Source organism: Cupriavidus sp. (assembly GCF_057315035.1).
This window is the reverse complement of record NZ_DBHKYV010000027.1, coordinates 9,393-65,116: the sequence shown is the minus strand read 5'-3', so window position 1 is coordinate 65,116 and position 55,724 is coordinate 9,393. Positions and strand designations below refer to the sequence as shown.

57 protein-coding genes and 5 pseudogenes (1 of these 62 only partly in view) are annotated in these 55,724 nt (G+C 58.8%); 34 read left to right on the top strand and 28 right to left on the bottom strand.

The window, feature by feature from the left end; translation table 11 throughout:
- From ACO550_RS26495 to ACO550_RS26450, 10 genes are all read left to right on the top strand, one after another.
- Positions 1-34: the final stretch of a TraI domain-containing protein gene (locus ACO550_RS26495; RefSeq protein WP_315595545.1), read on the top strand. The gene continues 1,193 nt to the left of window position 1, outside the view; only the last 34 of its 1,227 coding nucleotides appear in the window; the start codon falls outside the window, past its left edge; its stop codon occupies positions 32-34.
- Positions 34-1,890: a conjugative transfer system coupling protein TraD gene (traD, locus tag ACO550_RS26490; protein ID WP_315595544.1), complete on the top strand. Its 1,857-nt coding sequence runs from the start codon at positions 34-36 to the stop codon at positions 1,888-1,890. Before ACO550_RS26495 ends, traD begins: the two co-directional genes overlap by 1 nt.
- Before the next feature lie 6 nt (positions 1,891-1,896).
- Positions 1,897-2,406 (top strand): hypothetical protein, encoded by a 510-nt coding sequence (locus ACO550_RS26485; RefSeq protein WP_315595543.1) that lies wholly within the window; start codon positions 1,897-1,899, stop codon positions 2,404-2,406.
- Complete coding sequence (locus tag ACO550_RS26480; RefSeq protein WP_315595542.1) at positions 2,381-2,701, top strand: hypothetical protein; 321 nt, start codon at positions 2,381-2,383, stop codon at positions 2,699-2,701. The genes ACO550_RS26485 and ACO550_RS26480 overlap by 26 nt, the downstream gene beginning before the upstream one ends.
- A 2-nt stretch (positions 2,702-2,703) precedes the next feature.
- On the top strand, positions 2,704-3,318 hold the full coding sequence (locus ACO550_RS26475) for an IncC plasmid conjugative DNA transfer DtrJ family protein (protein WP_315595541.1): 615 nt from the start codon (positions 2,704-2,706) through the stop codon (positions 3,316-3,318).
- Positions 3,319-3,382: 64 nt separating this feature from the next.
- A complete protein-coding gene (locus tag ACO550_RS26470; protein WP_315595540.1) occupies positions 3,383-4,231 on the top strand; it encodes an ATPase in 849 nt (282 codons plus the stop codon).
- A 207-nt stretch (positions 4,232-4,438) separates the two neighbouring features.
- The gene (locus tag ACO550_RS26465; RefSeq protein WP_315595539.1) at positions 4,439-6,166 is read left to right on the top strand and encodes a UvrD-helicase domain-containing protein; all 1,728 of its coding nucleotides are present in this window, start codon (positions 4,439-4,441) and stop codon (positions 6,164-6,166) included.
- A 219-nt stretch (positions 6,167-6,385) separates the two neighbouring features.
- Positions 6,386-7,525 carry a ParA family protein gene (locus tag ACO550_RS26460; protein WP_315595538.1) on the top strand — a complete coding sequence of 380 codons (1,140 nt, stop codon included), beginning with the start codon at positions 6,386-6,388 and terminating at the stop codon, positions 7,523-7,525.
- Positions 7,525-8,679, top strand: a complete 1,155-nt coding sequence (locus ACO550_RS26455; protein ID WP_315595537.1) for a ParB/RepB/Spo0J family partition protein — start codon at positions 7,525-7,527, stop codon at positions 8,677-8,679. The genes ACO550_RS26460 and ACO550_RS26455 overlap by 1 nt, the downstream gene beginning before the upstream one ends.
- A gap of 591 nt (positions 8,680-9,270) precedes the next feature.
- Complete coding sequence (locus tag ACO550_RS26450) at positions 9,271-10,470, top strand: helix-turn-helix transcriptional regulator (RefSeq protein WP_315595536.1); 1,200 nt, start codon at positions 9,271-9,273, stop codon at positions 10,468-10,470.
- 615 nt (positions 10,471-11,085) lie between these two features.
- Here the strand turns inward: ACO550_RS26450 and ACO550_RS26445 are convergent.
- Together ACO550_RS26445 and ACO550_RS26440 are read right to left on the bottom strand one after the other, a co-directional pair.
- Positions 11,086-13,089, bottom strand: a complete 2,004-nt coding sequence (locus ACO550_RS26445) for a phage integrase family protein (RefSeq protein ID WP_315595535.1) — start codon at positions 13,087-13,089, stop codon at positions 11,086-11,088.
- A 154-nt stretch (positions 13,090-13,243) separates the two neighbouring features.
- A complete protein-coding gene (locus ACO550_RS26440) occupies positions 13,244-14,572 on the bottom strand; it encodes an HNH endonuclease (protein ID WP_315595534.1) in 1,329 nt (442 codons plus the stop codon).
- Between the two features lie 303 nt (positions 14,573-14,875).
- On the opposite strand from ACO550_RS26440, the gene ACO550_RS26435 reads away from it, so the two are divergent.
- The 7 genes from ACO550_RS26435 (at position 14,876) to ACO550_RS26405 (ending at position 19,858) form a co-directional block, all read left to right on the top strand.
- Complete coding sequence (locus ACO550_RS26435) at positions 14,876-15,490, top strand: hypothetical protein (protein WP_315595533.1); 615 nt, start codon at positions 14,876-14,878, stop codon at positions 15,488-15,490.
- A complete protein-coding gene (locus tag ACO550_RS26430; RefSeq protein ID WP_315595532.1) occupies positions 15,487-15,672 on the top strand; it encodes a hypothetical protein in 186 nt (61 codons plus the stop codon). Before ACO550_RS26435 ends, ACO550_RS26430 begins: the two co-directional genes overlap by 4 nt.
- A gap of 66 nt (positions 15,673-15,738) precedes the next feature.
- Positions 15,739-16,770: a hypothetical protein gene (locus ACO550_RS26425; protein ID WP_315595531.1), complete on the top strand. Its 1,032-nt coding sequence runs from the start codon at positions 15,739-15,741 to the stop codon at positions 16,768-16,770.
- 12 nt (positions 16,771-16,782) lie between these two features.
- Positions 16,783-17,064 carry a hypothetical protein gene (locus ACO550_RS26420; RefSeq protein ID WP_315595530.1) on the top strand — a complete coding sequence of 94 codons (282 nt, stop codon included), beginning with the start codon at positions 16,783-16,785 and terminating at the stop codon, positions 17,062-17,064.
- A gap of 56 nt (positions 17,065-17,120) precedes the next feature.
- Positions 17,121-17,957: a TIGR02391 family protein gene (locus ACO550_RS26415; RefSeq protein ID WP_315595529.1), complete on the top strand. Its 837-nt coding sequence runs from the start codon at positions 17,121-17,123 to the stop codon at positions 17,955-17,957.
- The gene (locus tag ACO550_RS26410; RefSeq protein ID WP_315595528.1) at positions 17,954-19,411 is read left to right on the top strand and encodes a restriction endonuclease; all 1,458 of its coding nucleotides are present in this window, start codon (positions 17,954-17,956) and stop codon (positions 19,409-19,411) included. The genes ACO550_RS26415 and ACO550_RS26410 overlap by 4 nt, the downstream gene beginning before the upstream one ends.
- A gap of 6 nt (positions 19,412-19,417) precedes the next feature.
- On the top strand, positions 19,418-19,858 hold the full coding sequence (locus tag ACO550_RS26405; RefSeq protein WP_315595527.1) for a hypothetical protein: 441 nt from the start codon (positions 19,418-19,420) through the stop codon (positions 19,856-19,858).
- A gap of 144 nt (positions 19,859-20,002) precedes the next feature.
- Here ACO550_RS26405 and ACO550_RS26400 read toward each other — a convergent pair whose 3' ends face one another.
- Complete coding sequence (locus ACO550_RS26400) at positions 20,003-20,992, bottom strand: HNH endonuclease signature motif containing protein (protein ID WP_315595526.1); 990 nt, start codon at positions 20,990-20,992, stop codon at positions 20,003-20,005.
- A 139-nt stretch (positions 20,993-21,131) separates the two neighbouring features.
- On the opposite strand from ACO550_RS26400, the gene ACO550_RS26395 reads away from it, so the two are divergent.
- From ACO550_RS26395 to ACO550_RS26385, 3 genes are all read left to right on the top strand, one after another.
- Positions 21,132-21,617 (top strand): hypothetical protein, encoded by a 486-nt coding sequence (locus ACO550_RS26395; protein WP_315595525.1) that lies wholly within the window; start codon positions 21,132-21,134, stop codon positions 21,615-21,617.
- Between the two features lie 120 nt (positions 21,618-21,737).
- Entirely contained in the window at positions 21,738-22,769 is a 1,032-nt protein-coding gene (locus ACO550_RS26390; RefSeq protein WP_315595524.1) for a hypothetical protein, read from the top strand.
- A 513-nt stretch (positions 22,770-23,282) separates the two neighbouring features.
- Positions 23,283-23,858: a hypothetical protein gene (locus ACO550_RS26385; protein WP_315595523.1), complete on the top strand. Its 576-nt coding sequence runs from the start codon at positions 23,283-23,285 to the stop codon at positions 23,856-23,858.
- Positions 23,859-24,017: 159 nt separating this feature from the next.
- Here ACO550_RS26385 and ACO550_RS26380 read toward each other — a convergent pair whose 3' ends face one another.
- Both ACO550_RS26380 and ACO550_RS26375 read right to left on the bottom strand, forming a co-directional pair.
- A complete protein-coding gene (locus tag ACO550_RS26380; protein ID WP_315595522.1) occupies positions 24,018-24,680 on the bottom strand; it encodes an SOS response-associated peptidase in 663 nt (220 codons plus the stop codon).
- 3 nt (positions 24,681-24,683) lie between these two features.
- Positions 24,684-25,091 (bottom strand): hypothetical protein, encoded by a 408-nt coding sequence (locus tag ACO550_RS26375; RefSeq protein ID WP_315595521.1) that lies wholly within the window; start codon positions 25,089-25,091, stop codon positions 24,684-24,686.
- A 423-nt stretch (positions 25,092-25,514) separates the two neighbouring features.
- Between ACO550_RS26375 and ACO550_RS26370 the strand changes: the two genes are divergently transcribed.
- Positions 25,515-25,679, top strand: coding sequence for a hypothetical protein (locus ACO550_RS26370; RefSeq protein ID WP_315595520.1), 165 nt, complete (start codon positions 25,515-25,517; stop codon positions 25,677-25,679).
- Between the two features lie 131 nt (positions 25,680-25,810).
- Entirely contained in the window at positions 25,811-26,206 is a 396-nt protein-coding gene (locus tag ACO550_RS26365; protein ID WP_315595519.1) for a hypothetical protein, read from the top strand.
- A gap of 22 nt (positions 26,207-26,228) precedes the next feature.
- Here ACO550_RS26365 and ACO550_RS26360 read toward each other — a convergent pair.
- Positions 26,229-26,774 (bottom strand): annotated as a pseudogene (locus tag ACO550_RS26360) (ATP-dependent DNA ligase); the annotation flags it as partial.
- A gap of 238 nt (positions 26,775-27,012) precedes the next feature.
- Between ACO550_RS26360 and ACO550_RS26355 the strand changes: the two are divergent.
- Positions 27,013-28,257: a HEPN domain-containing protein gene (locus ACO550_RS26355; protein WP_315595518.1), complete on the top strand. Its 1,245-nt coding sequence runs from the start codon at positions 27,013-27,015 to the stop codon at positions 28,255-28,257.
- Between the two features lie 274 nt (positions 28,258-28,531).
- Here ACO550_RS26355 and ACO550_RS26350 read toward each other — a convergent pair whose 3' ends face one another.
- Both ACO550_RS26350 and ACO550_RS26345 read right to left on the bottom strand, forming a co-directional pair.
- On the bottom strand, positions 28,532-28,675 hold the full coding sequence (locus tag ACO550_RS26350) for a hypothetical protein (RefSeq protein WP_315595517.1): 144 nt from the start codon (positions 28,673-28,675) through the stop codon (positions 28,532-28,534).
- Between the two features lie 114 nt (positions 28,676-28,789).
- On the bottom strand, positions 28,790-29,083 hold the full coding sequence (locus tag ACO550_RS26345; RefSeq protein ID WP_315595516.1) for a hypothetical protein: 294 nt from the start codon (positions 29,081-29,083) through the stop codon (positions 28,790-28,792).
- A gap of 271 nt (positions 29,084-29,354) precedes the next feature.
- Here ACO550_RS26345 and imuA point away from each other — a divergent pair, with 271 nt between their 5' ends.
- Positions 29,355-30,242 carry a translesion DNA synthesis-associated protein ImuA gene (gene imuA, locus ACO550_RS26340; protein ID WP_485995018.1) on the top strand — a complete coding sequence of 296 codons (888 nt, stop codon included), beginning with the start codon at positions 29,355-29,357 and terminating at the stop codon, positions 30,240-30,242.
- Between the two features lie 101 nt (positions 30,243-30,343).
- On the opposite strand, the gene ACO550_RS26335 is transcribed toward imuA, so the two are convergent.
- The 4 genes from ACO550_RS26335 to ACO550_RS26320 all read right to left on the bottom strand — a co-directional run bounded on the left by ACO550_RS26335 (position 30,344) and on the right by ACO550_RS26320 (position 33,312).
- Entirely contained in the window at positions 30,344-30,532 is a 189-nt protein-coding gene (locus ACO550_RS26335) for a hypothetical protein (RefSeq protein WP_315595515.1), read from the bottom strand.
- A gap of 485 nt (positions 30,533-31,017) precedes the next feature.
- Positions 31,018-31,269: a hypothetical protein gene (locus ACO550_RS26330; RefSeq protein WP_315595514.1), complete on the bottom strand. Its 252-nt coding sequence runs from the start codon at positions 31,267-31,269 to the stop codon at positions 31,018-31,020.
- Between the two features lie 96 nt (positions 31,270-31,365).
- A complete protein-coding gene (locus tag ACO550_RS26325; protein ID WP_315595513.1) occupies positions 31,366-31,605 on the bottom strand; it encodes a hypothetical protein in 240 nt (79 codons plus the stop codon).
- Between the two features lie 882 nt (positions 31,606-32,487).
- Entirely contained in the window at positions 32,488-33,312 is an 825-nt protein-coding gene (locus ACO550_RS26320; RefSeq protein WP_315595512.1) for a DNA-binding protein, read from the bottom strand.
- A 254-nt stretch (positions 33,313-33,566) separates the two neighbouring features.
- Between ACO550_RS26320 and ACO550_RS26315 the strand changes: the two genes are divergently transcribed.
- Positions 33,567-34,286: a DUF6884 domain-containing protein gene (locus ACO550_RS26315; RefSeq protein WP_315595511.1), complete on the top strand. Its 720-nt coding sequence runs from the start codon at positions 33,567-33,569 to the stop codon at positions 34,284-34,286.
- 124 nt (positions 34,287-34,410) lie between these two features.
- Positions 34,411-35,196, top strand: a complete 786-nt coding sequence (locus ACO550_RS26310; RefSeq protein ID WP_315595510.1) for a tyrosine-type recombinase/integrase — start codon at positions 34,411-34,413, stop codon at positions 35,194-35,196.
- 788 nt (positions 35,197-35,984) lie between these two features.
- On the opposite strand, the pseudogene ACO550_RS26305 reads toward ACO550_RS26310, so the two are convergent.
- Positions 35,985-36,086 (bottom strand): annotated as a pseudogene (locus ACO550_RS26305) (hypothetical protein); the annotation flags it as partial.
- A 38-nt stretch (positions 36,087-36,124) separates the two neighbouring features.
- Between ACO550_RS26305 and ACO550_RS26300 the strand changes: the two are divergent.
- Positions 36,125-36,526 carry a sensor histidine kinase gene (locus ACO550_RS26300; RefSeq protein ID WP_485995017.1) on the top strand — a complete coding sequence of 134 codons (402 nt, stop codon included), beginning with the start codon at positions 36,125-36,127 and terminating at the stop codon, positions 36,524-36,526.
- Here the strand turns inward: ACO550_RS26300 and ACO550_RS26295 are convergent.
- The 4 genes and pseudogenes from ACO550_RS26295 to ACO550_RS26280 form a co-directional block, all read right to left on the bottom strand.
- A pseudogene (locus ACO550_RS26295) lies at positions 36,526-36,660 on the bottom strand (hypothetical protein); the annotation flags it as partial. The gene ACO550_RS26300 and the pseudogene ACO550_RS26295 sit on opposite strands and share 1 nt — an antisense overlap.
- Positions 36,661-36,680: 20 nt before the next feature.
- Positions 36,681-37,526 (bottom strand): putative bifunctional diguanylate cyclase/phosphodiesterase, encoded by an 846-nt coding sequence (locus tag ACO550_RS26290; RefSeq protein ID WP_315595509.1) that lies wholly within the window; start codon positions 37,524-37,526, stop codon positions 36,681-36,683.
- The gene (locus ACO550_RS26285; protein ID WP_315595508.1) at positions 37,505-38,029 is read right to left on the bottom strand and encodes a GAF domain-containing protein; all 525 of its coding nucleotides are present in this window, start codon (positions 38,027-38,029) and stop codon (positions 37,505-37,507) included. The genes ACO550_RS26290 and ACO550_RS26285 overlap by 22 nt, the downstream gene beginning before the upstream one ends.
- A 6-nt stretch (positions 38,030-38,035) precedes the next feature.
- Positions 38,036-38,566, bottom strand: coding sequence for a heme NO-binding domain-containing protein (locus ACO550_RS26280; RefSeq protein ID WP_315595507.1), 531 nt, complete (start codon positions 38,564-38,566; stop codon positions 38,036-38,038).
- Positions 38,567-39,048: 482 nt separating this feature from the next.
- Here ACO550_RS26280 and ACO550_RS26275 point away from each other — a divergent pair, with 482 nt between their 5' ends.
- Positions 39,049-39,243, top strand: a complete 195-nt coding sequence (locus tag ACO550_RS26275) for a cation transporter (protein WP_315595506.1) — start codon at positions 39,049-39,051, stop codon at positions 39,241-39,243.
- 191 nt (positions 39,244-39,434) lie between these two features.
- Here the strand turns inward: ACO550_RS26275 and fdx are convergent, their stop codons facing one another.
- The 3 genes from fdx to ACO550_RS26260 are packed head-to-tail and all read right to left on the bottom strand — an operon-like array spanning position 39,435 to position 42,784.
- Complete coding sequence (fdx, locus tag ACO550_RS26270; protein WP_315595505.1) at positions 39,435-39,773, bottom strand: ISC system 2Fe-2S type ferredoxin; 339 nt, start codon at positions 39,771-39,773, stop codon at positions 39,435-39,437.
- Positions 39,773-40,267, bottom strand: coding sequence for a Cu(I)-responsive transcriptional regulator (gene cueR, locus ACO550_RS26265; protein WP_315595504.1), 495 nt, complete (start codon positions 40,265-40,267; stop codon positions 39,773-39,775). Before cueR ends, fdx begins: the two co-directional genes overlap by 1 nt.
- Before the next feature lie 15 nt (positions 40,268-40,282).
- The gene (locus tag ACO550_RS26260; protein WP_315595503.1) at positions 40,283-42,784 is read right to left on the bottom strand and encodes a heavy metal translocating P-type ATPase; all 2,502 of its coding nucleotides are present in this window, start codon (positions 42,782-42,784) and stop codon (positions 40,283-40,285) included.
- 539 nt (positions 42,785-43,323) lie between these two features.
- Between ACO550_RS26260 and ACO550_RS26255 the strand changes: the two genes are divergently transcribed.
- Complete coding sequence (locus ACO550_RS26255; protein WP_315595502.1) at positions 43,324-43,677, top strand: hypothetical protein; 354 nt, start codon at positions 43,324-43,326, stop codon at positions 43,675-43,677.
- 142 nt (positions 43,678-43,819) lie between these two features.
- On the opposite strand, the gene ACO550_RS26250 is transcribed toward ACO550_RS26255, so the two are convergent.
- Entirely contained in the window at positions 43,820-44,374 is a 555-nt protein-coding gene (locus tag ACO550_RS26250; RefSeq protein WP_315595501.1) for an ATP-binding protein, read from the bottom strand.
- A 768-nt stretch (positions 44,375-45,142) separates the two neighbouring features.
- Here ACO550_RS26250 and ACO550_RS26245 point away from each other — a divergent pair.
- Positions 45,143-45,796: pseudogene (locus tag ACO550_RS26245) on the top strand (Tn3 family transposase); the annotation flags it as partial.
- Positions 45,797-46,219: 423 nt separating this feature from the next.
- Here ACO550_RS26245 and ACO550_RS26240 read toward each other — a convergent pair.
- From ACO550_RS26240 to ACO550_RS26225, 4 genes are all read right to left on the bottom strand, one after another.
- Positions 46,220-46,453, bottom strand: a complete 234-nt coding sequence (locus ACO550_RS26240) for a DUF7706 family protein (protein ID WP_315595500.1) — start codon at positions 46,451-46,453, stop codon at positions 46,220-46,222.
- A 17-nt stretch (positions 46,454-46,470) separates the two neighbouring features.
- Positions 46,471-46,734 (bottom strand): hypothetical protein, encoded by a 264-nt coding sequence (locus ACO550_RS26235; protein WP_315595499.1) that lies wholly within the window; start codon positions 46,732-46,734, stop codon positions 46,471-46,473.
- Positions 46,731-46,997 carry a hypothetical protein gene (locus ACO550_RS26230; protein ID WP_315595498.1) on the bottom strand — a complete coding sequence of 89 codons (267 nt, stop codon included), beginning with the start codon at positions 46,995-46,997 and terminating at the stop codon, positions 46,731-46,733. The genes ACO550_RS26235 and ACO550_RS26230 overlap by 4 nt, the downstream gene beginning before the upstream one ends.
- A gap of 1,011 nt (positions 46,998-48,008) precedes the next feature.
- A complete protein-coding gene (locus ACO550_RS26225) occupies positions 48,009-48,410 on the bottom strand; it encodes a hypothetical protein (RefSeq protein WP_315595497.1) in 402 nt (133 codons plus the stop codon).
- Between the two features lie 1,267 nt (positions 48,411-49,677).
- Here ACO550_RS26225 and ACO550_RS26220 point away from each other — a divergent pair.
- On the top strand, positions 49,678-49,866 hold the full coding sequence (locus tag ACO550_RS26220) for a hypothetical protein (RefSeq protein ID WP_137928056.1): 189 nt from the start codon (positions 49,678-49,680) through the stop codon (positions 49,864-49,866).
- Positions 49,867-50,417: 551 nt separating this feature from the next.
- Positions 50,418-50,702, top strand: coding sequence for a periplasmic Cu(I)/Cu(II)-binding protein CopK (copK, locus tag ACO550_RS26215; RefSeq protein WP_029307141.1), 285 nt, complete (start codon positions 50,418-50,420; stop codon positions 50,700-50,702).
- Positions 50,703-50,726: 24 nt separating this feature from the next.
- Here the strand turns inward: copK and ACO550_RS26210 are convergent, their stop codons facing one another.
- The 3 genes from ACO550_RS26210 to ACO550_RS26200 form a co-directional block, all read right to left on the bottom strand.
- Positions 50,727-51,143 carry a copper resistance protein CopN gene (locus ACO550_RS26210; RefSeq protein WP_227874028.1) on the bottom strand — a complete coding sequence of 139 codons (417 nt, stop codon included), beginning with the start codon at positions 51,141-51,143 and terminating at the stop codon, positions 50,727-50,729.
- A gap of 130 nt (positions 51,144-51,273) precedes the next feature.
- Positions 51,274-52,659, bottom strand: a complete 1,386-nt coding sequence (locus ACO550_RS26205) for a heavy metal sensor histidine kinase (RefSeq protein ID WP_315595496.1) — start codon at positions 52,657-52,659, stop codon at positions 51,274-51,276.
- Complete coding sequence (locus ACO550_RS26200; protein WP_029307138.1) at positions 52,656-53,342, bottom strand: heavy metal response regulator transcription factor; 687 nt, start codon at positions 53,340-53,342, stop codon at positions 52,656-52,658. Before ACO550_RS26200 ends, ACO550_RS26205 begins: the two co-directional genes overlap by 4 nt.
- Before the next feature lie 202 nt (positions 53,343-53,544).
- On the opposite strand from ACO550_RS26200, the gene ACO550_RS26195 reads away from it, so the two are divergent.
- Both ACO550_RS26195 and ACO550_RS26190 read left to right on the top strand, forming a co-directional pair.
- Positions 53,545-55,338 carry a copper resistance system multicopper oxidase gene (locus ACO550_RS26195; protein ID WP_315595495.1) on the top strand — a complete coding sequence of 598 codons (1,794 nt, stop codon included), beginning with the start codon at positions 53,545-53,547 and terminating at the stop codon, positions 55,336-55,338.
- A gap of 31 nt (positions 55,339-55,369) precedes the next feature.
- Positions 55,370-55,724, top strand: a pseudogene (locus tag ACO550_RS26190) (copper resistance protein B); the annotation flags it as partial.

Here is a 55,724-nt window from a genome sequence, read left to right as displayed (position 1 = left end):
TTCGGAGCGACCGCCTGCCGGGGAGACACTGTGATGCGAAATTACGTCAATCACTTCCGGCCGATTTTCGAGTTTCGCGCTGTAGTTGGATGGGCTATTGCCTTTGTACTGTTACTCGTCAGCGGCATGCCGAACGCTGGATACTTTGCATTGTTTGCCGTTGCAATGTTTGTATTTAGGTCGTCTCAGGTTCTGCGTGCACTGAAGTTCAGAATGGCCATATCTACCAAATGGCTGACCGTCATTAAGATTGACGATCTATTATCGATCAGTGCGACCATGCGCAAAAAGCTTGATTCAATGTATCTCGGTTTGGGATACGAATGGACTCAGCGACATTGTCAGATATCCCATGATATTCTCCGAATGCCGTCCAGCGATATTCCTGGACTTCCAAAATGGCTCCCCCAGCCTATCGTAGAACGCATTGAGAAGGCATTTTCACCTGCAGACAGCATCGCAGATACGATGCCACAAGGTCGATCGTGGATTCATGGCATGGAACCTAAGAAAGATTGGGTACCATTTCACTATAAGGCAATGCCGGGTCATACCTCGGTTAGTGGTACAACTGGATCTGGTAAAACACGGACCTACGAAGTAATTTCTACTCAGGTTATCCATAATCCAAATGATATTTTGATAATCATTGATCCGAAGAACGACGGAGACTGGGTAAAACGCGTCAGGAAAGAATGTGAACGCACTGGCCGTAAATTTCTTTATTGGAAACAGGCTTCCCCGTCGCAATCAATCCGACTGAATCCTATTGAAAATTGGTCACAGCCTTCTGAAATTCCTAGCCGCATTGCGCAGCTTATGGAAGAAGGTCCGTTTCGCCAGTTCGCATTTCTGTTTATCGACCGAGCCGTTAAGGGTGAGCTTTATGTAGGCGACAAGCCGAACCTGCGCTCCATCCTCCAGTACGCCCAGAACGGCATCAACAAGCTCCTCGATCGTGCGCTGCGGCGCTTCTTCCCGGAAGCGGGAATGTCGGACTGGGAGGATGAAGCAAGCACATATATGCAGAGCGCAGGTCAACGTCCTGGCGGCACACTGCTGGACGGCATGGTGCAGCTATACATGGCCCGGTTTGCCAACAAAGACCAGGGTCACGAGGCCATTGATGGTCTGGTTGCTACCTTCCATCACGATCGGGATCACTACGGCCGGATCATTGCCTCTGCGCTGCCTCTGCTACAGATGCTGGCGACGGGCGAAACCGGCTTGATGCTGGCCCCAAAAGCAGACGACTTTGACGACAACCGCGAGATCTGGGATATCGACAAAGTCATCAAGCAGAAGGCCGTGCTGTACGTGGGAGCAGACTCGCTTTCGAATGCGCTTGTTGCGCAGGCCATCATGTCCATGCTGCTGGCCGACATCGCATCGGTCGCAGGCGCAATCTACAACTTCTACGAGAAGCCGCCAGAGGTAGTCCTCATCATCGATGAGGTGGCGGAAGCAATCAACGAGCAGGTCATCCAGGTCCTGAACAAGGGACGCGGCGCAGGGTTCAAAGCCTTCGTTGCTTATCAAACTCGCTCGGATCTGACTGCGAAACTCGGAAACATCGCAAAGATGCAGCAGGTTTTGGGCAATCTGAACAACCAGATCGTTCTACGCTTGGAAGACATCGACACAGCGAACTGGTTCTCCGAGAAAGTCGGCACCACCGCCATTCATAACGTTGTGGTTTCCAGCAGCACGAGCACCGGGACGGAAGCCCATGTGGGTGAGTTCAGTGGCTCGGTTTCGCGCTCAACCCAGCTCGAGAAGGCTCCGCTGATTCCGCCCGAACTGATCATGCAATTGCCGAATCTGCAGTACTTCCTGCGCATTTCTGGCGGGTCGGTCTACCAGGGTCGTGTCCCAATTATTCAAGGTTAATTGTCAATGCGCACCCCTACTCTGTTTCGGCAGATCGTTAAGCAGTACCGGATGTCGGCCAAGCTCACGCCGATTTTCACCCTGTCTCCGGATCTGGACGACGTGTGCACGCGCGTGGTCGACTACATCGGTGTCAACTTTCGCGTGCGCGACGATCCGCTTGTCGCAGAGATGCTCGGTGACGCTATTCAGGCGTGGAGACTGGCGCGCAAACACGGCGACGCTAACGTCGCGTTCATGAAAGGTCTGTTCAGTCGCGCCCACGATCTCTACGTCAATCGCTACGCAGCGTTCAAAGGCGAGCGTTATCACGTCTGGTATCCGTACAACGAGTCCATTCCCGCATTCGAGCAACGCCAGCCGGCTGGATACATTTGCCAAATGGTTGACGAGCCCACGCCAGGCAACGTATCCCAGCGATGCGCCGCGTTCCAGCTCGCCGCGCGGGTGCTTACCGGCTATAGCTTCACCCGATACTTCGAGGACTACGATGTCGCTGGCAACTTTACACACTGACGCGCGCAAGCTGCTCGCAGCTGCGAGCGTCTATCCGACGCGAATGGCGGCACGCGCCGCAATTGGCATTGCGGTTCATTTCTTTCGGACTGAACCTGCACTGGCGTACGCGATGCAATCCTGGCACATGGGCGCCAACAGCACAGCATCGGAACCCCCTCCGGCGCTCAGCGAGGGAAGCCGTGCGCCCGCCTTTGCGCTCATTGGCGTCGCCACACATAAACCGCAGCTGCTCATCGGCGCTCTTGCCGCCTTTGCTCCTCTGCCGATCCTGATCATCTGTAGGTTCATCTGACCATGGCCAGCCGATTCGCCTCGCATGTCCGCCTTTGGCTTCTGGTAGCGCCGCTCATGATCTGCGCGACCGCACCGCTTTTCCCTGACTTGAGCGACTTCGAAGTCAGTGAAGCGGAACAAACCTCGGTCTCCCAGGTACTTGGAGATAGGCGCGCAGACCGTGCAACGAGCATTGCCAACGAGCGGTTCGTTCGCTGGTTTGTCCAGACGGGTGCCGTCAAGGCGTCGTTCTCAGGATCCGATGCTGACACGATGCTATCGGATGGAGGCGCTGCCACGTTTGGGCGCCACTGGATGCGCAATTTCTGGCTAACCATATATCGCGGGATCTACCGCGCCTGCGTTGCGCAGTACTGGGCATTCGGCGGCACTGTCTTTCTCATCGCGCTTCTCAACGATGGGGCCGTGTCCCGGAAGATCCGCGCGGCATCTGCCGGCTTTGCCAATCCGGTGGCCTTCCATGTGGCGGCGCATGGTCTTCTCGTTAGTTTCGGCTTCGGGGCCTCCGCCCTACTGCTACCGCTACCGCTTGTCGCTTACTGGTGGACCGCCGGCGTCGTCATCGTCGGCCTGCTGAGCTGGCGTCTGGCTTCTGCGTTCCATGTGGGGCGTTAAGCCGCCCTACCCGAAAACCAACAAATTTACGGCCTTCATTGGCCATCCTTCGGAGAATCAAATCATGACTACGACCGCTGACATCGCCAACTCTGCCGACGATCTGGCCGAAGTTCTGGCGCCGGAAGATGCCGGTTCCACGGCTCTCGAATCCGGGAACCTCACCGTCTCCGCACCGGAGGACGTCGAGACCGAACTGACGCAGATGGCTGCGTCGGCCGACGCCCTGCACAAGGAGGGTCTTATCACCTCCGCAGACGCGGAGCAGAAGAAGGCAGAAGTGGAAAGCACGCGCAAACGCTTTCGCGAGCTCTCGCCGGAGGACCGCCAGGCAATCGTGCGCCGTCGCCGTGAACTGGGCATGCAGATCCTCAACCGCCAGCTCGCCGGCGCGGCTGTTGTCGTTGTCGGCCTCAAGATCAACCACACACGCCTGCGACCGCTATTTGAACAATGGTGGCCCTACATGAACCGCATGTCGGTCAACCTCCAGAGGTTTGGACAAACCACGTTCTCGCGTACAGAACTGGTTACCGTCGAAAAGTACCTGGAGGGTGAGATGGTGAAGCTTGAGGAGTACGTCGACGAGCAGTTGCGTGTTGCGACCGCCTATCGCGAACAGCGTGAAAAAACCATGCAGGAACAAGGAGACTTTGTCTTTCGCCCCGAGATCGTGCGGCCAGCCATCCAGCTGGAAGTCCAGGCGTTTTCCCGCTTCGCCGTCCGCGCTCTCCAGGTCCTCATCAAGTTCGACAAGACAATGGATGAATTCGACTTCATGGTGTGGAACGGCATTCGGGATCAGACCGATGTGAACGAGGAGGTGACTCGCTTCCTGCGTAAGTTCCAGCCGCTGGGCCTGCGCAGCTTTACCACCCATTTGAAATTGATGGAGACCGTGAAGTCAGTCTGACAACACGGTACCCGGAGTGGAACCTGCAGGTAACTGGGCGACGAAAGTCCACCCAACTGTCAGCAAGTTCCACACTCTCTCCATGCACTGACCGCCCAATTCGTCCTGCTGGGACCAGAGACTCCCCGTCGTGGGGAGTTGCTGGCCATAAGTGTCAGATGCCCCGAACGGCTGCATTCGCATTTCACTCGAGTAACACGAACCGCCATGTCCCTCGCAGATGTACTCGCCAGTTTGAATCCGTCGCAACGGGAAGTCGTCGACTGCCTTGGGCATTGCGTAGCAGTGGCGGTACCCGGAGCTGGAAAAACCGCCACCATTGCGGCCAAGGCCGCAGCACTATTGGCTGATCCTCTGGTTACGGTCGGCGCGGTCACGTTCAGCAAGGATGCGGCCGTGGAGTTGCGTGACCGGATTCTCGCCCTGGCCGGCACGGCGGCAAAGAAGCGGCTGGTCGCTGGTACGTTTCACTCTCTCGCCTACAAGCAGCTTGGGAAGACAGGAGGAAAGTTGACGGATATCGTTACAGACGGCGTCCGTGCTGCGATCGTCGGCCAGATCCTTCAGGAGCGTGGCATTGACTGGAAAATCGAGGACGCTCTCGCTTCCATCGAACGCTCAAAACTTCAATTGAGTGATCCGACGCCGGGCACTGTAGATGCGCAGATTTTCGAGGCGTACCAGGCTGCGTTGGCACGAAATGGAAAGATCGACTTCCAAGACATGCTTCGCATGGCAGTAGCAGGAATGCTGAAGGGCGAGATTCGACCGTATTCAGTGAACTATTTATTGGTCGATGAGTACCAGGATTGTGACGGCCTTCAGTCACGTTGGACTTCTTTGCATGCTGCCGCTGGATCCGTGGTTTCCGTTGTCGGCGACGACGATCAGACTATCTTTGGCTTTCGCGATGCCCTCGGCTACCAAGGCATGGAAGCCTTTATCAAGAACTTTGGAGCGCGAGCAATCGTACTTGGGAAGAACTATCGATCTAACTCCGAGATACTAGCGGCGGCCGACAAGATCATCCGAAACAACACTCAGCGCATCTCAAAGGAACTGGTTTCTCATCGCGGCGGCGGCGGCTCTATCGAATTCAAACGATTCGATGACGAGTACAAAGAAGCCGTTGCCGCGGTCGAGACGCTCACAACCGCCTTGCGAACTGGGAAGACTGCAGCAGTGCTGGCGCGGACAAATCGCATCCTTGACCCTGTCGAGGCTGTATGCCGATCACATGGCGTGAAGTACTACCGTGCCGCGGGCAAGTCCATTCTTGATCGTCCCGAAGCAGCGTTGATGGGCAACATGTTGGAGTTGATCCAAAGGTCGAAGACCACCGGTGTGGATGCCCTGCTTGGATACTCGGGCATCGGATCGTATGAACTTCAACAACTTCACGCCCAGGAGGCGTCGGACGGCAAGACCGCCGCCCCCCGCAAAAAAGACCTGGTTGACTCCGGCATCTCCGAGCACACAGCGGACAAGTACCGAGACTTCTTGAAGCGGCTGGCCGAGTGGCGCGCCCTTTGCGACCGCGAGTTCTATGCGTTGACCCTAGATGGGGTTCGCGAATGGATGCTTAGGTACGTATCTGAGGATGCCGGGAAGCGGGCCATCAACACCTGCTACGACGTTCTCAACCAGCTCACTGGCTCCTTCGTAGATCGGTTGGAGTTTCTGCGACGAAAGAACAATGAGCCGGCGCCCGATGCACTCGTCCTGACTACGATGCACGCATCGAAGGGACGTGAGTGGCATAGCGTCGCCATAGTTAGAGCCGAAGAAACCATCGCACCCGATAGCGATAGCCCTGAGAGTGAAGAGCGGCGCCTATTCTATGTAGCCGTAACTAGGGCGCGCGACTCGCTACTTATCTCGACCGCCAAGAAGAATCCAACCTCTCGGTTCGTTCTCGAGGCCGGGCTGGCCTAGATGTCGGTCATAAAATGCCTTATAAGATACTTATTATGTGATGGAGTTTTGCCAAAGCAAGCGGCTTACACCATCTAAAGTGAAAGAACGATCTAACAGCGTAGTTTCGCTGTGCAGCGCAACAATGCTGCGGATTGAATTTTTCGTGTGCTATTGTCCATTTTTGCTATGATAGGGAAATCGTGCTGGTTTGCCGAAAAACCCTTTCAGGATTGCCAAGTGCCAATCAAGACTAACAAGTACCGTCTTGCAGACATCGTCCCAATGCTGGACGTCAGCGAGGCAACCGTCCGCAGAATGATCGAAGAACAAGGGATTGTCCCTGATCGGGTTCCGGCAGGCAGCACTACACGTCCTGTCTATTCCCTCGAACAGATCCTCCAATTGGCGAAGTCCAAACGCCATCGCGGCAAGGTCAAATTCAAGCGCCCTCTTGTCATCGCCGTCTACGTCCCGAAGGGCGGCGTTGGCAAGAGCACCCTGTCGAATGAGTTCACTGCTGAGCTCACGCTGCAGGGCTATAACGTGATGGCGATCGACCTGGACGACCAAGCGTCGCTGACCGTTATGAACGGATTCCAGCCAGACGAAGTCCCGGACGCCGGCAAGCCCAATCAATGGCTCGTGAAGCATACCTTCCTGAACGCTTTGTATCCGGCCAATGGGGAAAAGAACATTCTGCCGTTGTCCGAGATCATCGTGAAGCCGTATGGCGAACATGGGCCGAAGCTGGTACCTGCTGACATTACGCTTGGCGAGTTGGGCTATCGACTGTCGATACAACCCAACCGCGAGCAGTTTCTGCGGAATTGGATTTCAGCGCACGCCGACAGTGACCTCAAGGATATTGACATCATCCTGATCGACAACGCGCCGTCTACGTCTGTCGTGTCTCGCGCATCAATCGTTGCAGCCGATTTGCTGTTGATTCCGGTTCGCCTCGATGCACTGACCGTGAAGTCACTGAGTTTCCTGGCCAACGAGCTGACGGGTCTGTCGGAGTCGCAACTGCCGATTCCTCAGGTCGTCGCTGTTCCCAATTTCTTCAAGGCGAACAACAGCCGTAGCGCCCGTGTCATGAGCGCCCTGCAGCGGTCCTTCGGTGACGATGTTCCGATCGCCCCGCACGTCGGAGAATCCGAACGCTTCCCGCGTTCGCTGATGCATGACATCGGACACGAGCTCGAAGAAGTGCTGCCCGTTACGTTTGAAGGTTGGACACGCGCGTTGGAACGGCAGCACGAAGAGATTCGAAACGTGTGCAAGTTTGTGATGAACATCGCCGAAGAAGCGTTCGCACGTGGCGAAACGCCGGGCTTGTTCGACGACGCTCCCGAGTCGAGGAGGGCGACTAACTAATGACTGAAAGAAAGCGTTCCTTCCAGCCACCGCCCGTTGCCGAAGCAGCTACGCCAGGTGGCGATACACCGGCCGGAGCACCTGTGCCTGGCGGCGGGTTCAAGATCGCCGCGTTTCCCAAGCGATCGGCCGGCAGCGTCGCGGCCCCTGCAAGTGCTGTTGCGACGGTTCAACCTGCGCAACCCGCCGCTCTCGAAGCGGACGGTAATGTGACGGCATCGGTTTCCGCGACGTCGGTTCCGTTGGAAGACGGTGCCGCTAGAGGTTTCACTGTCGCCATGGAGCGACTAGAGACGCATCCATGGAATGCCCGGCTTCATCGTACGGCTGCTCGCATCAAGGAGCTAAGCCTCCAGATGTCGACCGACGGTCAAGAGTCACCAATTCTTATCACGAAGAATCCTGCAAAAGCGGGATTCTGGTTCATCGTCGATGGCGAAACTCGTTACAAGAGTGCGCAGAAGCTGGGATGGGATCAGCTCTGGGCGCTTGAACGGGACGTCGATCCCAACGATTCGAAAGAATTCTATGCGGTATCGTTTGAGCGCACTGCCGCCACTGAGCCGATTTCTCAGATCGACCAAGGTCTGCGCTGGGCCGAGCTAGTCAACGGTGGCCATGCCACGTTGGACTGGTTGGCAGATCGCCTCGATAAGAGCAAGGCAACGATTAGCAATATGTTGTCCTATGGAAAGTTTCCCCAAAAGGTCACCGATCGGATGGCGGAGCACAGCGAGGCGTTCCCCTACACGGTTGCGGCTGAGTTGTCGCGGCAGATTGGGGATATGTCTCTGCTCGATGACGATCAGTTGCTTGCACTCGTAGACAAGGTCATCGACGAGAACGTCTCGCGCCGAGGAATCGAGGCGCTTGTTCGTCAGTTCGTTCGTGAGCCAGGTGCGAAACGGGAGCGCAAGGCGGCGCTGACGAATCGCCCCATTATGGTTGGGTCGGCGAAGACAGGGTCGCTGCGTGAGTACGCCAACGGCGGGATCGAGTTGAAGCTCCAGCCGTCCGCAGCACTATCGGGCGAAGCGAAGCAGGAATTGCTGGAGATTCTTGGTGCCGCTGTGGATGCGCTAAACAGCGGTAGTGGTGAGGGCATCAAAGAAGCGCTTCTTGAGCGCCTCTCCGCCGCAAAAAGAGCCTCATAATGCACCTAATCGGGGCCGATGTTGATTTACTTTCCATGCAATGCATGGGGAAGTCATTCGCCCTCGTTTTTGCTACACCGTTTAGCCGGCTAGATGTCAACGTCCAGCAGGACGATCAGGCGTTTAGCCGGCTAAACGCCGCCACCCTTCCCGCCTTCCTCGTAGCGCCATTTAGCCGGCTAAACGCCGGCGACCTGCTGGCCGTGCCCTCGTTTAGCCGGCTAAACGCTTTTCTCGCAAGCCTCCCGTTTAGCCGGCTAAACGGCCCGCTCAAACATCCGCTCGGTAAGCGATACCGGTCTCCCTGGCCCGGCTCATTTAGCCGGCTAAACGGACCTCGATCCCAGACACCAAAAGAAAACGCCCCAGTAACCCTGGGGCGTTTTCTTTTGTGGCTTTTGAATCAACAGGAGCGCTTATGAGCCCCTAATTGCAAAAGACAAATGAAAAAGCCCGGAGCGGAAACTCCAGGCTTTCTCGGTGATGCATTGACTTCGGTCTTACTTCCAAACTCAAGCTCGCAACTGGAGTGTAGGAAGCCCAGATCATCGTGTCAATGCTCTTCACGAATAAAAACTAAATGAGCAAACGATGACGACCAATACAGCAGTCGGTGGGAAGCTTATTTTCTCTGCAAATAGTGCGCACGTTAATGAAGCACATTTTGCGATTAATAAGCAAACATACCTCGCATCATCTGATGCAGTAATTCACGAAGCTTCTAATAGCTTTGAGAGTCCTGATTTTCTTCCTTCGCGAATAATGAAGGCGATCGCGCTCGCGTATGAGTCCCGATTCTTTAATGAACTTTCAATCACGACGCGTCAGGTATTAGCAGCGCTGATTCGTTTCTCTCTCAACGACAAGAACATGCATCAATTGGCTTACGTTAAGAAGGAAACATTGGCCCGTCATGTCGGAGTTAGCGAAGCGACTGTCTATCGTGCGTTGTCGACCCTGGAAGGGCAGGGCCTTATCGAACGCGAGAAGCAGCTCCGTACAAGAATCAAACTTCAAAACATCGGAAGAATTCGATTTACTTCGAAACTGTTAGCAGCCCTGGGATTCATGAAGCTCTCCACAGAGGCGGCGGGAGATGATCGGGCGGTGGTAGGTGATGCCTCCAAAAACGCCTCGTACGTCACTTATAGTGAAGGGCGATCCGAGCGGAAAGTTTCCTTTAAGACGATCAATGGTAAGGCGGTGCCCGCGGATCTGGCCTGGCTGGCTGAGCAGAACGCACTGGCGGTGACTGCCATTTTCAAACTCATGAAGGTTGCCCGGGCAGCAGGTAAGCGGTTGTCCGATGTGGTCGCCGTGACCAAGCACGGCCTTCAAAAGCTGCAGGGCAAGGAGCTTTACGCCTACTTGAACTCCCTGTTGTCCAAGGACGTCGATTTCACCTTCATCGCGAAAGAGCAGGCGGATATGGCCGACCAGGAACAGCAGCGAGAAAGGCAGCTTGCCGAATCGAAGGCGCGGATCAGCCAGTTGGCAGTAAGCCTGCGTGGCAGGAAGTTTGAGTTGCAGGACGGATCGACCATTTCGGTCGACGAGGCGTCTGTGGTCATCAAACGAGGCGGCTTCACGTCATCCACCCCGTTGCACGCTGCTCTGCGTCAGCTCGAGGCGTTGGCATCTGGTCAGATTGGATTCCTCATCCCGATGGAGACGCGTGAGCCCGATCGACGCAGCGGAGAGGACGTCACCCGCCAGCTCGCCCAGTCCCTGGCCCTCCTGCGCCAGCAGTCGCCGGCATTGATACGTGGCCACGAACGGCGGGCGCTTTGAAGTCGGCCAATGCTAACCATCTCGCACGGGTGCGTGACGTTAACCCCGTGGGTAAACAACCAGTCTTCTACGAAGAAACAGTCCTGCCGGGAATCTTCTTGCAGACTAGGCACGGCAAAACCGAACGGCCAACCTGAATTTATATACTGAACGTGCAACAAAATGACTGTCGGCTCCGACACTCCGCCGTGACCAATCTTTGCCGTAGTGGCAGCCAAAGGCTAGCAAGAAGGGGGGATCCCCCCCCAAAAAATTACGTCATCTAGCGCCAAAAACAGCGCCGCTCGCCGCGACCACAGACCATAGCGCGAGAACACTGGGGAGGGCCTCAGGGTGACCGATAGCCGAGACCGTGGCCATTGTTGGAACAGCTGTACCGACACAGGTAGCTGCAACTGCTATCGCCACTGACCACTGCTTTTGCGACCAACCATGAACGCCGCCAAAAGGAAGCCCGAAGGCAAGGAGGGCGCCGCCGATGACGACGTCCGCGAATTCTGGCCAGTTGGAAAAGAGAGAGAAGATTGTCATTTCAAGCCTTGTCGAAGTGCGCCACTCGGGATTGAACGACGCTCTACGTATAGCTCGACTGACCTTATATTCGAGGCAACAAACTCACCCCTCTGAAGTGGGGAATTCCATAGTTTCGCTACGGTCGGAGTTCCAAACCGCAAGCATCGCCGCCATGCGCCGTGCTTCTTCGGTGGTGACGTACTTCGTCGTTGTATCCAAGGAAGCGTGCCCAGCGTTCTGCTGGACCACTTCCAGTGGTGCGCCTGCAGCAAGGGCGTGCGAAATGTGAGTGTGACGGAGCCAATGGGTGCTGGCAGCGGCCAAGCGTTCGGCGCCGCGCTCGTCGTGGGCTTGCAGGGCAGCCGCACACCTGGTGAAAAACGCCTTCATTTGCTTATACAAGGCGTCGGGCGTGATTCCTCGGGCGGCATCCGGCTGACGCTGCATCATCCACGGCGTCAGTTGGTCGGCGTCAGTGGCCTCGCCTAGGAGATAGACGCTCCGAGGCAAATGCCCTTGGTCAGGCTCCGCCTGGAAGCCACGGTGAGCGAGGTACGTGGCGAGTTCGCTAATCACGACGGGCGCCATCGGCACACGCCGGAGCTTTCGTCCCTTTCCTAGAACTTCCAGACGCCAGCCTTCCACAGGCTCGCCGCCGAGGGCGCGGGGGAAACTGACCCACTCCAGGTGATCTGTGGTCACGCTTACCGCTTCGGACAGCCGCATGCCGGTGGTGTACAGCAACGACAAGGCGAAACGAAGGCGCAAGTTGGCGGACGTCGAGGGGAGGGCGGTGGCCTCTGATTGGACAAAACTCCACTGGGCCTCGGTGAAACTGCGGCCCACATCAAGCTTGGGCGCTGCGGCGCGGGGTACATGCACGCCGTTCCAAGGATTCCCCATCAAATAGTTCTGGTCGACGAGGAACCGGTACAGATTGTTGAGCACGCCGAGGGCGTAGGCGCGCGCGCGGTCCGATAGTGGTCCTTCGAAAGGACGCCAAATAGGGCTCCATCGTTCGCGGGAACGCGGCGCGCACCAGTCCGCCGGCGGTGAGGCGAGGAAATCGCGATACGCCACGCAGTCTTCATGTGACATCGAGGAGAGGGGCTTGCCGCGGACCAGGATGGCCCACAACAGAAAGCGCTCGGCTTCCTTGCGGTAGGCCCGCTGGGTGTGGGAGAGCGTTTGCAACCAGTCCAGCGGCCCCGGCACTGTACTGACGTCGCGGCGCTTTTCCCGGAGGAGGGCGATTTCCTCCTGCGGCAGGCCAGGTTTTGCCCGCAGCCAGGCCAGTACCGCTTCGTAGTCGTTGTGGGCGGACAGCAGGCATTGCCCCTGCGGCCTCCGGTAGGTTCCGTTACGACCATCGAGCGCTTCGGGCACCACCAGCTTGTCGAGTGGCACCAGACCCGTCGATCGCGGAACGACGCGGGCGAGTTCGTGGGCATACCGCTGCCGGCGCGGCACAGCCACATGCTGACCAACCCTTCGCGCGAGCGTGTCCCCGTGGGCGTCAAGAAACCGTTCCACGGCGCGCGCCTTGCCGGCGCCAATGCCGGGAAGCGCAGATGACCAGCCAGTTCCAAGGCCGTTGATGCGGTCGACAAGTTGCCCGATCGTTTCGACGCCGGCAGCCTCCAGACGGCTGGCCAGCGTGTCGGCGAGCCAGGCCCGGCAGCCATCGTCCACCAGCACCGGGCGCGCATATTGCGTTTCCAGCCAGTCCATCGCCTCTAGCTGCTTTCGCATGAGGGCGACGCGTTTTTTCTCCCGCTCGAGGGCAGTGCCGTGCCGCTGCTGGTAGGCGGCCAACTGCTCGGCCTCACTGAAGCCGTCCAGTCCTTCGGCCGCCGAAAAATCCTCCAACGAGGGGAGTGAGGCGCCCGGCCGACCGATCTGGCGCAGGTCCACGCGCACCAGGCGGGCCATGCTGGGGCGCTGGGTGCGCCGCGCCGCCGCTGCCAGTTCGTCGCGCAGCCACGCCGTGACGCGCTTGACCTTGGGGTGGCGCGAAAAGGCATCAGCTTCCCCGCCATGGGCCGCGGCACGTGCGTCAGCTTCGGCCTCGATCTCGCCTTCCTCTGCCAGATAGCGATCCCACATACCCCGGGCGTGCAGGCCTTGGATGATGGCCCGCAGGAACCCGAAATGCCCGCGATGCAGCTGCCGACGCGTGACGGAGCGCCGCCGCCGGCGCGGACTTGGCTCAGACGGGGCCGATTCTAGGTCCTGCATGGAGACGGCGACCATGGCAGGTTCAGGCTGATGCGGCATCGTCGTAGCTGTACTTGGCCCGGTGCAGGGCCAAGAATGCGGCACGCCGGGCGGCATCCCCCTTGACGTCATCCCGCAGGCGCAGTTGTGCCAGGCCGAGCTCGCGTACGGCATCGTTTGGCAGACTTTTGCCGACCAGCAACGTGCCGTCGTCAGCGAAACTGATCAGCCCACGGTCGAACAGCGCATCGAGGTTGGCCACCAGCAGCAGTCCGTTGTGCGGGTCCAGACGGTCGTCATTGTTGCTGGCGGCCCACGGCTGGATGTGACTGGCCCGCAGAACGGCGCGGACACGAACGCCAGTCACGGCGCACGCTGCATCCCAATGACCCTCAAGCTGGCTGCGGAAGCGCCCCTGGCCCAGCCGTGCGTCCACCAGGCGCTGTTTCGTGGTGGCATCGAGCGCCTGGTCAGCCTTGAGCGCCTCGATATCTGCGGCGGCTCGGGTTTCCCGATCCCCGTCGCCATCCGGCGTCTCGCCCTTGCGCAGGACCGGAAAGCCGAGCGCAACCAGCTTCCGATACCACGGCCCGTTCATGGTGCCGTAGCCGTACCCAGTCGGCGGTGCCAGGCCCAGCAATTCGGCGGCCAGCAGCCCTATCGCCTTGGGCGGATAGCGCTCGCCGTCGATCCAGACGTCGTAGCCTGTGGAGGCATGCGCCTGCTGGAAACTGGTGTCCTTGGCATCCCAGGCTGCGGCGGCGGCGCGCACGGCGTCCACTGTCAGGTCGTCGGCCGTGGCTTCTGCGCGGGGCACGATCGCCGGCCCTTCGCGCTCGTCGCTGCTGAGGCGAAAGCCCAGCTCGCGCAGTCGATCGCGCCAGAGGCCACCCTGTGGTTCGGTGAGGTTCGTATCACGGATCTCCGGCAGGCCAGCCCGATGGGCCGCCCGACGCACCAGATTCCGGTATCCGTACCAGTGGTCTCCTACCTGCACGAGCCACCGGTTGCCGCGAAATTCGTAGGCTTCGGTTTGACCGGCGGCAAGCAGGTCGCGGGCGGCGGCTTCGACGTGGTCAGCTTTCACGGCACCCTTGGACAGGCGGCGCTCGAGCTCGAACCCGAGCGCCTGCAACCGGCGGCGGGCGGCATCCCCGGCGAGCGTTTCGCGGGTCAGTTCGCCAAAGCCCGCCAGTTCATGGGCGACGCCGGTGATCGCCTTGGTGGGGTACCAGTCCCCGTTGATCTCGACGTTCCAGTTGGTGGTGGATCGGAGCGAGGCCGCTCGCCGCCCCGCCTGCCACGCGGCAGCGGCGGCGTGAAAGTGGGCACGGGTCAGCTGCTGCAGCGTTTGAGGGTCGCGGAAGGCCATGAGGTGGAGTGGTTTGGCTCGCGGCGGGACCCGCCAGCCCAGCGCTGGCGCGGTACACACACGAATGGGTCACATTATAGGCCGGGGCGTGTGCGGGATGCTAGGTGACCCGTACCTTATTTTCATGGTTCTTGATAAGAAAGGTTATCAAGAACCGTAAAAAAGGTGATTCCGGCGTGACCGCCAGGGGTGGGGTGGTAAAATGGGCGCATTCGACCACTTTTGAGACGTCTCAAAGTGGTTGGATTCTGTCTCACAGTTAGTGGGTCGGATTCTCAGGATAATTGGGTAAAGGAACGCGCTATGACGTCCGTGACGTCTGCCACCTCCCGGATGGCCGCCAGTCGTGCCGAATGGCAGGATGCCGAGGTTCGCTGCGAACTGCGTCGGGAACTGGCTGGCCAATCGGCCAGCGAAGCCCTGTCGTTCGAATTGGGTATTCGCGTGGCTTTTCGACCGATTTCCCGGCGCGATGTCGCGGACGCCGATAAGTGGATTGTGGGTGGCTTCATCCCCGGCTGGTCGTGGGAGCGCGAACTCACGCGTGCGCGACGTCGCCCGCGCCGCGTCGAAGCGGCGGTCTATGCAGAAGGGACTGAGGGACCTCCAGTCCTTTGCGCGCTCATCCTGGGTCGCATCAGCAATGGCCATGTTGTTGCCTCGATCCACCTGCTTAGCCGGGCGCCCGAACCCAACCCCCTGCAAGGGCAGGTAGCAAAAGTGGCGATTCGGTATCTGGAATTTTGCGCTGCGGCGTTCGGCTGCACGGTGGCTTCGCTGCAACGCCCGATACCGGAACTGGTTGCCTATTACAAGGAACTTGGCTTTCACCGCGAAGTCAAGAAAAAAGGTAAAATTGAGAGACTTGAACGGGACCTGCGCGACGAATTGTCCGCAGCCCAGGGAGCGGAACCATGAAAGCCAATACCACACGTCGCGTTCGGAAGAACGGGCAGTTTGAATCGCCGGAAGTCATTCGTGCGCGATTGGCGGCGTTCGCCCTGGTGACACGCACTACGGCGGCTCGGCGCGGCACGATTGAAGAGCCGACGGTGCGCGGGTCTGTGCTGACCGGCAGGCGCATTCGCGTTGCTAGTTAAGTTCAAACCAATTTGTCGGAAGCCTCCTTCGGGAGGCTTTTCTTTTGGGTGCTAGAAAGAGAATGTATGCAAACCTTCGATCCCGATAAGCTCAAGGAAAATGCTGTGACATCGATCCGTCTGGGGATCGAAGATTTTGAGAAGTCTCAAGCGCCTGGCGAGCAGGGTGGCGATCCGGCGCGTGCACTCTCCGCGGCGCGCAACCTTTTCTCGGGAGTGCTACTCCTCTTCAAGTACAAGATCGCGATCTGTGTGGAGGATCCCGACGATGCCTTGCAGCTGATCTTCGATACGAATGAAGTCCTACCGCATCGCAACGACGCCGGCGGGGTCGAATGGCGTCCAGGCAAACTCCGCAAGACCACCATTGATGTGGGAACGATCCGAAAGCGCTTCGAGACGTTCGAGATCGAGATGGACTGGACGGCGATCGACAAGCTTCAGGCCTGTCGAAACCATCTGGAGCACCTTCACCCGGCCAACTCCCTCGGCGAAATTGCAGAGTTCGTGGCAGAACTCTTTCCTGTGCTCGGAGATTTCATTGAGAAGCAACTGAACGCTCAGCCAGCGGACCTGTTGGGTACGGCATGGCCCATCATGCTCAGACACCACGCCTTCTTTTCTCGGACCTTGGCAGAGGGTGATTCGCAATGGGAAGGCGCTGGTGTGCCTACGGGCATGAAACCATGGCGCAAGGCCTGCAAATGCGAGCAGTGTGGTTCGTCGCTACTGCGCCCCAATGCTGAAGACTTGGATGAGAGGCAAACGGTCGAGTCCAACGACGAGACTTTTCGCTATCAATGCTTCTCTTGCGGGTACGTGGACCTGATTGGTCCGCTGATGATTGATGCTCTCGACACTGCCAACACACCCTATCGGCACTACAAAGACGGCGGCGATCCTACCGTAGAAACTTGCCTTGAGTGTGGACATGACACTTTTGTGGTCGGTGAGCAGCAATGCTATTGGTGCGGCACCGAACTTGACTACAAAAAATGCACCATTTGCGAAGAGGCACTCGGCCAAGACGACCAAGACAACGGTGGATTGTGCGGATACCACGCGCATGCCTACGAGAAGCATATGCGGGACGACTGACGGCAGACTCATATGATGAAGCGCAAGCTGGTGCGAGCTTTTGTTCGATGGTCGGACGGGTGGAACCGCGAGTTCCACGAGGCAATTGAGGCAAAGGTGCATGCCGAGTACAAGAACTCCTTTCCTGCAGACCGTGACATCGAAGAGGTCGCAAAAACCATAGAAGGGATGCGGAGCTTCTACTATTCGAGGATGTCGGCGACAGCGGGACTTCTTGTTGCCATCGTATCTCTGGTCGTCTCGCTCGCTTCACTGTTGGTCTCTCTCATTGCTCTTGCGGCTGCTTTCAAGTAACCAATTTCCTGCACGCGCGACACCAGGAACATTGTTCAACCTTGCCGGAGGCAGATTTGCCGACAAAAATCGCTCCATTCAATTCGCAGCATCTCGAAGCTGCCTGTCGCGTTTTGGCCGATACCACGCACGGTTTGCGCGGCAGTCAGATCGGACGACTGCTGCAAGAGATCGGTGTCGGGGACCCCTCGCCTGGCACGACCAAGTGGAAGCGGCTGTTCAACGCGCTGGCCACTGCCCAGAACGAGCACCAGGTGGGCAACCATCTCATCATGTTTGTCAACCGCGCGATGGACCCCGTGAACTATGCCCAGGATCCGGAAACCTTTGCATGGCGGCGCAATGAGCTCAATGTCGTTTTGGCATTTTCTGGATACTTCGTGCGTGATGACGGCAGGGTGGGGCACGCCGATAAGGCAACCACACTAGACGCGGCACGTGCACGTGCTGGTCGGCTTAGGTCAGCGTTGGAAAGCCGGGCTGTTCACGACGAAGTTTTCAACTACTGTCGAGCCGAGTTGGTGGACGAAAACTATTTCCACGCGGTATTCGAGGCTACGAAAGGCGTGGCGGAACGCATTCGCCAGATGTCTGGCCTGACCGGTGATGGAGCGGATCTGGTAACGAAGGCATTTGCCGGCCAACAGCCGATTCTAGTTCTCGGATCATTGACGACCGAATCCGAAAAAAGCGAGCAACGGGGATTCGCGAATTTGCTGATCGGGCTGTTTGGGGCCGTACGTAATCCCCTTGCCCATGCCCCCAAAACGAACTGGCCCATGACAGAACTGGATGCGCTGGACATTCTCACGATGGTTTCACTTATTCACCGCAAGCTGGACAGGGCGAAGATTGCTGGCCCAGCTGCCTTCGGGCTAGGGGCAAAGGTATGAGTTACCTGGATTGGAGGCATTATCAGGAAGCCACTGCGGAAGTCTTCCGGCGATTGGGCTGCAATGCCCAAGTGGACTATCAAGCTAAAGGTGCGCGTGCGACGCATGACGTCGACGTCTACGCAACGTTCGTTCGTTCTGGCATTCCCTGCACCTGGGTCATCGAATGCAAGCTTTGGAAGCATCGAGTGCCGAAGGAAAAAGTGATGGCCCTCCGAGGCATCATTGATGACCTTGGCGCCGATCGGGGCATCCTGATCAGTGAAGCGGGGTTCCAGCCCGGTGCGCATGACGCAGCGCGAGGAACGAATATCACTCTCATAACCTCCTTGGAAGATTTTGAGAGGACCGCGTTGGCAGCGACGACTGAGGTTCCGCTCGAATTGAGCGGGCGCGACGGTGGCGACGTCTATGCGTTCCCGGTAGGCACAGGGCCCCATGATCTGCTTCGTTACGGCGACTTCATCATCACCGCAAACTGGGCAGGCTGCAGCGTTTCCATTGTCAATCCGGTAACCAAATCCATCGTGCGCACCATCGACTTGGACAAGTATGATGTGCTCACGGACGGCAAGAGAGAAATTAGAGGCCATCCTCCTGGCAGTCTGGTTGTGGCCGATGGACGCCTCTTTGTTGGCCAGGTTTTCTCCGACGTAATCCTGGTTATTGATTTGGCAACGCAGGCGATTGTCAGAAGGATTCCTGTGCCAGGTGGCGGCGAAGGTCAGCTCGCGGTCTCCAAGGACGAGAAGGAAGTCTATTTTGCGAGCAATCGGCTAAATCAATTCCACGTCATTGACACGGCCACCTACGCACTGGAGACGGTGCCCTATCCGGAGGGCGGCCGAGGTTGTCTTTCGATTCTGCGGCATCCATCGTCTCCGCTACTCTACTTGGGCATCCAACGCGGTGGTCGTATCGATGCTAAGGGATATCCACACGCGAACTCCTATTTGGCGATCTACGACCTTGCTCGTCGGACATACGTAGCCGAATCGCAGCTCGCGGAGGTGGTAGATGGCCGCGCGGACGACGCCATGCCCGTTTGCATCACCTACGATGAACGGCACGATCGTGTGTATGTCGGCATGATGCAGTCAAACCGCGGCATCTGTGTTTTGGATGGTCAAACGGGGACAGCGCTCCCGGACATTAGATTCAAGCCAAATGCTTCGAGCATGCCATTCCGGTGGGTTGACCCCCTGTCGCAGGCCATCGATGGGGAATTGTTGCTGTCCGTCAATCGCAATAGTCGAGAACTGGTAGCACTCGATCGAGCTACATATGAACCCAGGGGTACCGTCTTTCTCGGTGATGCGCCCGATGGCCCGAGAACCCTGATTACTTGGGACGGTCACGCTGTTGTGAGCTATCCGGGAAGGAATGCCCTCATATTCGTGCCTCTCGATAACTTCGGCGCGCCTCCCGTAGGCTCCCCTTCACTGCTAAGGTAAGCGAGCATGGCAAGAAAGATCTCGTCTCTCAGAATAGCCGTTGCCGTAGGGTTACACATAGGCATGTCTGGAGCGTCAGCGCAGGAATATGGCCCTGATTATCGCTGTACTGTGGAGCGATTTGACGAAGCCGACCAAAATGACCGGACCCGCGCTGATTTTTACAAGGGGAAGACGTTTTCCGTGCACCGGCGGACAGGTCTCATGGCTGGCGGGATTGGGGAGCTTAAGAATTCTTACGCCGCGAGCCAGCAGCCGCAGGTTGTGGATTACGGGCGACTTGAAATGAACTCGTTCAAAGCCGTTACCATTCAACCGTTCAGCGGCAGTGGTGGCTCAAACGTGTATCTACTGGTGATAGACGAGTATGTGGAGCGCCCGTCGAAGCCATTCATGTTCTCGGCCAACGATCGCATATGGTTCGGCCACTGCATTCACGCCAGCTAGGGATGAACTGGCGCCAAGTTGTTGCCGGTGGATTGGCATCAAACGTTTGGGTCCTTTAAGGAGCGTGAGGATGTCGAACGCGTAGTAGAGATCGAAATTCGAAACAGCTGCGAAACGGCGCCGTCTCTTGAGTGCCAAATGCGCTCACTTTGCCGGGTTTTCGGCTGACCGAGAGGCGACTCTCAGCAGTTCCTCGTTGATAGCATTTTTGTTCGGGGAGTAGTGTGCGGCTCGATGACAGTTTGGGCAGACCGCTACGCAGTTCCACACTCGGTCGCTAGTTTCGACGCCGAATATGTGATGCACGTCCAGAAAGCTAGGGAAGGGCGCATTGATGCGGCACGCCGGATTCTCGCAGACGCCATCTGCGCGCTCCAGTACCTGCCGGCGAACGCGGTCATCGCGTTTCGCGAACGAGCGCTCTGCAACTGTTCTCTCAGGGCTATCGCTTCCGGCTGCAGCAGGCGGCGGCGCCTGCAGGTCGTCCAGGGTGTCATCAATCAAGCCGAGAGCCGACTCCCCCGCAATTTCTGGCAACGAGCACAAGTCGCTTACACCCGGCCACGACCAGAGGACGTCGGGCACCGCGTGGGCGTCCGGCGTCCTCGCGTCCATCAGGTACAGCGTTGGGCTGCCGCCATTCTTCGCATGGTTTTTCCGAATACGCCCGAGCTTTCCGGCAGCAATCAGGGATTCGCTCATTTCGCATTGTGCTCTCCAGATCCGAGGAACTTCGGCAACGGGCAGAAGGGCGGCAAAATCGAAGCCATCGTCTCGTGGCTGTAGCAAGAGAAAATGGGTCACGCCAGATTCCATTGCTCTGTCTCGGATTTCAGAAAGCGTGAGATCCCAGTCATCGTCCGTAAGGCGTGCGCGCAGTTGGGCGGCTGAAATGGTCTCCGGCTTTCCGCGCTGATATCGCCAGCACAATCGAACTCGGGCCGAGACGCGTATCCCTGTGGGGCTAGTCGCGCTGACGGTCTGTGATTCGGCCTCGCCTACCGGACGTCTGTTGTCGTCAACGGCAGCAAAGCCCCTCGATTCGAGGAAGGGCTTGACGAAATTCCGGCTACGTCTTTCTGCCTGGAGGCTTTCTTCGGTACGAAACTGTCGTGGCTTTGTTTTGGCGTCCATTGCGCTTCTCCCCATTCCATTGCAAGGTACATATCAACCGGAGGATTGCTCCGTACCCTCAACCTTTTCTTGACTTGAGCCGATAGTGAATAGACTGCGTAAAGCAGTACCTGTCAACTAAGAAAAAGGAAGAACGATTATGAAGAAGACTCTCCTGTTTGCGGGCATCCTGTCTGCAGCGGCAACGGTGATGGCGGCAAACGTGGGTGCACCGTCCATGACACTCTCGATCGAGACCCCGTCGGGGAAGCAAGAAGCGTTGGTGTCGACCCTCGCGCCTTCGGTTACCTCTAACGGCAGGACGATTAGCTACGCACGATCCTGCAAGATGGATGAAAGCGGTAAGCCGAGCATCGAGCGTGCCACGATTTTCGAAGGAACGACCGTCACCGTGCACCCCAAGCAGATCAACGATGGAACGCGCGTGATTGCGAACGTTGTCGCGGTCGACACGCGCCTTCGCAAGATGGACAAGGTGGAGCAGGGTGGCTGCTACATCGAACTGCCGGACGTTGACAGCGCCAGTGCCGAGAGCCATTTCAACCTGGCCAGCGGCAAGTCGGAATCGATGTCGCTTAGCGGATCGAACGGAGCGTCCCTGAAGGTGACCGTTCAATTGCGGTAACGCAGTCGAAAGAGATGGCCGCGGAAGCGGCCATCAACCGGATTTGCATCAAACAATTATGCGCGGTGGATTAAACACCAACCGTGCGCGTTCCATAAGCGCCAGGATCCACGATTCTCTATGACAGATCTATCAGTTGTCGTACCGCAGCAGCTCAGTCTTGGCGTGTCGTCAGGCATGCTGGAAGCATCAGCGGCACTCTGCGAATTGAAGATCAGCCTTGACAGACATGCGCGTCGCTTCGTTGGGCAGGCATACCTGAATGATTGGATGGGAGGGCCGGGGACGTGCGCCTTCTGGGGTGACGAGTTCCTGGAAGTTGTCATCCCGTTCTTGAGGTGGGAGGAGGGCCATAGCCGCCCATTCCAGGCCTTTGTCGATCCCAGGTTCGTGTTGGGGGCGAGTATCAAGGGAAAACCGGAAGACATAGCTGCTGCTGAAGTCCCTAGCCGTATCAAGAAATATGCGGAAACGTTCGGTTCGATAGATAACGTTCACTACATCTGGTATCGCGCTTTGGGAATTCTCTGCGCGCATGAGGGCAAACACCGTGTCGCGTTCATGCGTGCCCACGACCAGCCTGCAATCGCTGCGTGGGTGAGTGAAGCGATGTACCCTGACGCAGACCGCATTACCATCGTCAAGCCAGATGCGGGGGAGGAATGGCTGGCGATTTTGGATGGGCGATACGTGCAGGTCCTCAGGCGGCCGGAGGTATCGAGCGCGATGATGCGCGCTTATGGCGTGGAAGAAACGCGCTGGCGTAACCTTGGCGACATGCCGGACAAAAATCTAGTCATACAAGCCGTTCGTCAACGGAATTTCCATAATCAGCCCCGCAGTTCGGCGGAGGAAGACAGGACTCTTGACCTCGAGGATCTCGCACGTAAGGAACAATCAGACGCGGAGTTGATCTCCCGAACTATCCACGATCTCGAACCCTTCAGGCTTGACTGGAAGCGCTACTGGTTTGCCGTCATTGCCTGCATGGCGGTGGGAATTCTTCTGAGGCTCTTTGATAGTCCAAGGACCAACGAGCCAGCTCTAATATTGCTCGGTGTAGCCTGTGGATTGGCTGCGAGCATGTCGCTACTCAGGTTTTGGGGGCCACGTTCGGTGGCAGGGATAAGCCGTGCATTCTGGCGACCATAGGTTAGTCAAACCGCGCGGTCCTGAGACTTTTGGGGAGCTCGTCCGGTAATCACCCAATGAAATGCTTCCCGTTCGACCCAGCGCTCCTCGTGAAGCGCGACGAGGTCGATGTTCAATGGCCCATTGTGCAACACGGACATCGTCTTCCCCGTTTGTGGTGACTTGAGAAGTGTGCCAGACCGACGCACGCACAGACAAGCCCGCTCGTTAGGCGCCGAAAGCCGTTCGTCGATAAAAAGTTGCGCGCTTGGTCGAAGCGATGCACTGTGCATGACAATGACCCGAAGGGCCATTGTCATAGCCGTGGTCTCTCAGAGCGCAACGAAGACGCGTTGCCGTGCTGCGGCTCTCTCCGCTACGCTGGGCGTGTCGCGCCGCGTGCTGCGGAACTGCATTGGCCTACGCGAACGGGTGGCAGATAGGTTCGACGCGAACGGATGAGATGGTGGTGGCTTGTCACCTGTGGTGCCGGTTCTGGCAAGATATCGTTTCCTTCTACATGCCTTGAATCTCATGCGCTTCGACCTGAGCGACCGCCTGATCCACCTGTCGAAAGCCAAAACCAAAGAATCAACCGCGCCGCGGATGGACGCCCTCGAAAACCTAATCAGCATCTTGCAGCAGAAGCGGCTACGGGGTGCCAGCGGCATGATTAAGGGCTCGTACAATTGCGTTTGCTTTTCCGAAGCTCCGATCGCCACGCTGACGCACCTTCTGGCGCGGCCTGGCCAGAGCGGCTACAAGTACCAGCCGTACGGCATCATGGTCGAGAAGCACTGGTTGTTCGCGAAGGGTGGACGCCCCGTGATCTATGCGACGGATTCCGAGTATGTTGACTTGGCCAAGGCGCTTCAATATCGGTTTGTGAAGTTCGACCCGTGCGGCCTCGTCCCCGTCGATTTCACGTGGGAGAGGGAGTGGCGGATCCTCACCGAGGGGCTGCCCATCACGCCAGAAGAGGTGACGGTAGTCGTGCCGACGCGCGAGGCGAAGGAGGCGATCGAGAGCCGTCTCAGCGAACTTGGTCATGCCGCGCCGTGGCACTTCCTCGTCCTAAGCGATCTCGGCGTTCCGATCGAGTCGCTTTGATCTGAATTGACCGGTTCATGCCCGTTGCCGCCAGTCCAGATGTCGCAGCTTCGCGGGCAGGTATCAGGGTACTTCAGACACTCGATTGTTTTGCAGACGCGAAAGCTAACGTCCCAAGTTGGCCGCTTTCTGCCTTCGAGAGATCCCGTCGGACGCCACCTATTCCTCTGCAGCGCTCTCTGCAGGCCTGTGGGTTCGCGGAGGCATCGGTGCCGGCTCGGCTACAAGGGATTCGGCAGGGCAGAGGCGAAGGAACGTGCGAGCCTGCTCTGGATCTCTGCAGCTAAGCCAATCGTCCCATTCGGCATGAGGAATCAGGACGACGCTGCGCTTCTCGTCTCCGGGCTTGTGGAACCGGCGCATCAGCGGATGGCTGTCGGCATTGAGGGTCGGCATCGTGAAGGAGATGGCGCCATCGGGCCACGCCCGCCACAAGCCGGCAATCGCGAACGGTTCGTCGTCAGGCAGTCCGATTTTCCACCGTACGGCTTTTCCTGTCTCCCAGTTGGGTTCGTAAAACGCCCGCGCTGGGATCAAGCAAAGTTGCCCCGCATTCCAGTGCTTGCCGAAAGAACTGAGCTTCCCGATAGTCTCGGTACGAGCATTGGCGGTCGGGTAGTAGCGGACGCCAGGTGGCATTTTTCCTCTCGGGACCATGCTAAATGAACCCAAAATGGCCTCGCGTGCGCCGTCACTTGCTGCACGGATGATTGGTGCCGGATAGTCGGGCCAGGCGTCCAACCGCCACTCTGCATCCGGGGGCTCAACTCCAAACACATCGCGCAAGAGTTGTCGTTGGACAGGGGAGTAGTTCACACACATTGCCTAGCTCCGTGGAGGGGGTTTCAATGGTACCCGGGCTTGTTCAAGTGCGGCCGCCCAGACCGCTTCCGCAACGCCGCGAAAGCCATAGTCGCGACCGGCGCGCTGAACCGCTTCAGACCGCCATACGCTTTCAAATGCGTCAGCGTCAAAGTCGGCACCTGTTAGAAGCTGAACAGCGTGGGGTGTTTCAGCCAGCAGAACCTCCAGTTCTCGTCGCGCCTCTTCGATGGCGTCGCCAACAGGCTCGCCATCGCCGTTTTCCCACCCGTGAAAGCCAGCAGCTTCCGTGCCGGCAGTGAGGCACGTGAGCGCGTCTAGCAGACGGCGAGCAGCCTGGCGAACAGTGGGGCGATCGGCGGGGGAGGGGGTCGCAAACTGACAACCGGCAGCAGACTTTGTGTTTCCCATGGTCGAATCTCCAGTACTGTATAAACATACAGTACTGGAGGGTTGGTGGGAAGTCCGTGCTTCGGTGCTATTCACCGAGTGACACAAAAGGCCACCGCACGAGGTGCTTGACGCTCTGGCCGCGTACGGTGTGATTCCAGTCTAAGAATGACGGTTTTGCTTTTTTCTGGCATTTGACATTCCGGTGGAACCGCTAGAATGGGTGGCATTCATCCGCTTCGCCATACCTATGCTCAAGTCATTTCGAATAGTCCTCTTGCCGCTGATCGCGCTGGTCCTCGCAGCGGCCGTATCCTGGGTCTTGGTCTTCAAAGCGGGATGGAGATATGGGGACCATCTTGCGAATGAGAGCTTTATGGGATTCGTAGTCGTCGGCGGCGTCTTCATGGTGACGCTAGCTGGCATCGTGGCTGGGGTGCGCAAATGAAGCAAATCATGCGCGTCGCGGTCATCGCAGTGCTGGCAACGGCGATTAATCTCGGGTGGCACGCGTTTTCTGAGGCCACGTGGAGTGCTTGGGGCTGGTTCCTTGTTGCGGTGCTATCGTTGCCTGCGGCGCTGGCAGCAGCAGGCGAAAATGGCGCGTAACTCGCTGGAAGCAACTCGTTCGTGGGCGAGAAGGCGGTCGCGGAGTTGAGATCGGTAACCGTGCGCCGGACTGGCCGTGGAACTCAGCTTCTTTTCGCAGTTCGCCGCAGGTTGGGACATACGCGAAGACTATGACAATACTTTCCCTAAATTTTGTGATGGCAGGCGAGGGCCTGCAGATGGTGACTGAACCGGTGACCCTTGATGAAGGGAAGCGACTGGTGGATGCAGCCATGTCCGATACACGGGCTGTGCCGCGATTGGGCCGGAGTATGGAGGACGGTGAGGTAAGGGTGTTTTTGCTAGAAGACGACTCAGATAGCGTGGTGCTCGGAGGCCCTGCCTGCTTCTTGCCTCAGGACGCCGTTTCAGCGCTAGAGCAATATTTTGAGGTACCAGCTGAAATTACTGAGCGGTGTATCGCCATGGCTGTCACCCTGGCCGAGATGAAGCGTGAAGGAAAATCTCGTGAAGTCATCGATGCAATGATCGAGCGCGTCAATGCGGATGCAGCGCGGAGCCGTTAGGTCAGCTGATGGGCGGCCAAATTCATAGCAACGTTGGCGCCACGCCTCGTTTAAATGCCCCGTGCTCGTGTACTCCAGGCACCTTCACTTTAATCCAATCAGGTGACCGAACCCCCGACTGATAAGTCGAACCGGCGCGCTTACAAACAACCCCCTCTAAGCCGAGCGCGATACATTGCCGGTAGAGCCATTCGCCTTGGTCGGGGATGGCCTGGACGTAGAGCATGCTTAAGGACTCGCCGCTGACGCTCAGCAGCGACTCCAGCCGTTGCTTGCGCTCTTCAATGGGAGTTTGCCTGATGTCGCTTCCCTTAATAACCAAGAGGTCGAAGGCGCAGAACACCACGGGGTCCGCACCTTTGTACCATCGTTTGCGCTGCGCACGCGCGTGCAAACGTTCAAAGTCGGCGCGGCCGAGTGAGTCCAGGACGCAGATTTCGCCATCGAGCACGCAGCCGCCGGCAAGGGCGCGAAGACCCTGTTTCAGTTCGGGAAACCAGTCGGTGCAGTCCGCACCATTCTTCGTTCGCACAGAAGGGGCCGATCCGGTCGACGCCAATGCGCGGTATCCGTCGAACTTTTATGTGCACCTTTGAAGGTGTTGCCATTGACCGACCTCACGGATCTGGCGTCGCCTCCCAAGAACCGCAGCTCAACCCAGTCGCACCTACTACGCGTTGCCGACCTTGAGCCAAGTCTGGCGAGAGAATCGATTGCGCGGCATCGGGCCTTGCGGGGCCTCGCACAAGCGGCGCCAATCGGGTAGCATTTTCTGTAATGTGAGGAAAAAGCGTGGGGAGACGAGCATGCATGCAAAAGCCATGGCGAATATTCGGCGCCTGATAGCGGCCAGCATTGATTGCTGTGAGATTGAAAACGGATGGCCGATATACAGTTCATGGGCGACCGCTGTAAACGCGCTTGCTGTTGAGGTTGTGAAACAAAAACGCGAGTGGATATCTTCACAAGATGTCTATTTTATTTTTTTAGACCATATACGCGAGATATTAGAAGATCAGAAAGATACGCCTGCAACAAGGCTTTCCGAAGTCCTTATCCAGGGTCAGCTGGAGCAGCTTGAGCGTGCTTTGGCTGAATACTTTGATAGCATACCTAGGCAATATGACGTCTACCTAGTAATGCCAAATTTTGGAGACGAAATTAGCGAGATTGAAATCTCTAAAGAATTTGGAATCAAAGTCTTTGATAAGTATGATGAGCTTCCGGAGTTCTTCTCAGGCACTGGCAGTTTATTGTCGGCTTTCTCTAAGACGGAAAAAAGGACGGTATTTCTTCAAACGGTTGTAGCTGGATATTGCGGGAGGGGTCTGCAGACAAGCGGCGTCAAGACGGCTTACGGATCATTTAAGACTGCTTTGCAGCAATTGATCTCCAAGCGCGTCTTGAAAGTGGAGGACGTTCCAGGGAGTCTGGGATTCTTTCTTTCTAGCCAGCATGCTGTTCAGAAGTTTGATCTTGTTTACGTGGATCGGCTTTCGAAGAAGGGCGCGAAAGCCCCCTTACCAATGGATGTTTGCCGTCTACTCGAAAAGGCAAGGCCAGATACCGATAGTGAGAATTGGAAAAAGGCAGTTGCGGCAGAGAGTGCGCATTCAGCACTGAAAAGCGTACTTCGCTTGCCGTCGCTCTTGATGATTAGTGATTCGCCGGAGGCAAAACGGGTTCGAGCCGCAACGGAGTGGTGTTTCGATTCTTATGTTAGTGAGAATCAGACGCTCGCGTTTTTACAGACCTGCATTGGATTGGAAGCTCTGTTTGGCGATGATACTAGTAATGGTAGTCTTACTCACACATTAGCGGACCGCTGCGCTTATCTAATTGGTAACAATATAAAAGGTCGTAATACAATCCGCGAACGATTCAAAGAATTGTATGTGATGCGCTCGAAATTAGTTCATGGGAATGCGACATCACTCGATGAGAGCGATGAGGACTTCCTGGGGTGGGGCAGAACGGCGTTGGAGCTGTCTATTATTTCAGAGATAAAGCATCTCGGTTTGGATAGCACGCAGCCGTTGGGATTGGCATGAACCCTGCTGTCACAGATTCGAATCGCTGCGCTTCCCGGCGCTCGCGAGAATTGCAATCTGACCCCAATCGCAACGCCTGTCTTCGGCAAACGCAACGGGTTACTCTCTGGCAAGAGTGTTGGGAAAAGCAACGGAACGGGGTACGTATTTGAACTTGAGCTCGACGAGCCAGCCGGCGTCGCGCGGCACAGCCTTTCGCGGCGTGAGCAGCATCGGTTTCAGGGTGTCCAGCACCGCTGGAGTAGCGCGGACCATGGGCCTTAGCCCTTAACCCTTAACCCTTAACGTCTCGCGGGTCATTGCCGAAAGAATTGCGCTCACGGAGCTGGCCATCGCGGCCGCGTTTTCCGGCGCCCGCCGCCTCAACCACCCACCCTTCGCCCGCGGGAACCACGTGAATGTCCTTGATGGTCATCATCGTCTCCATTGTGCTGATAATGCAGAGTGTTGGCGAGGACGTAGAGGCCTGCTATCGGTTGCGGTCCTACGTCGCTGGTGGTGACAGCGGCGACGCTTGTGCAACTGCCAGCTTCTAGTCAGCGGAGAGGACCTTGCTCAACTCGTGCTCGACGATATGTCTAATTTCGTTGGCAATCTGCGCAACCTGCGATGCCTTGCCGGCAACCGTGATGGGCTGGTTCTCTTCCAGGGTCTGCAGCACGCCCTGAACATCGCCTGCCGCCTCGCTGCTATTGACGAAGCGGGTGACTACCTTGACGGCGGCGGCTTCACGCCCCCACCCCTGGATCACCAGCGTTGCTGCCTGCTTAGAAAGCTCCGTAAGGGTAGCTTCAAAGTACTTTTCCTGCGAATCGTCGTAAGACATGCCCAAGCCCTTCGATTAAAAATGGGGTATCGATTATGAGGCACGTCGTGCACGTTTGCTAGGTGAAGCTCCAGCCATATGAAAGAACGTGGATTTGGAATGTTGGCGGTTAAATGTGGCTAAAAGTGATCTAAAAGGCATAATATAGATTATGTTAAGCGATTCAAATTTGCCGTTTAGCCGGCTAAACGCCTCCGCATAGTTTTCATTAGTAGAAATACATAGTGAATAAAATTGCAAAAATCACCTATATACTGTATGTATATACAGTATGCCGCCTCATCTATCGCAAACTCCTTGCTCGGGAATTTCTGCCCATCAACTTTCCCTCTTGGGTGACGCTGAGGCTGTGTTGATAGCGACTACCGATGTCGACGCGTCGTCGCCGCCTCCTTCGATCGCTCCTTCGCAAAAGGTCAATCCGCTCAGCGACCCGAGCGCGATCCACCCTTCTCTATGGAGGGCGAGTCAATTGGCGCAGCCCGTGGGCAGAGTTATCGCCAGCGGCATCGAGGCTTTGGATGGGCAACTGCCGGGTGGAGGTTGGGCGGAAGGTGCCGTCACTGAATTGATCGTCAAGCAGCCGGGCATCGGCGAACTATCAATGCTCCACGGTGCGCTAGATGCGGCGGCGCAGCGCAATCGCCCGATATGGCTAGTGAGCTGCCCGTATGCTCCAAACGCGCCAGAACTTGCGCGTATCGGCTTGGCCAAGCATGTTCGCTGGGTGAAGGCAGAATCGGCGGCAGATGCACAGTGGGCGTGCGAGACGATCTTGCGCTCGAATGCACTAGGCGCGCTCGTGGCGTGGTTGCCGCGCACTCGGCCCGAGTCTATCCGGCGCCTGCAGGCCCTTGCCGCTGCAACGGACGCACTGGTGTTCGCCATTCGTTCGGCCTCGGCCGCCAACGATGCCTCCGCATCTCCACTGCGCATTGCACTCGAGCCAGCGCCAGGTGGCTGTGTACGCGCACAGATACTAAAGCGTCGAGGGCCTGCAGCTTCTAGCGCTTTGCTTTTGCCGCTTCAGAGTCTGGTCTATCTGGCGGGCATCGGCGGGGCCCACCGCCGCGGTCGGATTCTATCGAGCCCGGAGCAGCGTCAGGACCGCGAGGACCGTGTTGCGGCCGCTTCAGAAATGTCCAGCGCAGATGCTTGAATGGCTTGGGGCGCTTGAAGCTGCATGCCGATAACGAACAGTTATCGGCATGGACCACTGGCGTAAAAAAGCCGCCCGGAGGCGGCTTTTGCCAAAGTTGCTTAGGGCAGCGCTACAGCCACAAGTGCACTCATACCCAGCCCGTGAATCGTTTCCAACACAGACAACACAGACAGCTTCACGAAATCCAGAGAGTTTTTGCCCATACCTTCACCTTCGGCCTTTCCGACATCAGTTGATGTCGAGTTAATATTTGTCATACCGCGCAGCTTGGCGAAACCAAGCACCATCAGCAATAGAACATAAAAGACCAGGTATGAGGCACCCAGCAGGGTCGAACTGCCCGCAACCGCCCCTGACCTAAGCAACCTTGCCGTGGATTATGCCAGATCGGCCCATGTTCCACACTCGGGCATGGCGCTTCACTAGGTCACCGCGGCGTTTTCCTTCAGCGGCCGGATCGCGCCTTGCGGATAGCGCCATCTGCAACCGCTCCGGCTGCACGCTCGCCCATCCGGTCGACGTCGTTGCGAACGCGCTTCTGCTCCTCGGGAGACAAATCATCGAATGCCTGCCGTTGTCGGTTGCGCATCGCTCGGAATTACTCGATGGTCATATCCGGAAACAGCTGAGCACGTATCGCGTCGTCTTCGGCGTCATCTTCCGGATGCTGGGGAGTGTTTTGATCGTCGGTCGGCATGTTCAGAGTTCTCTCCAGCAACCGGCCGGTGCGGGACGCTTTGGGGCGCCGGGTTGTTCCCCTACCGGGGCGTTTTCAGAGGTCCCGGTTCGTGTCGTAGTCGCAGGCGTCGCACTCATAGTCAGCGACGGCATCCGGCGCACAAGGGAGCGTCTTGCCGCAGCCGGCGCAGGGTTGCCAAACGATCCACGCGCCGAAGTATTCCTCGCACTCGCAGTTTTCCAGCGCCCGCACGCTGGCCAGCGCATCAATGTCCCGATCTGGCCAGCTGCATTCCTCGCGCATGAAGCGGCGCGCAGCTTGTTCATCAATGAAAAACTGTTGCATTACCGCCTCCTGCGACACCGGCGCCCGGCCGGTGCGGGGCCGCGTAAAGCGCCGGATATCCCCGGATGGGGCGTTTTCGCTGGCGCTAGAACGGAATCAATCCTTGGTGTTCGCGTTGGTGATCGCTTGCTTGACGAGTGCATGAGTGTCGATGGCCTTCGCAAAGGGCATCTCCAGATCCCCCGGCACGTGAATGTGCCACCCATCGGTTTCGGGCCTGGCGAGCGCCATCAGATGCCGGTAGCGTCGAGCGTCCTCGCGAAAACTGTCCAGGAGCATCGCCAACTGCTCGGCCCTCGCTTTCCAATCCGTCTTATCTCCGCTGCGATCGGCCATCTTCCTGCCTCATCCGGGCTTCCGGCCGGTGCGGAGCGCTTGGGCGCCTGGTTGTTGATTCGTGGGGCGTTCTCGCTCAAAGGTCGGCATCCCCGTCCTGCCGCCCCACAACTTCTATCTGCCAGTCGCTCGCGATCCTGCCGACCCGAGGGAGATCGCCTCGGGCAATGACTCGACGCACATCGCCCAGGAGGGCGGCCGGCACCCCTTTATCGTTCGCCCGTGTCAATGCCGCCGTGCCAATGCTGTAGCGGCCACCGCAGACCGGGCAGTTATACATATGGCCGTCCGACCTCTGCTGCAAAGCCCACCGCGATGCCGGCATATGACACAGCGCGCAATTGACAGCTTCAGTGATCCTCTGCAATTGACTCTCCTCTCGCCTCGGGGCGTTTCCTTGATCGCTCACTGGTGCCCGTTGAGCGGTCCGCATAAGGAACTGCTTTGGTGATGCGTCTAAAGGCGCACCGCTAGCCCTGGATCGCGTGTGGCGGCCTGCCAAGGCAAAGCGACTTGAGCGTGCATTTCGCCGGCGCTTGTACGACGGACGCGCACCGAACCACCGGCCGGAACCCCGCACCATGTCTCGGTGCTGATCATGCCCAGGTCTCGAAGCGTGCTCGCACTGACGACCAACACGTCATCCTTGAAATCGGAAGGGCTCATGGCCGCATAGCGCAGCGCTGCAGCTTCCAACTCTTCGTGCAAGTGTGCTGGTGTCGTGATCAGGTGTTGTTGGTGTCTCGGGATCAAAACATCGACCTCTCATTTGAGATTGCTGCAACTTTCATCGGCCCTGATGGCGCGCTGAAACCAAAGGACCTACGTCGCACGACGTTGACTCAGCTCCTACTCGCGCATTCGGCTGGTGGGAGGAGGAAATTATTTGGTATCTCCCGCTGGCCGCCGGCGGCGAGAAGCTTGCACAAGGTCGACGGGCGTACGCGCGTCCTTCCGTACACGCACGAGCCTACCATCTGCCATGCGCGCGGTCAGGTCCTTCACTTGATCTGACGTCTTCTCTTCGCGCGCCAACACGCTGGACAGTTCGGCCTCAATCCGCTCGCGTGCCCGGACTTCGCCCTCCCACTTGGCGTTCGCTACAGCAGCAGCTTGGTCGGCTGCAACACGCGCCGCACGCTCGCGGTCCAAATCCGCCCGTACCGCGGCCAACTCCGTCTCCAACCGAGGCAAGGCTTCCAGGCGCAATAGTGCCTTGGCCAGATCTGTCCGAACCCTTTCCGCCGCGCCACGCTCCTGCTCGGCCTCGCCGCGTGCCACCTCTAGGTCCGCTTCCAGCTGCTGGACCCGACCGGCCAGCGCGGCGCGGTCCGATTGGCAAGCGGCCAACTCGGCCTGCAGCTCGCCGATGTTATTGGTCTGGTGCTCGTTCTCCAGTCCCAAATCCGCATTGACCTGTCGTAGTTCGGCCAGCTCCGAGGATAGCTCCAACTTCTCTTGCGCCACAGTCTGCGCCAGAAAATCTGTAAGCATCCGTTGCAACGGAACGGGCAGTGTCAACGGCGTCTCAGCCGCCTGGATCTGATTGGCCTTCCACACGTCCAGCATGCGCAACACTGTCGCCGGCGAGCCTGTGCCCAGCTCTTCGCGGACGGCACGAACCGTTGGCTTTTTGCCAGTAGCTGCGCGCAGCGCGTCGGCCGCCGCGTTGACCTGATTCTGCGTAATGTTTGCTTCCCGCACCATAACGGCGTCCTCTGTTATGTTTCGTTATGTTATGAATGATATGTGATGAAAATGGCTGACGCAAGGCGTTTCCTGCACCTTGACTTCACTTTTCAAGGCGTAGTCTTGGAGATATCACTTTCCTTCCCCAAGTCATGCGCCAACTGCAACTCGACCTCCCGCCAAAAGCTGCACAGATCCGCTTCGATCCATGTGCGGCACCACTCCTGCTGCTTTCGTGCTCAGGGAAGAAGGCCACACGGGGCGCGCCGGCCATGGAGATCTACCAGGGCGTCATGTACCAGACGTACCGTGCGCATGTTCGCAATGGGGTTGAACCTCAGATCGCAATCTTGTCGGCGCGACATAGCTTCGTTGGCCCAAGCGAATGGATCGATCCATACGATCAGCGGATGACGGCCGAGCGTGCTGAGGAAATGCTCGATCGCCTGCCCCACTACACGGGCGCCGTGCGCTGGCCTAGCCGTGTCGGCGGTGTGTTTCTCGTGGGTGGCAAGGACTATCGGCGCGTCATGCATGCTGCTATCGATTCAATGGCTACCGCGGACCTGCCAGTGCGGGAGGTTTGCGGCGGCATCGGGCTGCAACGCTCGCAGCTCGCACAATTTCTCGGTGCGCTGGCACCAGCCTTTGCTGAGCAGGTTGGCTGTCATCCCAACGGCACGGCGTTGTTCAGGCGTCATGGCCAGTTCGCCGTCGGCGATACCGTCGCGCTAACCGAGCCCAGCCGCCCTCACCTCGCCCCAAAGCGCGCCGTGCTGAAAGAGTTGTTTGTCGGGCCAGCAGGGGTGCTACGGCGTGCGCCGATGTTGATGACGTTCTGGCGGGGCGACCGAAAGTCGTCAGCCGTTGGATCTCCCTTTGCAAAGGTGCGTGACGCCAGTGCGCTGGCGGAGGTACCCCCCGCGTTTGCAAGCAATAGCCACATCGGAGATGTGGCAAGGTTGTCGGGGGAAGCAACTTTCAGTATATAAATGCACTATGCAGAGACTCTGGCTAACCGATCCCCGACGTGCCTACGCTGAGTGGCAATCCCTGAAGGCAGCCGGCGCTGATCGCCGCCCGTTCTCGCAGCGGTCGATCGTGCAGCACCGCGCCATGTTTGATCGCTTCCATCGCCACCTGGTTAGTCGTGGTGCGACATTGGCCAGCTTCGGCCCTGATCTCATCGAAGCTTTCTGGCTCGATCCAGAGGCGGCTGACTACACGCCCGCGACCAGGATGCGCTATCTCAAGCTGGTCGAACGTCTGTGCCGACACCTGGTCCACATCGGCGTGCGAGCATCCAACCCAGCCGCAGAGTTGGTCCTTGCGGGCCGCTGGCCACAGGACGAACCCGAGCCTCTGTACCTTTCTCCAGCCGTCGACGCACGCCTACATGACTTCGTGCAGCCCTTGCGAGACGACGATCCCGCGCAACTGCGATGCCGCGCCATCGTTGCGTTCTTTCTCGGTACCGGTGTGACCGCCGTCGAGGGGCGCATGGCCCGTCTGCCTGACCTCCACCCCAATGCCTCGCCCCCATACCTTCACGTGCCGGCGAAAAGCCCGAAAATCGCCCGCACCGTCCACCTAGAACCATTCGCCGTGGCGCCCCTGTCTGCGTGGGTGGACCATCGCCGCAATGCTCCCGTCTACGGCAACTTTCTGTTCACCATGCTGAGCGCCGGCACGGCAATTACCGACATGAGTCTCGGCAATATCGTGCACGAGGCCTTTGATTTGATCGGCTCGGACACAGAGAATATGAGTCCGCGGATTCTTCGCAATACGTACTGTCGGCGTGCCCTCCTCCAGGGCGTGCCTCGCAATGAAATCACGCTGCGTCTCGGCCTTTCCAGCAACCGGACGGTGGACCGCATGGCAAAAACGATCGAGGCGTGACTTGGAATTGCTACGCTTCTGGCCTGTTGACCGCCCTCCTCATTGGGTTGCGCTGGCTCGTCAGGAACGATCCGAGCTACCGCAGTTTTAAGAAACCGAGGCTTGATCCGCTTTCGCCCGGACACCCATTCACAACAAATGCCAATAGAGATGGTTAGCAAGGCGGAAACCCGCCCGCAGCCGCATAAAGACAACCGGCCATCGTCGTCCCGCGCAACAGCGGCCCTTGGCCGCCTCCATGCCGCCGCAAAGAGCCAGGGATTTTTCATGCGGCGGCATGGCTGGGGGTCGGCGCAAAGCGCGTGTTCGAGTGTGCCGAAGGTCATCGTTGTGAGCGCGCCGCCTATGGCGTCTTGTACAAAGCGTCCGGATGCCCCGAATGTATCGGCGCCATACCCGCCGCAAAATTCGCCAAGATTGTGGCCGAGCGCGAAGCGCAGTCTCTGGACGGCGGCTATCGAGGCGGAGCAGCACTTCACAGGATGCGGTGCGAAGAGGGCCATGAGTGGTCCCCCGAGGGGCACAGCGTCCTTAATGGCTATTGGTGTCCCCAATGCGCCGGCAAGGGAGAGCGCCCAGTCTCTTGGCCAGCGCCCATGGTCAGCATCCTTTCCTGCATGAAGGCCATGTGTTGGCCCATCATGTCCCGACACATTTGTGGTGCGGCTTGGGCCTTGCCCTTGGCGCTGCCTTTACCCGAAGCCATGCCGCGCGGGGCCGCCCATGGCCGTCATGTCCTTGTGCATGATGGCCATTGCTTCCTGGATGGCTTTATTGCGTTCAGTCATCAAGGCTTGACGCTCTTCCGGGGTATTGGCTCGCGAAAGCCGCTCTCTGATTGCACGAAGGTGGGCAACTTGGGCGTCGAGCTCAGGCGTTGCCGCTGGCATCGGGGGCTGCTACAGGCCGATTCTCCGTCTCCTGAGGGGTGGTGCTTCTCGTGGTCCGCGTCCGTGCTCGGCGAGGCGGAGAAGGCTGCGGGAACCTATGCGAGCACCATGGCAGATGCGATAAGGGCTGGGAGGCGGCGAATCTTGACCATACTGAACTCCTCATATCAATAGGTGACAGTTCTCTATGGGCTATACGGCCCCAGCGTGTGGTCGTGGCCGTCGTCGATGACCAGCTCACGATAGAGATCACGGACGCCGGCGCAGGCTTCGACCCGACAGTGGCGTCGCAAAAGGGAGGCCTCGGGATCATGGGCATGCGCGAACGCACGGAGATCCTAGGCGGTTCGTTTGACATTGTCAGTTCGCCTCGGCAAGGTACCGTTATCCGCGTTTGGCTGCGGATTCCCGTCTCGGCCAGGACGTCTCCTACCTGCTGAACAAAGTCGTGCTGTGCGAACTGACGCGCCGAGACATTGACGCTGACGGTCAGCGCCGGCGTTCTCGGGAACTCCCTGTGCCAGCGCGCCACCGTCGCGCAAGCTTCGCGCAAGACCCACAGGCCAAGGAACAAAATGAGGCCGGTATCCTCTGCTACCTGGATGAAGTCGGCGGGGGGAGCAGCTCTAGTTCGGATTTTCGCCAGCGTACCAGCGCTTCGACGCCGACCATCTCAACCTTGTCCAAGGTGACGATGGGCTGGTAGTGCAGGACGAATTCATTGTTCTGCAGCGCGCGGCGCAGACTCGTTTCTAGCGCGAGGCGACCCACGGCCTGCTCATGCATGCTGTCGTCATAGATTTCGTAGCGCCGCTTGCCCAGCGTCTTGGCCCGGTACATCGCCAGGTCCGCATGCCGCAGGATTGCCTCGGCGGACGCGATGCCCACGGAACTGGCCGCGATACCGATGCTGGCGCTCACGTAAAGCTGCTCTCCCTCGATGTGGAAGGGAGGCTCCAGTGCACGCATGAGACGTTCGGCAATATGTACCGCGTCATTGACGTCGGCAATGCTGTCCAGCAGAACCGTGAATTCGTCGCCGCCCATTCGTGCCAGCGTATCCTCTTCGCGCAGGCAGCTTGTCAATCGGCGAGCCACCTGGACGATGAGGGTGTCGCCGGCGAGATGCCCAAGACTATCGTTGACCAGCTTGAAGCGGTCCAGGTCGATGAACAGCACCGCAAACAGTATCTCGGGATGGCGGCTGCCGCGTGCGACCGCGTGCGCCAGTCGGTCTGCAAACAGGGCCCGGTTGGGCAGGCCGGTGAGTGGATCGTGGAGGGCATCGTGAATTAACTGGTCTTCAGCACGTTTGCGTTCCGCCACCCGGCCCAGTTGCGTCCCCACCTGCGCCATCAGGTGCAGCAGCGTTTGGTCAGGCTCCAGCACGCGGCTGGCAAAGAACTCCAGGACGGCCGTCACCCGATTGCCGAGCAGCACCGGAAAGCAATGGCTGCCTTCAGGCCGGCCCGTTGCGCAACGCCGGCCCGAATAAAATTGACGTCCTGCGCGATATCTCTCACCCATGCCGGCTCCGCGCTGGCCAGCACACGGCCGGGCAGTCCGTCGCCGACATGGAAGTCGAGGGGCTCGGTGACCTGGTAGAAATCATGGAACTGCGCCTCCTCGATGCCGTGCCAGATGGAGGTCGCGAGCAGACGTGGTGCCTTGCCGGCACCTTCAGCCAAATAGGCATGCCCAACCTGCCAGCCCGCGAACTGGCAAACAGTCTGCACCGCGAATTGCAAGGCTTCCGCCACGGAAATGGCATGGTTGGCGGCATTCGCGATCGACTCCAGCAATTGGAGTTGCTGCTGCTTGTCGTAAAGTTCGCGCAGTCCCTTCTCCGCGATGCTCTCCGCTTCCACGCGCGCCTGGCGCTCGCGCTGCAATCGTCGCTGCAGCTTCCCGATCTGCGCCTCGAGCTGCTGAACCTTGTCCATGGTCGCTCAGACCGGCTTCGGGCCGACGAAGGTAATGCGACACAGGCAGCTCGGGTCACCCTGGTGCATGCACTGAAGATGGTCAAAGCGCAGCCATTCGCCAAAATGGTCGGCCGCGCCTTCAACGAAGCCTTGCGCCAGGGCGCACAGCCGCCGCGCCGAGCGGTAGGTCATCAGTAGCGAGCCGTCCGGTTCATCGCGAAAGCCAAATGTCGGAACGTCCGCGCCCGGATAGACCTTGCGGACCTCGGGGTGGATGATGTGGTTGACGCTGAGTATGAAGGGGCGCGTCGAGGCGTGGGCGTCGAAATACGCCGGATAGCGCGTGGCAAGGGATGGCATCGCTTCGCGTCCAAACCAGCACAAGACGTCGCGGGCGGGCATGCCCAGCCTCTCGGCCGCGGCGCCAACCAGCTTGTAGATGTCATCGTCGGCATAGCTGCCCAGCGAGGTGTACGCGCCAGCCAAATCCGCACGCGCCAGCAAGGCATCCCAAGCATCCTCCCCATGATGGCGGACCACCACCTCTTCCAGCAAATTGACATTGATCGATGCCGTTGAATGGACATTCGAACGTCGGCTTCAATGGGCAGCGGCCATCCGTCAGCCGCTGCCATTGCTCGTGAAGCGAGCGCTCGGGATCTATCCGGCGACAACGACCCTTAGTGACAAGGGAACCCTGGTCTCATTGGCGTCACGAAACGCCCATGGCAAGGTATGTGGTAAGCGCATCATCGAAGGACGGGACGAACACGCCTGCACCCGGGATCAAACCCGCGAAACCGCCCAAATTGCTCCCGTCGAGTTTGCTGCACATCACGCGACCGCCCTCCCGATCGCATCAGCAGATGCCTTCCGCCGAGTGAATTTATTCCCTAGTTATTTACATAGCCCTACTCGACTTGGCACATCGCTTGCCCCGCCAAGCTCTTGTCGTTGCCGACATCAACAAACGGCTTGACCTTCCAACGATGGGAAGGTGCAGCCTTACAGGCATCCCAACGTGAAAGGAGTTTTCCATGCAATTCCATCTCGACAACATGACCTGCGGCGGCTGTGCGCGTACCGTGACCAAGGCGATCAAGATGATCGATCCTGACGCCAATGTCGTCACGGATCCGCCGGTCCGTCTGGTTCAGGTGCAGACCTCAGCGTCCCAGGAACAGATTGTCACCGCGTTGCGTGAAGCAGGTTTTCCCCCGCGCGAAGACTAACGTCCTGCTTGACGGCCAACCACGGTACATCGGTTGGCCGGTGTGACCGCAGTCGCGGCCACGCAGTCCTCGCGGATCAAAGCCGGCGGACCCGATCGATCACCGAATGCATAAAAGGGGCGCGAGGCGCCCCTTTCGTCTTGCCTGAAGACTACCGAATCCTGCACGCGCTAGCGCGGATCGGGGCAGGGTCAGTGAATCTCCTTCGCGTGGTTGATCGTGTACCTTGGGATTTCAACCGTCAGATCTTCCCCGGCAACGATCGCCTGACAACTCAGGCGCGATAGCGGCTCCAGTCCCCACGCTCGATCAAGCAGGTCATCCTCGCACTCCTCGACCTCATTGAGGGAGTCGAAGCCGTTGCGCACGACACAGTGGCAGGTGGTACATGCACGGCTTTGGTCGCAGGCATGCTCGATCTCGATGCCGTTGTCCAGTAGCGCCGTGCAGATTGAGGTGCCCGCCTCCGCCTCGATCACGGCGCCCATAGGCGCCAATTCGGCATGGGGAAGGACGGTGATCTTGGGCATTATGTCTCCCTGCTATTCAATGTGGCCGTGAGCCGTCTCGACCCGGCGCCCCCTGATCGACGTCGCACGGCGCCGGGCCGCGCCTCTGGCTCCCCGACGGGGCCCTCCGGCTGCTCCAGCGTGCGCAGGATCGGGCAATCGGGCCGTTCGTCCCCTGCGCAGCAATGGATCAGGGCCTTGAGCGTTTCTCCCATTTGCCGCATGGTCTCCATGCGCCGATCCAGCTCGGCGATATGCGCCTGGGCCAGGCGCTTGACGTCCGCGCTCTGGCGCGACTTGTCGTTCCACAGTCCCAGCAGATCGGAGATTTCGGCCACCGAGAACCCAAGGTCGCGGGCGCGGCGGATGAAGTGAAGCCGATGGACATCCGCCTGGGTGTAGGCGCGGTAGCCGGAATCGGTCCGGTCCGGGGGTGGAATCAGGCCAATCTGCTCGTAGTAGCGGATCATCTTGGCGGTGACCTTGGACGCCTTGGATGCCTCACCGATATTCATGATTGCCCTCCTCGATCAATGCGAGACATCGGATGTCGATGCCAACGGCGGCAGGAAGCGGCGCAGGCGCAATGCGTTGCCAAGCACAAACACGCTTGACATGGCCATGGCACCTGCGGCGAACACCGGCGACAGCAACAGGCCCCACGACGGATACAACGCACCCGCGGCCACAGGAATCAATGCCGTGTTGTAAGCGAAGGCCCAGAACAGGTTTTGGCGAATGTTGCCGATGGTGGCTTTCGACAGCGCGATGGCGTTGGGCACGCCCTGGAGATTGCCGGACATCAATACCACATCGGCGGATTCGACCGCCACATCGGTTCCCGTGCCAATCGCCAGACCCACATCGGCTTCGGCCAGCGCCGGCGCGTCATTGATCCCATCGCCAACGAAGGCGATCCGGCCGTAAGCCGCTTTCAGTCGGCGCACCGCCTCGACCTTGCCCTCGGGCAGTACTTCTGCCACGACCTCGTCGATACCCAGTTGCCTGGCAATGGCATGCGCGGTGCGGGCGTTGTCGCCCGTGATCATGGCGACTTTCAGGCCGAGCTGATGCAGCGCGGCAATCGCCGCGGGTGTGCTGGGCTTGACCGGATCTGCGACGGCGATAATGGCGGCCAGCCGGCCGTCAATCGCGGCATACAACGGCGACTTGCCTTCGCCGCCCAGGCGTTCAGCGGTGCGCGCGAATGCGCCGACGTCCAGGCCCAGCTCACGCATGTAGCGGTCAGCGCCGACTTCGACACGGAAACCGTCCACGGCGGCCCGCACGCCCATACCGGTCACCGAGTCGAAATCAGTCAGCGCTGGCAGCACAATGCCCCCCGCCACCGCAGATTCGACGATGGCCCGAGCGATCGGGTGCTCCGAGCGCGCTTCCGCCGCCGCCACCTTCGCCAGCACCTGCTCGCGGTCGAACCCGGGTGTAACCTCCATGTCCGTCAGAACGGGCCGCCCTTCCGTGAGCGTGCCGGTCTTGTCCACGGCCACCACCGTGGCGTCCTTGAGCAGTTGCAGCGCTTCGCCCTTGCGGAACAACACACCCATTTCCGCGCCGCGACCAGTGCCGACCATGATCGAGGTCGGTGTGGCCAGGCCCATGGCGCACGGGCACGCAATGATCAGTACGGCCACCGCATTGACGAGGGCGAAGCTCAGCGCCGGAGACGGACCGAACACGAGCCAGACCAGGAAGGTCAGCGCGGCGGCGACCATCACGGCGGGCACGAACCATAGCGTCACCTTGTCAACGACGGCCTGAATGGGCAGCTTGGAGCCTTGCGCCTGTTCGACGAGGCGAATGATTTGCGCCAGCATCGTTTGCCCGCCAACGGCGGTGGCGCGCAGCGTGAAGGCACCTGTCTGGTTGACGGTGCCGCCCACGACCTCGCTGGCGACAACCTTCTCGACGGGAATGGGCTCGCCTGTGATCATGGATTCATCCACGAAACTGCGTCCCGCGGTCACCTCCCCATCGACGGGAACCCGCTCGCCGGGACGTACCTCCACCCTGTCGCCCAGGACGACCTCGCCAACCGGGATATCCACCAAGCGGTCATCGCGGAAAACATGCGCGACCTTTGCCTGCAGCCCCACCAGTCGCTTGATCGCCTCCGAGGTCCTGCCCTTGGCACGCGCTTCCAGGAAGCGGCCAAGCAGAATCAACGCCACGATCACGGCAGCGGCCTCGTAGTAGACGTTGACAGTTCCCGCTGGCAGCAGGCCCGGGGCGAAGGTAGCAATCAGCGAGTAGACATAGGCCGCGGATGTGCCGACGGCCACCAGGGAATTCATGTCCGGCGCGAGCCGCGCGAGCGCGGGAAAGCCCTTCTGATAGAAACGAATGCCAGGAACCACCAGGACCAGCGTGGTCAGGACGAATTGCAGATACCAACTGTTCTGCATGCCGATGGTGGCAGCCACCACCTCGTGTATCCCAGGAATCAGGTGAGAGCCCATTTCGAGGAGGAACACCGGCAGTGCCAGTACGCTGGCCAGTATCAGGTCACGCTTGAGACGGGCCGCTTCGGCATAATTTTTTTCCGCAACGTCGTCGTTATCGTGCGCGGTCACATCGATGGGGCGGGCCTCATAGCCGACCGTTTCAATGGCGGTTACGAGGTTCTCGATCCCCGCGACGCCCCGCACCGTGGCTCGCTCTGTCGCCAAATTCACGACGGCCTCGGACACGCCAGGAACCCCTTTGAGCGCTCGTTCGACCCGGCTTACGCAGGACGCGCAGGTCATGCCCTCCACGGCTAGCTCGATGGTGCCGGCGGGCACGTCATAACCGACCTTCTCGACGGCCTGAACCAGTGCCATACGATCCACCGGCCCCGACGGGCGAATGTCCGCGCGTTCGGTGGCCAGGTTGACCGACACGTTGCCCACGCCGTCAACTCTGGCGAGCGCGGCCTCCACCCGGCCGACACAAGAGGCACAGGTCATGCCTTCGATGGGCAAGCTGATCGTTGCCGCGCCGACGTGAACGGCGTTTGACTTTGGTGTGTTCATGTGTGGCTTCCCGAGCCTGGAAATTGACATGAACGAAAGGTTGGACCTTACCATCGTGGCAAGGTCAAGCGCTGTTGATTGCTGGATCGTTCAACCGGCTGGCAGATCGGCCGAGCGCGGCAGTTTCCGCGCCGGCAGGTGGGCCCAAAGTATCCTGATCAAGGGCGGCTATCTGGAGGAAGGTCGCAAGCTGCGCCGGTTGCCCTTGGGACAACATCCGGCTGGCACTCCGCGGAACCAGCTTAACACCTGCGCTCCAAGGGGTATTGGAACCGTCTCGAGTGTCGCCTTTTTCACGGATAGAAATCCAAATGCCATTCGCCTCTCACTCATTGGTCAGGGCGACCGAGAGGCACGGCTGCGCCCCTCGGCTATGCACAGAAACCGTAGAGGCTTGTGTGCCCGCATATGGGGCAAGGTGGCCCCGCTCGTCTGCGCCCGCGCTCCCAGGCCGATCGCGATCCTGCCAATTGCATGATCACCCTCTCTCTTCTTTGATTCTGCGCAAAGCTCTCCGCATTGTCCCAGCGGCATACTCAATGCGAGCCGCTTCACTGACATCGATCAGTGGTCGTGCGTCAACCGATAAATCCGACGATTTCAACAGGGCCAAAATGGGAAAACTACATATTTCTTCGCTGTTCCTCTCCATTCTCGCAGCAGGGAATCTTGCCTCGGCACAAGAACAGCCCCGCTCGGCCAGCTCCGCACCGGGCGCAAAGACGGCAACAACCAATTGCAGCAAAGCAAGCCTCCCGAAACACAACCACAGCATCGAGCGAGGCGCTGGCGCGATCGCGCCGCGGCCGTGCGCCACCAATGATGCCAAGGGCTTGCAATCCCCCGCAAAGGAAGGGGAGCACGAGCACAACAAATTCCGCAAGAATCAATAGCAGGCAGCACGGATAGCACGCTGCGCCGGGATCCTGGAACCGGCGCGCGAAGCCGAGCGGGCGGTTGGCTAGCTCGGCCGCATCGTGGTTTGCTGCAGGCGTAGCGTGGCACGTAACCCACCATTAGGGTCGTTCTCCAACGTCAGGGTACCGTCATGGGCCTCTGGACAATGGTTCGGGCAATCGCAAGACCCAGCCCGACGCCACCGGTGCTTCGATTGCGCGACGCCTCCAACCTGAAGAACGGTTCGAAGACAGGCTCCAGATCGCCTTCCGAAATGCCCGGGCCCTTGTCGGCTACCACGATGTCGACCATTGCCTCACTACAAGCCCCGGATTGCGTGCGAAAGTCAATGGTGCACTGGCTCCCACCGTAGCGCACGGCGTTCTCCACCAGGTCCTGCACGCTCACTTGCCCACCGGCATCGACCATGTCCTCGGCGACAGCGCGTGCCAGCGTGTCGACATCCACCCACTGGCGCGCTTCGTCCACACGAATTCCCTGCACGAAATCCAGCGTCGCGCCGATCATCAACTCCATCTCTTCCAGATCCTTGCGAAAACACTCTCGCAACGACTCCAATGGCAGCGCTTCGGCGCGCAGGCGCAATCGGGGCACCGGCGAGCGCAGATCGTGCGATACCGCAACCAGGAACCGACTGCGCTCTGCCACGCTCTCCGGCAGACGCTGCAGCATCAGGTTGAAAGTTGCGCAGCGCGTCGTACTTCGCGGGACCCTTCGGCATCCAACGTCCGTGCATTGAGATTGCGACCGAGTCTGTCGGCCGCCTCGGATACCGCCTCAAGCGGACGAACCGCGATCCGCACGGCAAGGATCGCGATGCCAACCACCAACATCAGGCGCACCAGGTAAATGCGCCCGCCACCCCAGGGCGCATGTCCAGCCCTTCCCGCCCAGCCCGCAATGCCACTCTGACCCACCGACCATCGGACAGGCGCGCCTCAACACCGGGATCACCTTTGGTCAGCGCAACCTCGTGAATGGCGAGGGCATACGCAACATAACGGGGTGCAATCGCACCTGCACGCGGCAATCAACCTTGCGATCGATCACTTCCGAGAGCAATATATTCGCGTAGTCCGCGTCCTCGCCGGGGACATTGGCGGGCGGCGGTGCATGCACCATCGAACGTAATGCGGACGTCGGCCAAGCGCTCGACCTAGGCAGTGCGCCGTGCATGCGGCAACTCATCCAGCAATAGCAAGATGTTTGCGATCCGCCCCGCCCCGCACGTACAGGTACTTCAGTCACGCGACCATATCGCGCATGCATCGAACCAGACAGTTCCCGTCAACAGCTGCGACGCCATCAAGCCTACGATCAGGAACGACGCGTACGCACCTCCAGATGCTGGCGCAAGCGGCTGACACAGACATCGATGGCGCAATCGTCGGCCACGCTCAGGGAAAACCGCTTGCTGCCACTGCCCGCAACATTTTTGAAGAGCGGCGCCGGCTACTGGAAATGAAGCTGGCCACCGTCAACCGGCTTGCCGCAGCGAAAAATGCTGTCCGGACGCAATCATCACTGAATCTGGCTTGACGATCTCGCCGCTCGATGCCTCTGTCCCAATGGAGGCACGACATTGGATCGACCAGATGTGCGTCAGGCTGCCGCGTGTCAAGATTACCGAACTCCTAATGGAGGTGGATGGCATGGACCGGATTCACTCGCCATTTCACGCCCTAAAAACCGATGAGCAAAGCGTTGCTGTTGACGACGATTCTTGCCGACGCCATCAATCTCGGGTTGACCAAGATGGCGGATTCCTGTCCTGGTACCACCTATGCCGAGCTGGCGTGGCTGCAAGCCTGGCATATCCGAGACGACAAATATTCGCAAAGCTTGGCAGAGCTGATCAACGTGCAGTCCGCGCATTCATTTGCCGCGCATTGGGTGATGGCACCACCTCGTCGTCAGACGGCCAGCGTTTCAAGGCCGGCGGGCGGGCCGAGAGCACCGGACACGTCAATCCGAAGTACGGCTCGGAGCCTGGCCGGATGATCTACACGCACATCTCGGGACCAGTATGGGCCAGATCACACCAAGCTGGTGAACGTCGGCGTTCGTGATTCTACCTACGTACTTGACGGCTTGCGTCATGCCCTCAACATGTTGCAACGGATTCATGGTCGTTCTTTTTTCCAAGTGGAACTGGAGACCATCTTGCCATTACTACTTGCAATTCGAGGCGAGCGTTTTCCTAACTGTCTGGGGCAATAAAAAGCCGCCTTCGGCGGGGCAACATCCGTTCAGGCTACGCGGCCGTGGTCGGCTAGCTGCCCCTCCAGTCCACAAGCGCGCTTTGAACGCTTGAGAAAATCGCGGAATCGTAGCCCTTGCCCTTTGTTCGCACGAAGTGCTTGGCTGCCGCCAAGACGGCTCCACAATTGCATTCCGGGGGAATCCCCCAAGAGTGAACAGGTTCACCTGCAGGTCATAGATTGCGGCGGCGGCAACGGCGCCGGCTATGTGGCATGTCGATACGCCGGAGCTGGGCAGCGTTGACATGAAACAATCTCAATTGCATTCAAGTGGGAAAAATCGCCCGGAAAATGCGCTAGCAGGATCAGCAGGGCGCATAGCCTTGTTTGGCAACGCCTGCGCAATGTTGTCCAGGGCGCCCAGGATTACGTAGGCCTCGAGCTCGTCGAGGGCGCAGGCGCGCATTTCGGTCCAGGTCATGCGCTTGACGAACTGCGCTAGGGCCAGCGCCTGGTGGTCTTCGACTTGCAGCGAGAGGTCAATGCTCATAGCGTGTTCCCTGGATTTTAAACTGCCTTGACTTCAAAGCGGCCGTTGGGGCCATTCCATTCGACACGTGGGCGGCGCCCCTCGGCCAGCATCCAGCGCACGTGCTGAATGACGCCAGGGTGCATCCTGCCGCTGTCTGCGCGGGATTGGGCGCCTGTGCCGATTTCGTAGAACCCGGCGCAGGCGACGCAGTTGTACAGATAGCCATCGTCGCCGGGGACATCGCTGCGGGCGGCGATCGTCGCGCACAGAGGGCACGGGGCGGGATCAATGCGCGTCATGCCTGGCCGCCGGTCATGCTGTCGCCGCGCACGCGCAGCACGGTGCCGGTGGCCTCGCCATCGTGGTCGGCCATCACCAGCACGACGGTCTGGGCGTCGATGCCCCAGCCGGGCACCATGTCGACGCCGCGCAAGGGGCCGGTGTGGTCGCCCATCAGCGCGTGGGCGGGTGCAGCGCCATGGCCTTCGTCGGAGGCCTTCTGCAGGGACTGGATCAGTTCATCCACCGTCAGCCCCACCGGTCCAAGGTTCATTGCGTTCATGTTCTCGAATTTGACGTTCTGGATTCTAAGGTAGCAAGTACCCGATGCACCAAGCACCAAAAAATCACCATCGCGGCACTGCAAAACGAACTCCCGGGCCGAAGGCTCAGCCCTATCGGCAAGATATCCGGCCTTGAGACTTCCAGTTCGATCCGTTGCCAAAGTCGAACACATTGGCAATGCCTAGCTCGAATTCATGATACCCGCGGCGAACAGAGCCAACAAGAAACGCTTCCTGTACATCTTGCGAGGATTCGCCTGCGCAGTCATCTTACGTTCTCGGCAGGAATACTCGACGCGGTGCGCGGGTATCGCATTGAACAGACGGTGTTGAAGTGCAATGTCTTGCCGTGCCAGTTCCGGTAGAAGACATACGAACCATGGTAGTAAGCAGCCTCTGCCGACAATCCATCGAGAGAAGGACTGCTGATCCGCCGATGCCCATTGCTAGCGCGCTCCATGTAGGTGTCTCGTATGCAACCGGCCGCGCCAACGAATCGCGCGACTCTTACAACCGGCACTCGCCTCCATGCAACGAGTTTAAGTGAAACATGGCCTGTGAAGTCAGAGTAAGCCTGCTGCTCATCTTTCAGCGCCGCTGTGTCCTGGTGCGTGGGATGACCTGACCAAAATCGCGCCCCGGGAATACTGCCGGGAAAGCATGGTTCCAAGTCAGGGAAACAGAGCGTCGAACGCCCGACCGCACGCTGGGACTGCGACGCGCCGTTGGCGTCGATTCGAACCGCTTCCTCACGGAAACGGGCACAGTGCCGCTCGCACTGACTGCCGTGCCACATTCGAGAAGAAGCCGCAGACCAGCGCATGCCGTATCGCCCACCTGAAGGTAGCCATGGCTCGTAGCCTCGGATCACCGAAACCAGAGTGAGAGCGCGCCATAGTCGCTAATAATACCGCTCACGTACAGTTTCACATCCCGAGCGAGGTACGTCCGGTAGGCCAGATTTTCAACGAATGCGACCCAGGTCTAAAATTGCATTATCGCCATGTTCGCTACCCCAGGCTGGCATGTCGGTCATTCTTAAGCCATGTTTGATCACAACAAAGGCATGCTTGGGATCCTTCCGGTTTCGGTCCAGACGTGGCGGTGCGGGATAAAGTCCTCGGTTCAACTGGTTGTCCGGCAAGCTCGCAGCGCGGTGGCAAACGGCGCCACATGGACGCATACTGGCCTGCGCCTTTAAGAATGCGCTGCGCATCATTCAGATTTGGCGGATTCAGCTTCTCGGCTTGCCGGCCAATCGCACGCGACCGCACCAATTCGAGAAACTTCTCCGTAGTCGGCCAGTGCCGTTCATCGGCGGCCACGTTATAGGCGCCAAAATATGCGATACCGAAAACCGCTGTGGCAAGAACAAGCAGCAACTCCACGATCGAACGGACGAAAGTTCTCATTGCTACTCTCTGCGTCAAATGCAAACCTGCTTACGTGCGTCGGGTGTGAGTGTACTGACGTAACATTCTGCCCGCCTGGAGTCGCCTTGGACGCGGTCGGGGGGGCACTCAGGATTAAGCCGACGCACTCGCTAGCGTTCGATCTAGCGCTCCCTCATTGCGCGGCAATGGGGCGGCGACCGCTTCGTAGTTCGACGCGGCATTCGATTTCGCTTTTGACAGTCATGAGGATGCGACTATGACGATGCGTCCGTCAAGTGAAGACCACGCCTGATTTGACGCATAACATCCGCCCGCAGGCGGCCGACGACCGCTGGCGGGCTCCGTTCGTCAGCCCATTCAGAGCCGACGATGCATACAGGGGCCGCGCTTGGCGTCCAGACGTAAAACGCACCCACGCCAAGAATCGGAATCCTTCTGATACCCGAGTTTTTCGCAAGCTGGACCGTATATCAGGAGAGAAACATCCATGTCGTGCTCGGCTTGAGCCGTACGCTCGGATACCGTCGTGCATCCAACCACCATCATCATACTAATCAGAATAAAAAAACGCATTTCTTTCACCATTAACTTTAAAACTGGCACATAAAGGAAAACACTCGCCGAGTCGCTTTTGAAGAAGCAATGTCATCGAGCGAACGGCGCAGGCGAATCGCTAAATTCAATTTAGGCCGAGGTTGCTATAGCACCAAGTAGTTATTGAAATATTCCGAATAGAGACGGTCGTGGTGGGTTACTAAACCATTACGGTACGGTAATTATACCGTCTGATAAACCGTTGCCGGCACACGACGCCGTTGTTGATCAGCGCGCGACGCTCGCTTAGTATCATGCTGATCTCATCCGAACAGCTTTCGCATCAGCTTATGCTCCTCGCAGACTCGCGCATTAACGCGCCGTCAGAACGTCGGCAGGACGGATGGTATGCCCTGTGGTTCCGGCTGATGGCGTCGAACCGTCCCGCCTCAAGTGAAAAATGGCACCGGACGACCAGAGCCTTTGGTGCGCAATTTTCCCTTGTCAAGTCCGGTCGCGAATCACAGGAGAACGCTGCACTCCGGTCTATGCTCAATTTGTGGCAACTGCCCGCCGTCGTGATGAAGTGCGTTGATCCATTTTCCTTCATACTGAACCTCTCCGGCAGGGCCACCCGCTATTGTTGTACTGTTTCGTCAAGCAGTTGAATATCCATTTGACGGGCTTAGGTAACGCATCGCCGACATAGTTTAAAACCAAACTCAGTGGTCGCCATAAAGTACGAACGATCATGGAACTTGTCCTCGAACCTGTCTCCGAAGTGGTGGAATTCGAACGCGTGCTATCCAACTTAGCCCGACTCGGATTCTTGGTAGCTTGGGAGTGCCTACCTGATGGCTCGTACCTCATCGAAGTCAAGGATGAACTATTGGAAGAGCTTTCTGGTTTTCCGCAATTCGTGCGGAAGCAGCGACTTTGATGGTGTTGCAGCGCGGGATTGGAGCACCCCAAGTTAACCTAAATCTTTCGGGATCATTACATTTATGCTCCCATTCGGCCTGCGACCTACGTCGGGGAATAAAATGCAATCGGAAAGCGCTTTGGATAGAAGATTCGATCCGCTACTTGTGATGTAAGGACGGGAATGAACTCAAGCATGCCGCTATCCATATCCGTTGGCGTGGCCCTCTGCCTTGCGCCTGGACAGATGTGGGCGATACAACTGGCATGGGTTGCCGAGACTCCTGCTGGACTCGGCATTGAAGGAATCAAGGCCGAACGTCTCGACGGAGGGGATGAGGTCCAACTATTGGCGTTGGCGGCCAATCCCCGGCATCACTTGATGAAGCACGTTACGCCGCCGAAGGCGACGAACCTCCCGACGGACCGGTCGGAGCCGGCATCTGCGCCGGACAGTCAACAGGCGGGTTGCGAAGATGACAAGAAGACAAGGTCCATTGAACCCGTTGTTCCCAAAAATAGTGGACCCAATGCGCCCTAGTGCAGGACCATAACCTGGAGATCTAAACGATGAAACAAAAGCTGATGGTCGGAGCCTTCATTGCTGCCGTATCGCTGACTGCGGCCGCGGTCGATATGAGCAATGTCGTAAAAACCTACGAATTGCAGGATGGTTCGAAAGTGCACGTCTTTAAGGACGGCAAGATGGGCATGGAGAACAAGTTTGGCAAGTCCATGAGCATGCCCGAAGGAAAGGTCATGGAGACCAAGGACGGCACGAAAATCATCATGAAGGGCAATGAGATTTTCAGGCTTGACGAAGCCCTCAAGAAGGGCCACAGCGAAGGGGGCTAATCTGACAAGGGCGCTTTAAGCGCCCTACTTCGCCCACTCAGGGAGCGCAGAAACAAAGATCCGCAACGGTTTCGTTGCCTGTATTCTCCATTCCTGCCGTTCCCCCCCAAGCAAATGAATCGTCACGGGCTGACTATTCGCCATCGGCGTCATGGCTTCACTCTGGGATAGCACGACAGCGATGTCGATGCTTTTGTCACCCAGGTTTCGCAAGCTGAGCGAAACCGTCTCACCGGTCCGGACGGCACGGCTCGCAGGCTGGCCGTCGAGATGGTCCACTTCCACCACCCACTCCGTCACCGGCAATGTCTTCCCTGCCGCGCCGGGCGCCAGATATGCGGCCGCCGCAGGATGCACGTCCGGCACGGGAATGATGTGTGCGTGAGCGACAAGCCCGGACAACCCCGCCAGCCCAAAAATTCCAAACTTGATTCGACGCAACGTTATCTCCTTCTCAGTAGAAAAGTTGAAACACAAACTGCGGTCACGTGCATCTGTATCCCGGCGATAGCGGCCCGGTACGGTAACGCGCCCCAGTGGGGCCCCTTTGACCGCGCGCGCTCGTGTGGGATCAGGTCAGTCCGATGCGACCATGCGGGAAAGTCATGGTGAAACGGGTTCTTCCGTCGGAAGACGACGCGGCAATATTTCCGCCATGCGCAACAACGATCGCCTTCGTGATCGACAGTCCCAGCCCGACACTGTCTGAATCCAGTCGCGCCCTTGACTTGTCGGCCCGATAAAACCGATCAAAGATATAAGGAAGCAGATCCGGCCGGATCTCCTCGCCTTCATTCTCTACCACAATCATGGCAGTTGTACCCTGCTCCCGCACAGAAACCATGATCTGACGGCCCTCCGCGGTGTAACGCAGCGCATTAGACAAGAGGTTGCTGAGCGCCCGACGCACCATCAGGCGATCGCCCGTGATTCGGGCATTGCCGTGAAGTTGCAGGTTGACGCCCTTGTCCTCGGCCAGCGCGTCGTAGAAGTCGAAGAGTGCCTGGACCTCGTCGGCAATGTCGATCGATTCCTCGTTGGGCAGCGTAATGCCGTGCTCCATTTTTGCCAGGTACAGCATATCCGAGACCATCCGTCCAAGACGCTGGAACTCCTCGGCGTTTGAGGTGAGCACGTCACGATACTTTGCAGCGTCACGCGGCTGGGCCAGAACGACATGGGTCTGCGTCATGAGGTTGGTAATCGGGGTGCGCAACTCGTGCGCCAGATCTGACGAAAACTCGGACAATCGTTGAAAGTCGTTCTGCAGACGCTCGAGCATCGCGTTCAATGTCGCCGCGAGATCCGCCATCTCAACCGGCACCGCAGCCACCGGCATGCGCGCATCTAACCTGTTCGCCGTCACATCTTTAGCGCGCGATGCCATCATGCGCAGTGGCGCCAGACCGCGGCGTGCGGCCCACCAGCCCAGCAAGCCGCTGGCGAAGGCGGCAAGCATTGTATAGAAAGCCAAGGACCGGCGGAAAGCATGCATGAAGTGTGCATGAATCTCAGTGTCCATTCCGACGACTACTTTCAAGGTGCCCGCGCCTAAAACGGGCACTTCCGCTCGCATGCCACGGTAGTGCTTGGCTTCCTGCTGCCACACGAAGGTGCCTTCGGAGATCAGCTCCTCGTTCGTAACGCTCTCCGCCGGCCTGAAATCGAAATCCCGCGTGGCGAAAAGCGTCTTGCCTTGAGCGGTCTGCACCCGCGCGACAAAGCCTGGATGGTGTTCCACCAGCTCCCGCAGGCGAGCAGGCAAATGATCCACAGGCGTTTCATTCGCGACGCGTTCAATCAGACGGATGTTGTCACCCAGCACCACAAAATCTTCGTTGGCAAAATGCCTCTCCATCGCCAGCCAGATGAGCACTCCGAGTCCGAGCAGGACGACGGCGGAAGACAGCGAGAACAGGATGGTCAGCCGAACAGTCAGAGACAGACGTTGCCTCATAACGGATCCTCGGGCGCCTCGAGTACGTATCCCATGCCGCGCACGGTCTGGATCAGTTTCACCTCAAAGCCGTCATCGATTTTTGCCCGCAGGCGCCGAATCGCCACGTCGATCACGTTACTGTCGCTATCGAAGTTCATGTCCCACACCTGCGAGGCAATGAGGGATCGGGGAAGCACCTCCCCCCGTCGACGTGCAAATAACTCGAGCAAGGCGAATTCCTTGCTGGTCAGCGTGATGCGTCGACCACCGCGAGACGCCCGCCGCCGGCTCAGATCCAGAATCAGATCGGCCACTTGAATCCGGTCCATTGCTAGTTGCACCGCGCCTCGGCGCAGCAGCGTCCTGACCCTGGCAAGCAGCTCCGAAAAGGCAAATGGCTTGACTAGATAGTCGTCCGCCCCAAGCTCGAGGCCTCGCACGCGGTCCGCAACACTGTCTCGCGCCGTCAGAAACAAGACCGGGACAGCATTCCCTGCCGCGCGGACGGCATGCAGAATATGCCATCCGTCGACGTCGGGCAGCATGACATCGAGGATGATGAGATCGTAGGTTTCGTTGACCGCGAGATGTTGACCATCGAGTCCATTGGCGACCAGGTCTACAACGAACCCCGCCTCGGTCAAGCCTTGCCGGAGATACTCCCCCGTCTTGACTTCATCTTCCACTACCAGCAGCTTCATTTGCCCAACCTCCTCCCAACCCGATCGACCGGGTTTTGTTAATACAATTCTTGTATCCGGCGTAGTCTACCGATGACGTATCGGGGTGACTCAAACCTGTCCGGAATGTAATGTTTATGTAAGTCATCGGTAGCCAGCATCTCGCTACTCTTTGACCTGCCGCAAAACCGACGCGGCCATTCAAGCGAAAAGGACTATTTTCATGCGACGTGATCGACCGTCTGGCATCTTGCTGCCCAACCTGCCACGCCGCCGTTTCGTACAAGGTTTGGCCGCCGGCGGGGTAATGGCGGGGCTGAGTGCCTTGGGCGGAACTGCTTGGGCACAATCCTCGGGCCTCCCGCAAAGCGCTTCATCCGGCACCGCGCCGGTATTGACCGGGACGGAATTTGACCTTGTCATCGCCGAATCGGTTGTCAACTTTACCGGTACGCCGCGGGTGGCGACAACTATCAATGGGATGCTTCCGGGCCCGACGCTGCGCTGGCGGCAAGGTGACACGGTGACGATCCGCGTAACGAACCAATTGCGCGAGCACACGTCGATCCACTGGCACGGCATCATCCTGCCGTTCCAGATGGACGGCGTACCGGGGATCAGCTTCGCCGGTATCGCCCCTGGCGAGACATTTACCTACCAGTTCAAGGTCGAACAGACCGGAAGCTACTGGTATCACTCGCATTCCGGCTTCCAGGAAATGACCGGCGTGTATGGCGGCATCGTGATTGATCCGGCCGCCGGCGTGGACGGTGTCCGAGCCGACCGGGACTACACGATTCTGCTCTCGGACTGGACCGACGAGGATCCCATGCGGGTCCTGTCAAAACTGAAGGTTCAAGGCGACTACTACAACTACAACAAGCCGACCGTCTTCGATTTCTTCCGCGACGTTTCAAACGACGGTGTGAAGAGCGCTTTCGAAAAGCGCAAGATGTGGAACGAGATGCGGATGAATCCGACCGACCTCGCGGACCTTTCCGGTGCCACGCTGACCTATCTGACCAATGGCGTCACCCCCGCTGGCAATTGGACAGGCCTGTTCAAGCCCGGTGAGAAAGTGCGCCTACGATTCATCAACGGGTCCGGAAATACGTTTTATGACGTCCGTATTCCCGGCCTGAAGCTCAAAGTTATCCAAGTTGACGGCCAAAATCTGGAGCCCGTAAGCGTTGACGAGTTCCGCTTTGGTGCCGGCGAGACCTACGACGTGCTGGTGGAGCCGCGAGACGACGCCTATACGATCTTCTCTCAATCCATGGATCGCACTGGCTACGCCCGCGGCACACTCGCAGTGCGAGCAGGACTGAGCGCACAGGTGCCGGCAGTCGACAAGCCCGAGTGGCTCACCATGGCCGACATGATGGGCAGTATGGGTGGCATGGGTGGCATGGGTGGCATGAACCACGGGGCCATGACCATGGACCATAGCCAGCACGCGATGGGCGCCATGGACGCTTCGCTCAAGGTCCCCAGCACCAAGGCGCGGCACGCCAAGACCGAATATGGGGCCACCACGGACATGCACGTGGACATGGCCCGAACCAATCTCGACGACCCCGGCATCGGCCTGCGCAACAATGGGCGCCGAGTTCTGACCCTGGCCGATCAACATACTATTGGCGGCCCCCTCGACAAGCGTGGCCCCGCCAGGGAAGTTGAACTGCACCTGACCGGCAACATGGAGCGCTACTCCTGGTCAATCGATGGTGTTGAGTACGGCAAATCCACACCGGTCCGCTTCAAGTACGGTGAACGACTGCGTGTGATTCTGCACAATGACACAATGATGACCCACCCGATGCACCTGCACGGCATGTGGAGTGAGCTAGAGTCGCCTGACGGTTCGTTCCAGGCCCGGCGACATACCATCCCGGTCCAACCTGCGCAGCGGGTCAGCTTCCTCGTAACCGCCGACGCATTGGGCCGCTGGGCATGGCACTGCCATCTTATGTTGCACATGGATGCCGGGATGTTCCGCGAAGTACTTGTGGCCTGATCCGACTCTCTTCAACCGACTACCAGATCCCATGTACAAGTACACTCGAATTGCAGTCGCCGCCCTGCTCGCTGCGGGAATGAGCGCCGCGTGGGCACAGCACTCGCATTCGCCCAACAGTTCAAACAACGATGGTGCGCCGGCAAACGAAACGACGCCGGATTCACGCCCCCAGAAGGCGGCAGCCCCAACCGCGAAGAAGCAGGGCTCGACGCCGAGCGCAGGACAAGGTTCGATGCAGGGGATGGACCACAGCCAGATGCAGGGCATGGACCAGGGTTCGATGCAGGGCATGGACCACAGCAAGATGCAAGGCATGGACCAGGGTTCAATGCAGGGCATGGACCACAGCAAGATGCAAGGCATGGACCAGGGTTCAATGCAGG

Coding starts and splice junctions, on each gene's coding strand:
- ACO550_RS26260 (WP_315595503.1), bottom strand. CDS start 42,784: ATGAACACACCAAAGTCAAACGCCGTTCACGTCGGCGCGGCAACGATC.
- ACO550_RS26345 (WP_315595516.1), bottom strand. CDS start 29,083: ATGTCTTACGACGATTCGCAGGAAAAGTACTTTGAAGCTACCCTTACG.
- ACO550_RS26475 (WP_315595541.1), top strand. CDS start 2,704: ATGGCCAGCCGATTCGCCTCGCATGTCCGCCTTTGGCTTCTGGTAGCG.
- ACO550_RS26230 (WP_315595498.1), bottom strand. CDS start 46,997: ATGAACGCAATGAACCTTGGACCGGTGGGGCTGACGGTGGATGAACTG.
- ACO550_RS26355 (WP_315595518.1), top strand. CDS start 27,013: ATGCATGCAAAAGCCATGGCGAATATTCGGCGCCTGATAGCGGCCAGC.
- ACO550_RS26465 (WP_315595539.1), top strand. CDS start 4,439: ATGTCCCTCGCAGATGTACTCGCCAGTTTGAATCCGTCGCAACGGGAA.
- cueR (WP_315595504.1), bottom strand. CDS start 40,267: ATGAATATCGGTGAGGCATCCAAGGCGTCCAAGGTCACCGCCAAGATG.
- imuA (WP_485995018.1), top strand. CDS start 29,355: ATGCCGCCTCATCTATCGCAAACTCCTTGCTCGGGAATTTCTGCCCAT.
- ACO550_RS26200 (WP_029307138.1), bottom strand. CDS start 53,342: ATGAAGCTGCTGGTAGTGGAAGATGAAGTCAAGACGGGGGAGTATCTC.
- traD (WP_315595544.1), top strand. CDS start 34: ATGCGAAATTACGTCAATCACTTCCGGCCGATTTTCGAGTTTCGCGCT.
- ACO550_RS26335 (WP_315595515.1), bottom strand. CDS start 30,532: ATGGTGCTTGGTTTCGCCAAGCTGCGCGGTATGACAAATATTAACTCG.
- ACO550_RS26350 (WP_315595517.1), bottom strand. CDS start 28,675: ATGATGACCATCAAGGACATTCACGTGGTTCCCGCGGGCGAAGGGTGG.
- ACO550_RS26235 (WP_315595499.1), bottom strand. CDS start 46,734: ATGACGCGCATTGATCCCGCCCCGTGCCCTCTGTGCGCGACGATCGCC.
- ACO550_RS26470 (WP_315595540.1), top strand. CDS start 3,383: ATGACTACGACCGCTGACATCGCCAACTCTGCCGACGATCTGGCCGAA.
- ACO550_RS26450 (WP_315595536.1), top strand. CDS start 9,271: ATGACGACCAATACAGCAGTCGGTGGGAAGCTTATTTTCTCTGCAAAT.
- ACO550_RS26425 (WP_315595531.1), top strand. CDS start 15,739: ATGCAAACCTTCGATCCCGATAAGCTCAAGGAAAATGCTGTGACATCG.
- ACO550_RS26275 (WP_315595506.1), top strand. CDS start 39,049: ATGCAATTCCATCTCGACAACATGACCTGCGGCGGCTGTGCGCGTACC.
- ACO550_RS26220 (WP_137928056.1), top strand. CDS start 49,678: ATGGAACTTGTCCTCGAACCTGTCTCCGAAGTGGTGGAATTCGAACGC.
- ACO550_RS26370 (WP_315595520.1), top strand. CDS start 25,515: ATGAAGCAAATCATGCGCGTCGCGGTCATCGCAGTGCTGGCAACGGCG.
- ACO550_RS26325 (WP_315595513.1), bottom strand. CDS start 31,605: ATGGCCGATCGCAGCGGAGATAAGACGGATTGGAAAGCGAGGGCCGAG.
- ACO550_RS26435 (WP_315595533.1), top strand. CDS start 14,876: ATGACGTCCGTGACGTCTGCCACCTCCCGGATGGCCGCCAGTCGTGCC.
- ACO550_RS26400 (WP_315595526.1), bottom strand. CDS start 20,992: ATGGACGCCAAAACAAAGCCACGACAGTTTCGTACCGAAGAAAGCCTC.
- ACO550_RS26445 (WP_315595535.1), bottom strand. CDS start 13,089: ATGTGGGATCGCTATCTGGCAGAGGAAGGCGAGATCGAGGCCGAAGCT.
- ACO550_RS26440 (WP_315595534.1), bottom strand. CDS start 14,572: ATGGCCTTCCGCGACCCTCAAACGCTGCAGCAGCTGACCCGTGCCCAC.
- ACO550_RS26390 (WP_315595524.1), top strand. CDS start 21,738: ATGACAGATCTATCAGTTGTCGTACCGCAGCAGCTCAGTCTTGGCGTG.
- ACO550_RS26380 (WP_315595522.1), bottom strand. CDS start 24,680: ATGTGTGTGAACTACTCCCCTGTCCAACGACAACTCTTGCGCGATGTG.
- ACO550_RS26395 (WP_315595525.1), top strand. CDS start 21,132: ATGAAGAAGACTCTCCTGTTTGCGGGCATCCTGTCTGCAGCGGCAACG.
- ACO550_RS26310 (WP_315595510.1), top strand. CDS start 34,411: ATGTTTGATCGCTTCCATCGCCACCTGGTTAGTCGTGGTGCGACATTG.
- ACO550_RS26485 (WP_315595543.1), top strand. CDS start 1,897: ATGCGCACCCCTACTCTGTTTCGGCAGATCGTTAAGCAGTACCGGATG.
- ACO550_RS26420 (WP_315595530.1), top strand. CDS start 16,783: ATGATGAAGCGCAAGCTGGTGCGAGCTTTTGTTCGATGGTCGGACGGG.
- fdx (WP_315595505.1), bottom strand. CDS start 39,773: ATGCCCAAGATCACCGTCCTTCCCCATGCCGAATTGGCGCCTATGGGC.
- ACO550_RS26320 (WP_315595512.1), bottom strand. CDS start 33,312: ATGGTGCGGGAAGCAAACATTACGCAGAATCAGGTCAACGCGGCGGCC.
- ACO550_RS26240 (WP_315595500.1), bottom strand. CDS start 46,453: ATGAGCATTGACCTCTCGCTGCAAGTCGAAGACCACCAGGCGCTGGCC.
- ACO550_RS26365 (WP_315595519.1), top strand. CDS start 25,811: ATGACAATACTTTCCCTAAATTTTGTGATGGCAGGCGAGGGCCTGCAG.
- ACO550_RS26410 (WP_315595528.1), top strand. CDS start 17,954: ATGAGTTACCTGGATTGGAGGCATTATCAGGAAGCCACTGCGGAAGTC.
- ACO550_RS26315 (WP_315595511.1), top strand. CDS start 33,567: ATGGAGATCTACCAGGGCGTCATGTACCAGACGTACCGTGCGCATGTT.
- ACO550_RS26455 (WP_315595537.1), top strand. CDS start 7,525: ATGACTGAAAGAAAGCGTTCCTTCCAGCCACCGCCCGTTGCCGAAGCA.
- ACO550_RS26195 (WP_315595495.1), top strand. CDS start 53,545: ATGCGACGTGATCGACCGTCTGGCATCTTGCTGCCCAACCTGCCACGC.
- ACO550_RS26205 (WP_315595496.1), bottom strand. CDS start 52,659: ATGAGGCAACGTCTGTCTCTGACTGTTCGGCTGACCATCCTGTTCTCG.
- ACO550_RS26285 (WP_315595508.1), bottom strand. CDS start 38,029: ATGGACAAGGTTCAGCAGCTCGAGGCGCAGATCGGGAAGCTGCAGCGA.
- ACO550_RS26430 (WP_315595532.1), top strand. CDS start 15,487: ATGAAAGCCAATACCACACGTCGCGTTCGGAAGAACGGGCAGTTTGAA.
- ACO550_RS26385 (WP_315595523.1), top strand. CDS start 23,283: ATGCGCTTCGACCTGAGCGACCGCCTGATCCACCTGTCGAAAGCCAAA.
- ACO550_RS26375 (WP_315595521.1), bottom strand. CDS start 25,091: ATGGGAAACACAAAGTCTGCTGCCGGTTGTCAGTTTGCGACCCCCTCC.
- ACO550_RS26405 (WP_315595527.1), top strand. CDS start 19,418: ATGGCAAGAAAGATCTCGTCTCTCAGAATAGCCGTTGCCGTAGGGTTA.
- ACO550_RS26255 (WP_315595502.1), top strand. CDS start 43,324: ATGCGAGCCGCTTCACTGACATCGATCAGTGGTCGTGCGTCAACCGAT.
- ACO550_RS26250 (WP_315595501.1), bottom strand. CDS start 44,374: ATGCTGCAGCGTCTGCCGGAGAGCGTGGCAGAGCGCAGTCGGTTCCTG.
- ACO550_RS26225 (WP_315595497.1), bottom strand. CDS start 48,410: ATGAGAACTTTCGTCCGTTCGATCGTGGAGTTGCTGCTTGTTCTTGCC.
- copK (WP_029307141.1), top strand. CDS start 50,418: ATGAAACAAAAGCTGATGGTCGGAGCCTTCATTGCTGCCGTATCGCTG.
- ACO550_RS26480 (WP_315595542.1), top strand. CDS start 2,381: ATGTCGCTGGCAACTTTACACACTGACGCGCGCAAGCTGCTCGCAGCT.
- ACO550_RS26330 (WP_315595514.1), bottom strand. CDS start 31,269: ATGCAACAGTTTTTCATTGATGAACAAGCTGCGCGCCGCTTCATGCGC.